Genomic DNA, 57671 nt, shown 5'->3' with positions numbered 1-57671 from the left:
CGTCAGCAAGCTCGAAAAAGAGAACCTAGACAGCTCGATCGTCGCGGCCATCGTTAACATCACCAAAGGTTTCAAAGTGAGCTTAGTGGCAGAAGGCGTTGAAACACAGCAACAGGCAGAACTCCTCAAGCAACTAAAATGCCCACTGGCTCAAGGGTTCTTATACAGTCGTCCAGTTCCGTTTGATCAGTGGCCAACCGATCTCATCAATGTTCAAAAGAATACCAACGCTCAACCGAATAACGAAGCCAAACAAATTACCAAAAGTAAACAAAGCACCAAAAAGGGCGTCACCTAGTCAGGTAGAAAGTCTTCCGTTAGCAAGACACAGATACAAAAATGCCAGCATAATGCTGGCATTTTTTATGTTTTTATTCTCAATCGAACGATTAAATCACACGAGAGAACTGCTGTTGGCGAGCCTTAGCACGTAGGTATTTATCGAAACACATACAGATATTACGAATCAACAAACGGCCACGCAAAGTCACGCGGATTTCTTTGTCGTCGACTTCAACCAACTCATCGTTGATGAAGGTTTGCAGTAGCCCTAAATCTTCTTTGAAGTAACGATTAAAGTTAACCGAGAACTCAGATTCGATCATGGTTTTATCAAGCTTAAAGTTACAGATAAGCTGTTTGATCACTTCACGACGTAGAAGGTCGTCACTGTCTAGAGCAACACCTTTCCAAAGCGCGTGGCGCAGGTCATTCACTTGAGCGTAGTACTTCTTCAGCTCTTTCTGGTTTTGAGCGTAAGCATCACCGACCATTGAGATAGCAGAAACACCGAAACCAATTAGGTCAGCTTCACCTTGGGTCGTGTAGCCTTGGAAGTTACGATGCAGAATACCTTCACGCTGTGCTACTGCTAGCTCGTCTTCAGGCAGAGCAAAGTGATCCATACCAATAAACTGGTAGCCCGCGCCCGTTAAAGTCTCAATGGTATCTTGGAGGATTGCCATTTTCTCTTTTGGTTCAGGTAAGTCTTCATCTTTAATCTTACGCTGCGCGGCAAACAGTTGCGGCATGTGTGCGTAGTTAAATACCGATAAACGACCCGGTTTCATTTCTAACACTTGCTTCAATGTTTCCGCGAACAAAGCTTGAGTCTGCTTTGGTAGGCCGTAGATCAAATCAAGGTTGGTTGAACGGAAGCCTAGCTCTTTCGCACGTTTAACCATCGCAATGATGAACTCTTCATCTTGCTCACGGTTAACCAGTTTCTGCACTTCTTTATTGAAGTCTTGCACACCAATGCTCAGGCGGTTGAAGCCTTCGTTACGCAGGTGGTCAAGTACGTCTAGCTCAATCTCACGCGGGTCAACTTCAATACTGATTTCAGCGTCAGCAGTGAAATTAAATTCCTCACGCAGAATCATCATCAAGCGAGTAATTTGTGTTTTGGTCAAGAACGTTGGCGTACCACCACCGAAGTGCAATTGCGTCACTTCACGGCCATTCAACAAAGAGGCGCGCTGGCGGATTTCATGTTCAATCACATCTAAGTACTCATCCGCTTTATGCGAGTGACGAGTAATGACTTTATTACAACCACAGTAATAACAAAGCTTATGACAGAACGGGATATGCACGTAAAGAGAGAGTGGACGCTCAGGGTACTGAGTACACGCCATGTCGTAATCAGCGACGGTAAACGCTTCATGAAACTCCAACGCTGTTGGATATGAAGTGTAACGAGGTCCCGAATAGTTGTACTTGTTTAAGATCTCTTGATCCCAAACGATTTGCTGATTCGTTGTTACTGGCTTGCTCGACATAGCGGTAATTCCAATTTAGATCCGCGAGAACCTAAGGTCTCTCAAATCATTTTACATACATTAAAATATAGACGGGTTATTTTGCCACACGACCAGTAAGGTCGTTCCAAGACAAAATCAATTTTTCAGACAAAAACTCAGAACTGCTAGCTTGATCACTAACAAAGCGTCGGGATTAACGAGACGCAAAAGGTAAGAAGGCTCATTTAACATCGTCTATTAAAAGACAAGGCGACTTAAAAACAAGATGCATTTAGGAAAAAAATCTTAAATGCATAGGTATTAAAAGCAGCGCGTCTTAAAACTGAATGTTAAACAAGCCTCTATATTTAAAAGTCTTAGTGACTAGATCATCTGAATGTTGATTTGGTTGTTGAGAGGCTTAACCTTCTCCTGCAACCTTTTCAAATCTTCAATGACCTCATCATTCAAGCGAGTCTCCGCCTTATGGCGTGTGAGATTCTGCTGCATACGCTCTTTCTTTGTCAGTTCCTGCCTTCCGTCTCCGCGAGCCATATCTTTTACGATATGGTACAGCTCAGAAAGAGCAGGATACTCAGAATCAAAATCGACACGCTCATCACCCTGAACGTTATCCATAATGATACACACTCGGATACTGATCTCAGGTAAGTCACACTGGCCTTGAATACCCGCTAAGCACAAAGTATTTACGTTGTCGTAAATCGTCGCGTTACGTTTTTCAATGGCAAGTGCTTGATGCTGCTTTTGCAACTCCGTCTGCTTCTTCACTTGAAGTAGAAGGTAACCTGCGTAAGAGCCCAAGCCGAGAATGATAATTCCACCAGCAATTGCTAATAAGGTTACGTTCATTGGCTATTAACCTTTAAAGCTGTCTAAGTCGAAATCTTCGAATTGAGATAGCAAGTCTTCGTCAGAGCTTGCTTTCTTCTTAGATGCAACCGGTGCTTCTTCGAAGATCTCTTCTTCATCGTCTTCTGGTTCTAGCAGACCTAAGCGGCCCATTAGGTGTTCGATACGATCAAGTTTCTCATCAACAAACTTCTGCAGACCAGCACCTAGGTTTTCACCATTTTCGATACGATCTAGCAATGTGTTCAATTGAGCATCATTCTCAAGCATCTCTAACTCTTGTTCGTTAGATAGCTTGCGCTCTTGTTTCGTCGACTTCTTCGCTGGTTCAACAATCAGCGGGATTTTTTTCTTGCTACCTAAACGAGGGTCGCGAGCTAGTGCAGCTTTACGCTGTTTTGCTTCGCTACCATCTGAGTGACGGCTGCCCGACTTAAGGCCTTTACGCTTTTTAACACGCTTACGTTCACGACCTTCAACATCAGATTCACTACGGTTACGAGTAACCATAGGTTCCGGAGCGCCAAGTGCTCCCGGTTTTCTTGATTTCTTACTACGACCCATTACTGCACTTTCCTCAGTAAAATTACATCATTTCCAAAAAATTCTAGTTCGAGCTTATCCCGCTCTGCCAAAAACTGGAATGTTTGACGACTAAAGAAGACGACATGTGTCGGGTCATTCTTGTAGTGCCAACCAGCAAACGCGTCTACGTCTATTACTAGTTTAGTCATAAGACCAATCCAGCCCTTGGGTTTAACTAAATTCAACCATTGCTGCCACACTTTGTCTGGGTGATAAAGATGCTCTATCACCTCCGTGGCAGTCATAAAGTCATACGTTTTTTCCAACACAGAAGCTTCTGGGTGGTAATAGATATCGTACAACTCCATGGTGTGTCCGGCTTCTTCTAACATAATAGATAGCGTAGGGCCTGGGCCACAACCAAAATCCAACCCGTGTGAGTTAGATGAAATTTTGTCTGTTAGTGGATCCGCGATGCGAGATAGAAAACGGCGATAGCCTGCATCACTAGGATCGTTCTCATGGAGATCATAGTGTGCTTTCTCTTCTTTTGCTTCTAACCTTTGTTCAGGTTTAACAAATACCAGTTCACATTGCTGACATTGCAGATAGGCTCTGCGTTTGTCTTCAAAATAGTGATTCACGCCTTGGTGATGGCATAAGGGACAAGTATACATAGCACATCCTTAAACAGGGATGCGAAACATACCAGAAACTGAGTTTATAGTGGAGAGGTATTGGGTGTTTTTTCATCAAATCAATAAAAAAAGCGATAGGAAAACCTATCGCTCTCTAAATCTGCCTATATCGGCCAAAATTTGCATACTCAACTTGGTACACAAATCTCCATTTGTTATTGGTGCTTTCCATGCCAAATTTGTTTGTTGTTCATCGTCCTGATGAGTTTTGGCTATCCTTTTCTAACACCTTGTTGCTGGGCTGTCCTAGCCTGATCCGTTTCTGTCTATACCGTTAGACTAGATGACCATCCGTATCTAAGTCAGCTCCTAGCTGATGGCCGTTACTTTACCGTGTTACAAAAAGACTACAAGAGTTCAAGTTCACACTTTTGTACACAAATCGATCACACATTGATAAATCAGACATCAGCAACAAACATATTAATAAAACCAATACAAAAGAAAACGCCCCGACCATTACTGATCGGGGCGTCTCTTCAATCTCGCTCGAGCGTACATTTCTTTACTCTGGCTAAGAGCAAGAAACCGACATATTAGTGTAAACCACCAACGTACTTCGATAAGGTATCAATATCTGCGTCTGTTAACTTTTTAGCTACATCACGCATCATCGCATTCATGTCGTTATTACGGCTACCATCGCGGAATTTCTCAAGTTGAGCCTTGATGTAATCTGCGTGCTGGCCTGAAATCTTAGGGAAACCAGAAAGTTCGGTACCGTTACCACGTGGACCGTGACAAGCAATACACGCCGTTACGCCGCGTTCTGCGTTACCCGCGGTGTAAAGAACCTTACCTTCATCTACTACGTTCTCAGGAGTAGAGTTACTAGAGATAGGTAGCGATGCGTAGTACGCCGCTAGGTCAGCCATATCTTCTTCAGATAAAGACATCGCCATTGCACCCATTACAGGTTCATTACGACCTTGCTTACCACCACTAGTCATACCGAGCTTAAGCTCTTTTAACTGCTTCTCTAGGTACTTCTCATGTTGACCAGCCAGCTTAGGGTACTGAGTGATCAGACTGTTGCCGTCAGCACCGTGGCAGGCAACACATGTTTGTGATTTGGCTTTACCAGCTTCAATACTACCTTGAGCCCATACTGAGCAGCTGGCTAAAAGACTCAAAATTAGCGCTAATTTCTTCATGACATTCCATTATAATTATCAAGCTTCCAGTACCACTCTATGTTGCCACTCATGGTACAATAGGCGACCTTATGCCGAGCACGGTTATTTTACACAAATTCACAAAAAAGTAATCAATCGACTACACAAAGTCGAGATGGAGTTAACAGTGAGCGTAAAAATTCATTATCAAAACACGCATTTCATTACCAGTGCACCTGATATTCGTCATTTACCAGAAGACGAAGGGATCGAAATTGCGTTTGCAGGACGCTCCAATGCTGGTAAATCTAGCGCGCTAAATCGCGTTACAAACCAAAAAGGCTTGGCGAAAACCAGTAAAACACCCGGTCGAACTCAGCTAATTAACCTATTTAAGGTAACGGACGGTTGTCATATCGTCGATTTACCAGGATATGGCTTTGCTCAAGTCCCGCTTGAGATGAAGAAAAAATGGCAGAAGTCGCTAGGCGAATACCTACAACGACGTGAAAGCCTGAAAGGTTTAGTGGTATTGATGGATATCCGTCACCCAATGAAAGACCTTGACCAACAAATGATCTACTGGGCTATCGATAGCCGCATCCCAGTACAAGTTTTGTTAACAAAAGCAGACAAACTGAAAAGTGGTGCGCGTAAAGCACAGCTACTGAAAATCCGTAATGATGCGAAATCTTTCGGTGGTGATGTTGCGGTTGATGTCTTCTCTTCAATGAAGGGTATCGGCGTTGATCAACTGCGTGCCAAGATGGATGAGTGGTTTGCCCCAGTGTTTGCTGATCAAATCATTGATGAGCTAGCGGACGAAGAGCACAACGACTCAGAGTAGTTCTTCTATCTATAGCTTTATCTATAATTAGAAGTTAAAGCACTTACAGCAAGTGATTTAGCCTTATTAATACCCTTCCTTATATAGGTGGGGTATTTTTTTGCCCAAAAATTAGTGAGTTAAACCTAAGTCTTGAGAATTAAAGGCAAGATTAATCAGTTAGAAACGAGAGAAGTGAACCATACTAAAAGACACATCTAAATAAACAGAACAATGAGAAAGGAATACTCATGTGGAAAACACCGTTGGCCATCATTGCACTCATGCTGGTCTCATTGACAGGGTTCGCCTCTGAAGCAGAACAAGAACAAGCCCCACTGATCAATGTTGATATGACCTTGGACTTGGATGGTATGGAAAAATACGCTCAAGATGCGAGTGAGTCTCTTGAGGTGATATCGCAATCTTTGCAGGCGATCGTCAACAACCCCAACCTTAGTGAAGACCAACAACAAGCTCTGAACCAAACCGTTGAAAGCATCAACAAGCTTGCGAGCTCTACCAAAACATCACTCAATCAACTCCCACAAGCCTTAGACCAATCTCGACTCGCCTTTAAAAAGACCAGTCAAATGCTGTTGGATGATATTCAGACCAAGATCATCATTGCGTTAGCAGCCGTTATCGCTGTCATTGTTATCGCTTTGACTGCTATCTACCTACTCATCCTAAAACCCATGCAGCAAACCTTGGTGAAAGCGACCCACAATATCTCTTCTATGGCGCAATCCATCCAAATCACCGCCGAAGCGCTGAAATACAGTACTGAGAAACAACAAGAAATCATGGATTACATTGAGCATTCACCCACTCAATACACTGATAAATAAGGTGTGAACAATCAATCCTTTATCGGCAACTTGTAAAATAAAAGTTATTTTAAATGATAAAACAATCAAATTAGAGACGGATTTAAATTACCAAATGCTGATCGAGTTCCAGCTCTAAGGCAAATCAGGTGTTTATCACTGTGCTTGAGAAAGCGTAAGAAAAGACACTAAAAAGGGCGGGTTTACGGGAGTAATAGTAGGTTAGAAATATTTTTCTTTCGCACAAGAAAAAACGCCCCAGTCAAATACTGACTGGGGCGGCTGAATCAGCCTAATCCAATAACGTGAAACAAAAGGTCTGAAAGATAGAACATCTTACCTCTGTACCCTACAAGATTTAATGTACAACAATTGCTCAGAAATGAAAACAACTTTTGTAGTTTTTTTTCATGAATGTTTTATTAAAACACCTAAATTCTTCTTACGGCTCAACTTTATTCGAGACAAAAAAAAGCCAGTGTTTGTGCACTGGCTCATACTAATTCACTCAATAAGGTCAAAAACTGATTAGTGGGCTTGATCCCAGTTGTCACCGTGGCCTGCTTCCGCGACTAACGGTACTTCTAGATCAGCGGCTGACTCCATCAATTGTTGTACTTTACTTTCAATTTCGGCTAAAGCTGACTCTTGAACTTCAAATACCAATTCATCGTGTACTTGCATCAATAGCTTCACACGACCATCGCCTTCCGCTTGAATCCACTCATCCACTAACAACATCGCTTTCTTGATGATGTCTGCCGCCGTACCTTGCATTGGCGCATTGATCGCCGCACGCTCAGCGGCTTTACGACGCATGCCATTACGAGATTGAATTTCAGGCAGGTGCAAACGACGACCGTAAATGGTTTCAACGAAGCCTTGCTCTGAAGCAGCGCTGCGTGTGTCTTCCATGTACTGCATTACACCAGGGTAGCGTTCAAAGTAAGTGTCCATGTAGTGCTGTGCTTCACCACGAGGAATACCCAGTTGCTTAGCCAAGCCAAAGGCACTCATGCCGTAAATAAGGCCGAAGTTAACGGCTTTAGCACGACGACGCTGTTCAGTGGTAACTTGATCAATAGCCACGCCGATAATCTCAGCAGCCGTTGCCGCGTGAATATCTTTGCCTTGTTGGAACGCTTCCAGCAGCGCTTTATCACCCGATAGGTGCGCCATGATACGCAATTCAATTTGAGAGTAATCGACCGCTAGGATCTTCCAACCATGTTGTGCAACGAATGCTTGGCGAATACGACGACCCTCTTCATTACGAATTGGGATATTTTGTAGGTTTGGATCCGTCGAAGACAAACGACCGGTTGCCGTTACCGCTTGGTGGTAAGAAGTATGAACGCGACCCGTTTCAGCGTTGATCATCTTCGGTAGTTTATCTGTGTACGTCGACTTAAGCTTCGCAAGACCACGATACTCAATGATCAGCTTAGGCAACGGGTAATCAAGGGCCAGCTCTTGCAACACTTCTTCGTTAGTTGAAGGCGCACCTGATGGCGTTTTCTTGATAACAGGCAGACCCATTTTTTCAAACAGGATCGCTTGCAGCTGTTTTGGCGAGTTCATGTTGAACTCTTGCTCTGCAATCTCGTAGGCTTTCTGTTCTAACTCATCCAGACGAACCGCAATCTCTTGTGATTGAGCCCCTAAGAGCATGTCATCGATGAATACGCCAGTACGCTCAATGCGAGACATCACAGGAATCAGTGGTACTTCGATTTCTTCATAGATGGTTTTAAGCTTTTCATCTTGCTCGATGTTTTCCATCAGGCGGTTATGCAGACGTAGTGTCACGTCAGCATCTTCTGCAGCGTATGGAGACGCTTCACCCAGCTCAATCTGGTTGAAAGTAAGTTGTTTCTTACCTTTACCTGCGATTTGCTCAAATGAGATGCAGCTATGCTGTAGGAAGCGTAGCGCTAGGCTGTCCATATCGTGCTTGCCACCTACGCTATTGAAAACGTAAGAAGCCAACATAGTATCGTGTTTGATGCCTTTCATCTCGATACCGTAGCGCGCTAGCACACTCATATCGTACTTCAGGTTTTGACCCACTTTTGCTTGAGCATCATCTTCAAGAATCGGCTTAAGCTGTTCAAGTACCCAATCACGATCCAGCTGCTGCGGTGCATCTAGGTAATCATGAGCAACCGGCACATAAGCAGCAACGCCTTCTTCGGTTGCGAATGACAAGCCAACGAGGTTCGCGACCATGTAATCTAAGCTGTCTGTTTCAGTGTCGAAAGCAAACAATTCAGCTGCTTTAAGCTTTTCTAGCCAAACATTGAATGACGCTTCATCTAGAATCGTTTCGTAGTTACTGCGATCAATTGTCACGGCAGACGTATTCATCTCCACGGTAGACGTTGCTGCAGAAGCACTGCTGCGTACCGCACCAGATCCCGTTGCTGCAGATCTTTCATCCGCCTCAACCACACCACTGCCACCTTCAAGCAGCTCGTTCAACCAAGATTTGAAAACCAGTTGGCCGTATAGTTTGATCAGCTCGTCGATATTTGGCTGTGCTTTGACGAGTGACTCTGGTGTCTCTTCGAGTTCAACATCTAACTTAATCGTCGCAAGCTGGTAAGACATATCAGCATTGTCTTTATTATCAGCCAGCTTCTTAGCCATGGTTTTCGAACCACGGAAACCAAGCGCCGCAATATCATCAAGATTTTGATACAACTTTTCGATACTACCGATACCTTGCAGCAATGCCGTCGCAGTCTTATCGCCAACACCTGGAATGCCCGGAATGTTATCCACTTTATCGCCCATCAACGCGAGATAATCGATAATAAGCTCAGGCGGAATACCAAACTTCTCAATAACACCTTCACGATCCATCACCACGTTGGTCATGGTGTTGATCAGAGTAACGTTGTCATCGACCAGCTGCGCCATATCTTTATCACCGGTACTAATAAGCACAGGCATACCCATCGCAGAAGCTTGAGAAGCCAACGTACCAATCACGTCATCTGCTTCAACGCCGGGAATAGAGATAAGTGGTAAACCCATCGCACGAATCACATTGTGCAATGGTTCTATCTGGCAACGAAGATCGTCAGGCATAGGTGGGCGGTTTGCTTTGTACTCTGGGTACATATCATCACGGAACGTTTTCCCTTTCGCATCAAAAATAACCGCAATACGGTCAGAAGCAAATTGACGCATCATGCTGCGTAGCATGTTAACCACACCATAAACAGCATTCGTTGGGATATCACCATTGCTCATGGTGCCAGGGTAAGCATGGAACGCGCGATATAGGTAAGAAGAGCCATCGATCAGAATCAATGGATTATCAGGAATACGAGCCATAATGTTTGTGAATCCAGTAAGTACAGAAATTATCTGTTAAGAATGCCACGTCTGTTGGTTGGATTCTACGTTGTCGATCTGTATCCGTTCACTCGGTTGTGTTCGTAATAATCGATTTGTTGTTATTTTTTGTTCTTAGACACAAGCGTTCTGTGGATAACTCTGTTTATATTATTTACCCACCCTGTTGAGAACTAAGGTAAACCACCAAAAAAACGTAAATAAACCATTGAAAATAAAGGATAAAATTACAGATCGAACATATGATCAACGATCTTTTCTCGATCTTGCATTGTGGAAAAGAATGCTGATGGCGTTTTATTCATAAAAAAACGTGCCACTAAATATGCATCTTGTTGAAATGGAGGTATAAAAAAAGCGACACCCGAAGATGTCGCCTAGCAAAAACCGGTAAAGCCATTCAAATTGAATACCACAGCTTTACCTAAAAGCTATAAATTACACTGGAAGCAATGTGAGCAATGTCGTGTCAAAAAGAACTTAGTACAAGTTCGCGAGAATTCTGTTGGGTAACCAAGTAAATACTTGAGTACTTAACATCCTTGTGAACATTTCCTCATTCCCTAAGACGAAGTTAATAATAATGATTCTCATTTAATAGTCAACACTTAAATGATAATAAATCTCATTTAATTTATAAACCGTTAGCCACAGTGCTCAAATTTGCTTCAGAAAATGAATTCTATGGGCATTAATGTCTTCTTTTTCTTCTAATTTTTCGATTAGGTAACCGTTTTTCAATAACAGACGCAGCATCGCGGGAAACAGGTTACGAGATTTCACTTTCAGCTGTTGGTAGCCCTGTTGCTTCACCCACTGTTCTTGAGTATCTAATTGCGCCTGTGCAACACCTTTATTCCTTGCGATCGGTAACACGCCCCCAAACCAGCTGTAAAACGTGTTTTCATCCAATTCATAACCGATCTTAAAACCCAGTAACACACCCGCCTCTTCAGCAACGAGGAGCAGGCTTGTTTTACCCGCTAATCGCTCCGATAAAGACGCTACACTCTCTTTTTTGGCGAACTCGGTAATCTGTTCAACAACAGAAACAACCTCTTCTAATGATCCTTCACGCACAATGACAGACATCTTGTTTCATCCTCATAAAACAAAAGGGCTGGCACAACGGCCAACCCTTTGGTGATCATATGGTTTGCTTGATCGTACTTACCTGCCTTGCAAGTGCTCAGCAGCTTGTGCGTTATCTTCAGCAAGCCACTCTGCGACATCTTTAGCGAAATACGTCAGGACGCCATCAGCGCCAGCACGCTTAAAGCACAACAGTGATTCCATGACGGTTTCGCGCTCTTTCAGCCAGCCGTTTTGAATCGCCGCTTTGTGCATCGCGTATTCACCAGATACTTGGTAAGCAAACGTAGGCGCTTGCAGTTCGTGCTTAACACGACGAACAATATCAAGGTAAGGCATGCCTGGTTTCACCATCACCATGTCCGCACCTTCATTAAGATCCATCGCGACTTCATGAATTGCTTCATCGCTGTTGGCTGGATCCATCTGGTAGTTCTTCTTGTTACCACCTTTCAGGTTCGAAGCACTGCCAACTGCATCACGGAATGGGCCGTAGTAGCACGATGCATATTTTGCAGAGTACGCCATGATTTGAGTATGAATGTAGCCAGCTTCTTCTAACGCTTCACGGATTTTACCAATACGGCCATCCATCATGTCTGACGGTGCAACCACATCAGCACCCGCTTCAGCGTGTGATAGTGCCTGCTTGATTAAGACTTCAGTCGTCTCGTCATTCATCACGTAACCATCTTCATCGATGATGCCGTCTTGACCATGAGTAGTGAACGGATCCAGTGCTACGTCAGTAATCACACCCATATTTGGCACGTGCTCTTTGAGTAAGCGTACTGCTCGTTGTACCAAACCTTCTGAGTTATGAGCTTCAGCCGCGCATAAACTTTTCGCATCTTGGTTCACTACCGGAAACAGAGCAATCGCAGGAACACCCAATTTTGACAGGTAATCCGCTTCCTCAAGCATAAGATCGATAGACAGGCGTTCAACACCTGGCATTGACTCGACAGGTTCACGACGCTCTTTACCCATAAGAATAAACATTGGGTAAATGAGGTCATCCACAGACAATTGATTTTCTGCCATTAGGCGACGGCTAAAGTCGTGCTTACGCATACGGCGCATACGACGACCTGGGAATTGACCTTGAATTGAAACAGACACTAGATTCTCCTTGCCTAGTCTAAGCACCAAAATGCTCAGATATGAAAGTGCTAAATACAGGCAAAAGCATATCACTGATGGCTCAGGACGCTAACAGTAAAATATAAAACCCACTCAAAAACAGGGATAAATGGCAAAAAATGACCTTCTCCTCACACTGCCGTATACTCATGACAACTCAGAAAAGACCGCTTTCAGGACACAACAATGATCGACACCCATGCCCATATTTACGCGAGCGAATTCGATGAAGACCGCGAACAAGTCGTGCAACGCGCGCTTGCTCAAGGTATTGATACCATTCTGCTGCCGAACATCGATTTAGAATCTATCGAGCCAATGCTCGCGACGGAAGCTCAGTTTCCTGAGGTGTGTCGTTCAATGATGGGCTTACACCCTTGTTATGTGGATGCGAATATCGAGCAAACCCTCAAAACCATTCGAGCTTGGTTTGATAAACATGACTTTATCGCGGTGGGTGAGATTGGTATCGACTTGTACTGGGATAAAACCTTTAAAGCCGAACAAGAGATGGCCTTTGTGACTCAACTGCAGTGGGCAAAAGAGCTCGATCTACCTGTGGTGATCCACACTCGTGATTCTATTGAAGAGACACTTGCTCTACTTCGTAAAGAGCAAGATGGCAGCTTACGCGGCGTATTCCACTGTTTTGGCAGTAGCTTAGAGGAAGCTCAAGCGATCAACGAGCTAGGCTTTCATTTAGGTTTAGGCGGCGTATCGACCTTTAAGAACTCGGGGATGGATAAGGTGATTCCACATCTTGATATGAATTACGTCATCCTAGAGACAGATTGCCCATACTTAGCACCAACACCGAATCGCGGTAAACGTAACGAGCCCGCGTACACCGAACTGGTGGCAAAACGCATCGCTGAATTACGCGGAATTACCCTTGAAGAAGTCGAAAATATAACCACCATCAATGCTAGATCATTGTTTAATCTATGATGAATCTATTAATAAGTAATTATTACGGATTTATCCTCAATTTATTTGAGAAAACAATGTGATATGTATACTATCAACCGCCTGCATATGGAGGTAGTTGATTATGTGTGATCATTCACAACACTTACAACGTCAACATCGAACTCTATGGCATAAAATTTGGGGCATCAAAGAGCTCTATATATGTCAGAACTGTGGTTATCAGTTAAAGATTCGATAAACAGACATAATAAAAAAGCGGCCTAGGGCCGCTTTTTTATTATGTGATTGTTACTGAAGAACTCTAACGACCATGCTCATCCGTAATGACTACTGCTTTTATAGCATCTGCGAACATAGCATCTGCGAACATAGCATCTGCAAACATGGCATATGCGAATTAAGCATCTGCGAATTAAGACTCCGCTTCTTCCTCTTCATCCGCATCTGGTTTACGCACATAGAAACGCGCGAAGAACAGACCAATCTCAAACAGAATACACATTGGAATCGCCAACAGTGTCTGCGAAATCATATCAGGCGGCGTTAGCATCATGCCGACAATAAACGCACCTACAACAATGTAAGGACGCTTCTCTGCCAGTTCTTTAGGTGTCGTTGCACCCGTCCAACATAGCAAGATAATGGCGACTGGCACTTCAAAAGCGATACCAAAGGCAAAGAACAGCGCGAGCACAAAATCAAGGTAACTCGATATGTCGGTTGCGAACTCTACTCCCCCTAATGATATGGCGGTAAAAAAGCCAAATACCAACGGGAATACAATGAAGTAAGCGAACGCCACACCACAGTAAAACAGCAATGAGCTTGAAGCCAATAACGGCATGATCAAGCGCTTCTCATGCTTGTATAAGCCCGGAGCGACAAAAGCCCACACCTGATACAAAATAAACGGAACCGCGAGGAATATAGACGCGATCAAGGTCAGTTTTAAGGGTGTGAAAAATGGTGACGCTACATCAGTTGCGATCATCGTCGCGCCTTCAGGTAAGCGATCTACCAAAGGTGCAGAGACGAACTCATAAATATCATTAGCGAAATAAATTAGCCCAACAAACACCACCAGAACAGCAACAATCGCGCGCAATAGGCGATTACGCAGTTCTAGAAGATGGCTAATTAAAGGCTGTGTCTGCTCAGTCGAAGACATGTCAAACCTCTTAAACAGGAAGATCGAAAAGGAGCCGCGTGTATCTATCCAGTTGAATTGGTATCCACTTGAATAGTTATTTACTTAAATAGCTGTCTACTTAAATAACTACATAAGTATCTGGCGACTCCTCCTTGCGAGACTATTCGGCTTTCTTATCTGACGGTGCTGAAGCTTCACTGTTGACCTGAATGGTTTCAGATTCCACAGTTTCCGTGACACTAGGTTCAGTCTCACTCGGCTTATCAGACTCAGGCTTAGCATACGGGCGTTGAACTTGAGCAGCGGCCTGCTTAAGTTCATCAACTGATGCTTTTAGGTCTGGAGATAAATCTTCCATACCCATTTTTTCCGCCTTGCGTAGGTTTTCTTGCAGCTCTTGCACCTTAAGCTCGTGAGAAAGTTCATCTTTCACACTGTTTGCCATGCTTTTCGCTTGTCCAACAAACTTGGAAATACTGCGAATCGCCACAGGCAAACGCTCAGGTCCTAAAACGACTAACCCAACGACAGATATTAATACCAGTTCCCAAAAACCGATATCAAACACGATTTACGCCTGCTCTTTGTCTTTCTTTGTTTCAGCAGTCGTTTCAGCGCTAGCTTCTTTCTTCTGCTGTTCAATGTTCTTTGGTTCAAAGTCTGCGTCTTTCTTATCTGCAGGCTTATCTTCATCGCTCATTGCTTTTTTGAAGCCTTTCACCGCTGAACCTAAGTCACCGCCCATGCCGCGCAGTTTCTTCGTTCCGAAAAGTAAAATTACAATCACAGCAATGATTAGAAGTTGCCAAATACTGATACCACCCATTGTCATTGTCCTCGGGTCTGTCTACACATAAAAAATATTAAGGGAGTCTACTGTCTAACGACGGTAAGCTCGCCAACTTAGCAGCCAAAATGTGACACCTGCGATGCCACAGCCCATAGATAGCTGCTCATAAGGGCTTGAAACTAATATTGCGGAGCATACGACTAAAGTAGCTCCAACGCCAAACAAAAACTTTCCTGTTGCTTGCTGACGCTTACTATCTCGGTAACCTTGATAAAGCTGATCCATTCTGTGGTTCATGGCTTTACCTTGGCGCAAGCTGTCATAAAGTAGCTCTGGCAGCTCTGGCAGTTTCTCTGCCCAGAATGGCGCACGCTCTTTTACTGCGTTAATCACAGCTTGCGGCCCCACCTGATTCATCATCCAGGTTTCAAGGAAAGGCTTCGCCGTTGCCCACAAATCAAGTTGCGGATACAGCTGACGGCCTAGGCCTTCGACATACAACAAGGTCTTCTGAAGAAGCACCAACTGAGGTTGAACCTCCATGTTGAAACGTCTTGCTGTATTAAATAAGTTTAGCAACACATGGCCAAATGAGATCTCGCCAAGTGGTTTTGCAAAAATTGGCTCACACACCATGCGAATCGCGAACTCGAAATCGTTAACGTTGGTGTCGTGTGGTACCCAACCTGAATCCACGTGCAGCTCTGCGACCTTACGGTAATCTCGATTGAAGAAGGCCAGCAGGTTCTCTGCTAAATAACGCTTATCTTCGCTGTTGAGCGTACCAACAATGCCACAATCCAAACCAATCCACTGAGGGTTATCCGGATTTTCTGGATTAACGAATACGTTACCCGGGTGCATGTCGGCATGGAAAAAGCTGTCTCGGAATACTTGAGTGAAGAATACCGTCACGCCACGTTCTGCCAACAATTTCATGTTGGTGCCGTTGGCGTTTAGAGTTTCAATATCGGAAACCTGAATACCATAGATTCGCTCTGACACCATCAGGGTTTCACTGCTTAAATCAGGGATAACCTCTGGGACATACAGCTCTTCGCTGCCTTCAAAATTACGTCGCAGCTGAATGGCATTGGCTGCCTCTCGGCGCAGGTCCAGTTCATCAATTAACGTTTTTTCGTACTCGTGAACGACCTCAACCGGTTTCAAACGACGTGCTTCAGGAAGCGACTTAGCGACTATACGCGCCATTCGGTGCATCAGTTTTAGATCTGCATCAATCACCGGGCGAATATCAGGGCGAATTACCTTCAGAACAATCTCGCGGCCGCTCTCTTTAAGCTTTGCCGTATGCACCTGAGCGATAGAAGCCGAGGCCAGTGGCTCGATGTCAAAGTCGGTAAACCAGTTATCTAAACTGCCACCCAGTGCCTTTTCCATATCTTGCTTGGCCAATGCACCATCAAATGGAGCGACTTGGTCTTGCAATAAAGCCAATTGATCAGCGATATGAGGAGGGAACAGATCACGACGTGTCGACATCATTTGACCAAACTTGATCCACACTGGCCCAAGTTCTTGCAGCGCAAGGCGTAAGCGATGACCCAACTCTTTATCTTGATGCTTGTTCTTAAGCCAAAACAGTGACTTTCGCGCCAGTAAAGGAGCTTTAGTCAAATGGTGCTCAGGCATCAATTCATCAAGGCCGTACTCTAACTGTACCTTGATAATATGATAAAGACGTTTCAGTTCTGTTGGGGTCATATTTTCTCCAACAGAGCGTTCAACTTAGCTTCAAGGCGAGCTACCGAGCTTTTTACGTCATCAACCTGATCGCAAAAATGCACCACTTCTAACGGAGCCGGTGCAATCTTCCACTCTTCTGTCAGAACCTGAGCAACATGGTTTTGATGCTTAGTTGCTTGCTTCGCCACAAAACCACCGACGTTTTTAACGCCTTGTACCAAGGTATGCGCAACCACATCGCCCGTTACGCGCGATAGCCACTCTTCTAAGTCCGGCTTGCAGTCTGTCATCAGCTGAGCAAATTTTTGTGCGAGTTGAATGTCACCCTCTAAGATCAGCTTATCTTGCTTGATCAGCTTGGTGATGTTCGATTGCTCACGCAGTTCAGGCAGTACCGATAGGTTCAAAGATAGGTAGCAATCAGGCTGCCCTTCATATTCAGACAACACATCGATTTGTTGGCTAAAAACGAAAGTGAGAGTTTTATTCAGCTCTTTCAAATTAACTTGAATGATCTGCCCCTTTAAACGAGACAAACGACGAACCAAGGCTGGATCATCGTTCACGAAAGTATTTAAAGAGGTTTCAATAACCGCGGTGACCAATGGATCAAATGGCATGACTGTCCTTACCTTTGAAAACGGATAAGCGTTAACCTATCCGTTCTGTCTTTATTCTTATTTTTTAGCACGCCCTACGAGCCTGCTACCAAGTTCGACTAGAACTTGTAACCACGGTGCAGCGCAACAATGCCGCCCGTTAGGTTGAAGTATTTTGTATTTTCAAAACCCGCTTCTTGCATCATGCCTTCCAAGGTTTCTTGGTTAGGGTGCATGCGGATTGATTCTGCAAGGTAACGATAGCTGTCTGCGTCGTTGGCAATCAGCTCACCCATTTTTGGCAACAGGTGGAAAGAGTAGGCATCGTAAACCTTTGATAGAGGTTCAAGTACTGGCTTAGAAAACTCAAGAACCAACAGACGACCGCCCGGCTTCAGCACACGGTACATTGAACGCAGCGCTTGGTCTTTGTCGGTAACATTACGCAGACAGAAGCTGATGGTAATGCAATCGAAGTAGTTATCTGGGAAAGGCAGCTCTTCAGCATTGGCTTGAACGTAATGTACGTTGCCAACAATACCGCTATCACGCAGTTTATCGCGGCCAACATTCAGCATTGAGTTGTTGATATCAGCAAGAACCACATGGCCTTTTTCACCCACGATACGCGAGAATTTCGCAGTCAGGTCGCCAGTACCACCACCAAGATCTAGGATACGTTGACCAGGGCGAACGCCACTGCAATCAATCGTGAATCGCTTCCACAAGCGGTGAACACCACCCGACATTAAGTCATTCATGATGTCGTATTTAGCGGCTACAGAGTGAAATACCTCTGCTACTTTCGCGACTTTTTCGTCTTTTGCGACTGTTTCGAAACCAAAGTGTGTGGTTTCTGACTCTACTGCTGAATTTGTCTGCACGCTTGTGTCCATAATGCTGTTATCTACCATGGTAAGTTCTCATCGACAGTACACTCTCTATTTAGAGGCGCTGCGGCCGATTAGTTTACTTTATCCTCAGTAGGTTGTCTTTCTACTAAAGAGACATTTTCTGAAAAAGCCTCATTTTGCGCCATTTCAGCCAAGCCTACCGAAATCGGTTTCTTCACCTCAACACCCAATTGCTTGAAGCTTTCCGCCTGACGGATCACATTGCCACGCCCAGTCACTAGCTTATTCATCGCTCCTTGGTAGCTTTGGTTGGCTCTATCTAATGAACTGCCGAGACCTTCCATATCATCAACGAACAGGCGTAATTTGTCGTAAAGCTTGCTCGCACGTTCCGCGATAACTTGCGCGTTCTGATTCTGTCTATCGTTGCGCCACAAGTTATCAATGGTACGCAGTGCCACCAGCAAGGTGGTTGGGCTAACCAAGATAATGTTTTGCTCCATCGCATCTTTAACTAAGCTAGGGTCGGCTTGAATCGCCACCTGAAACGCAGGTTCTACCGGAATAAACATCAACACATAATCAAGGCTCTGTATGCCTTTGAGTTGATGATAATCCTTCTGGCTCAAGCCTTTAATGTGCGCACGCAATGAAGCCAAGTGATCACGTAATGCAGCATCACGTTGTTGATCAGTTTCAGCATTGAAGTAACGCTCAAACGCCACCAAAGCCATTTTTGAATCCACCACCACTTGCTTGTCTTGTGGCAGATGCACAATCACATCCGGCTGGTAACGCTTGCCCGCATCGTTTTGCAAGTTCACTTGAGTTTGATATTCATGGCCTTCGCGCAGCCCTGATTCTGCCAGCACCCGTGCCAGTACTACTTCGCCCCAGTTGCCCTGCTGTTTGTTATCGCCCTTTAGTGCTTGGGTCAGATTAACCGCTTCACGTGTCATGCTCTCATTAAGACGTTGCAGGTTTTTAAGCTCATGTACTAAGGTGTGACGCTCTTTGGCTTCTTGGCTAAAGCTGTCGTTCACTTGTTTCTTGAAGCCTTCTAGTTGCTCTTTCAGCGGCGACAACAAACCCTCTAAGCTTTGCTTGTTTTGTTGATCGACCTTAGCGGTTTTGCTCTCAAACAGTTGATTCGCTAACAGTTCAAACTGCTGCTTAAGTCGAGATTCTGCTTGTTCTAGCAGTTGCAGCTTTTCACTGTTGGCGAGGTTTTCTTGATCATGTCTTGCTTCTTGCTCGCGAAGATCAGCCTCTAACTCAGACTTATGCTCCTTAAGAACATTGATATCATCGGCATACTGTTGGCGCTCTTGCTTGACCGCCTCAAAGTAGCGCAGCTTTTCCATCGCGGCCATCACCTTGCCATGCGCTTGCTTGAGCTCGAATGCCGCTTTGTCTCGGTCATCATCCAACTCATTGAGCTCTTGTTGCGCCTCTGCGAGCGAGGATTTGAGCTGGGATTGTTGAGACTCATGCAGCAAACGGTCGGACTCTAGCTGCTGTTCAAGAAGTCGCTGTTGAAAAGAGAACTTCTGTTTGATCCACCAACCCACCACACCGCCGCTGACGAGCGCGCCAGAAATAGCAGCAATAAGCGGTGCTTGATGTTCGATAATCCATTGCATGATAATGATTTAGCCTAATTGGAAGTAACTCATTAAATGGTATTTTGATACTGGATAAATGTCCAGTTTGCCGTATTAAATTTCGACAGATAGACTAGGCGCTCCGTATTCTGTCCCATCAAATTAGAATGAGTTGCTATGAACGAACGTCGTGCCTTGGGCTTTGGCCTTTCCGCGGTATTACTGTGGTCAACAGTTGCTACTGCTTTTAAGCTGACCCTTGCTGAGTTTTCACCGATTCAAATGCTGACCATTGCCAGCATAGTGTCATCGATGGCACTCATCGCCATCTGCGCCTTTCAAGGCAAGCTTTCTCAGCTGAGTACTACGTTCCTTTCAAACCCTTGGTATTACCTACTGCTCGGCTTGGTCAATCCACTGGCCTACTACCTGATTCTATTCAAAGCATACGACCTATTGCCTGCATCTCAAGCGCAGGCCATTAACTACAGCTGGGCAATCACGCTAACCTTGATGGCGGCGGTTTTTCTCGGACAAAAGATTCGTAAGCAAGATTGGATTGCTTGTACCTTCAGTTATGCGGGTGTGGTGGTCATTGCCACCAAAGGCGATGTGCTAGGAATGCAGTTCGATAGTCCACTCGGTGTGGCTCTGGCGCTACTTTCAACCTTGCTTTGGGCGGGATACTGGATTCTAAACACCAAAAACAAGGCTGACCCTGTGATTGGCGTATTGCTTGGTTTCTTAGTGGCATTACCTTTCGCGATCGGTTTAACCCTTTACGAAGGCGAGAGCTTTAGTCAAATCACAGCAAAAGGTTGGATGGCTGTGACTTACGTAGGCCTGTTTGAGATGGGCATTACCTTTGTCTTATGGCTATCAGCACTGAAGCTGACCAACAACACAGCGCGTATCAGCAATCTGATTTTTGCGTCACCGTTTATCTCGTTGATGCTACTTTCCACTATTATCGGCGAAGAGATTCACCCAGCGACCCTGTTTGGCTTGGTACTGATCATTGCCGGCTTGGTGATTCAACAGGTCAAGTTTTCAAAAAACAAACCTGCGTGACTGAGTAAATGAGCTAAAAGACTCGATTGAGCACGAAAATCTATCGATAAGTTCGAATCTAGAGCTAGATTACCGCTTATAGATACAAAAATGGCGAGTCCTATGACTCGCCACTTTTGTATAAATTGAAACCTAATCGGTAAGCAAAAAGCTTAAACCCACTGGCCTGCTGCAAAGCCAGAGCTCCAACACCATTGGAAGTTGTAGCCACCTAACCAACCTGTTACGTCCATGACTTCACCGATGAAGTAAAGGCCAGACACGCTCTTACATTCCATGGTTTTTGAAGAGAGGTGGTTGGTGTCAACGCCGCCTAGAGTTACTTCCGCAGTACGGTAACCTTCGGTGCCGTTTGGCGCTATTTTCCAGTTCTCTAGATGCTCTACAATGTCATTCAGCTGTTTTTCATTGAACTGCTTGAGCGGCTTGTCTTCCAGCTCTTTGCGGTCAATCAGTACTTCTACAAAACGCTTTGGTAATGCTTTCGCTAAGGTGTTTTTCAGGCTCTGATTTGGGTGTTTCTCACGAGAGTTTTCAAGTAGTTCAGTAACGTCCACTTCTGGTACTAGATTAATCGAAACCGATTGACCCGCTTTCCAGAACGAAGAAATTTGCAATACCGAAGGGCCAGATAAGCCGCGGTGAGTAAACAGCAACGCTTCTTTGAATAAGGTACCATCTTGCGCGGTGATCTCGGCAGGAATCGCGATTCCTGAAAGCTCAGCAAAGGCTTCTTTGTCTTCTTTATGCAGAGTAAATGGTACCAAACCCGCTGTAGTCGGCATCACAGACAAACCAAACTGCTCGGCAATCTTATAGCCAAATGGCGTCGCGCCTAGTTTCGGCATCGATAAACCGCCCGTCGCCACGACAAGTGAGTCACACTCAACTTCGTCGGTATTGAGGTGCATCTTAAAGCCAGCGTCTGTTTTTTCGATTGAGTGAACATCACAACGGTAGCGCTGTTCAACTTTCGCCTGCTTACACTCTTCAAACAACATGCTCACGATGTCTTTTGCAGTGTGGTCATTCACACAAAACAATTGGCCGTGGTCTCGCTCTTCGAACTCAATACCGTACTTGCTCACCATCGAGATAAAATCCCAGTTGGTGTATTGAGATAAGGCTGACTTCACGAAGTGAGGGTTGTTACACAGGAAGTTGTTGGCTGAAACATCATAGTTAGTGAAGTTACAACGGCCGCCACCTGAGATTAAAATTTTTCTGCCTGGTTTCTTTGCATGATCAACCACCAGCACTCGTCGGCCACGTTTACCCGCTTCCGCAGCACACATTAAACCCGCGGCGCCCGCACCAATTACGATTACATCAAACTTTTCACTCATTGGGGTTCTGCTTTCTTCACTTTTGCACCTCGAGTACGCCCTGTTCTCGAAATGCCACCAATAAAAAAGGATGTGCATAAACAGCACATCCTTACTAATTGCTCGCTATTCTAGCGGCAATTTTAAACTTTGCAATTGATGTTCAATTGTACAATTTGCAGACAGCAGCAAACCACTACTTGGCTTAGCGAACCAACAACCGAAGCTTTACACCAAAACCTAAACTCTACTTCACACGTACTAAATAACTTAGACGATGAAAGAAGAAAGCAACGTTACACCCAGCAGAGCGGAAGAAAGTATAAACAACTGTCTTACGCGATCACACTTCGACATAAACACTTCGTCGTGGTGATGGTGATACTCTTTGCTTTTGATGTAACTAAACAAGCGAACCTGCTTGGTCATATTGCCATGAGTTGTGAAGAATCCACCTCCGTCTACTTGTTGATAAAGTAGAGGATGTGCTTCTCGCATTATATAAATGAGTGTTCTTAGCGCAGTAAAATATCGCGCCCAGTTCACGCAAGTCACAACCATTAGTGCAAATAGAATAGTGTCGCCGCTGATCATCCTTTCCTCCCTACATCTTCATAAGAAAACTCAAAAGAAAAAGATAATCAGTGTCTTTCCCGTACTACCTAAACGGCAGGAGCTTCCATAATTGAAGATGAACCATCTTTTGCCAATTGCGCTAGGTCTTTATCAATAAAGAACAGTGCTTTACCGTCTTCACCAACAAGCTCTAGCTTATCCAATACACCTTTAAACAACTTCTCTTCTTCGTGTTGCTCTGCAACGTACCATTGCAGGAAGTTAAAGGTTGAGTAATCTTGTGTGCTGAAAGCAACGTGAGCCAGTTTGTTGATCTTTTGAGTAATCATCTGCTCATGTTCGTAAGTTTCACGGAACACAGCACCAAGGCTATCAAATTCATGTTTCGGCGCTTCAATCGCACCTAGAATTGGCATTGCACCTGTTTCACTTACGTAAGTGAAAAGACGCTGCATATGTTCCATTTCTTCTACTGCATGAACACGCAGAAACTCTGCTGCACCTTCAAATCCTTTGTCTTCACACCAAGCACTCATTTGTAAGTATAGATTGGATGAGAAAAATTCTAGGTTAATTTGATCATTCAGTTGCTCAACCATAGTTTTTGACAGCATTTAAGACTCCTAATTACATCCTCAATTTTCTCTACTATATCACTATTTAATGAATATCTCGCAGGCCATTAGTTAACCAATATTTCGAGCGGTCATTACGCAAGACAGTGGATATGAGATCACTTCAGCAAAAAAAGCCATCGCATAGTGCAATCTTAAATCAGACAATGAATAAAGGAGGTAGCGATATGAGTTACAAACATATTTTGGTCGCGGTCGATTTATCAGAAGACAGCAAATTAATTGTGGATAAAGCGGTAGCATTGGCTAAGCCATTGGAAGCCAAAGTCTCTTTTATCCATATCGATATTAACTACGCAGAGCTGTATACCGGCCTGATTGATATCAACATGGCAGAAACCCAACATAACGCGATGGAAGCATCTCGAGTTCAGCTGCAAAATTTTGCTGAGCATGCTCAATACCCAATCACCCATACCTTAGTAGGCAGTGGCGATTTGAGTCATGAGCTGTGTGACACCATCAACGAGTTCAATGTTGATTTGGTGGTTTGTGGTCACCATCAAGATTTCTGGAGCAAGCTACTTTCTTCAACACGACAACTGATCAACGCCTCTCCGGTTGATATGCTGGTCGTGCCTCTAAGAGATTCAGAAGACTAATGAATTAAGGTTAGGTAACATACAGCTCATATCTTATTAACGAAGTTTTACTATGAGCTATTTAGCTGGTGTTACCCTCCTATGGGCCTTCTCCTTTAGCCTGATCGGCGTTTACCTTGCTGGTCAGGTTGATGCTTGGTTCTCTGTACTGATGCGTGTTGCCCTTGCCGGTATCGTGTTTCTTCCTTTCCTTAAGTTCCGTGGCGTCTCGCGTAAGCTGATCGCTAAATTGATGGCCATTGGTGGCATCCAGCTTGGCTTAATGTACTGCTTCTACTATCAGTCTTTCTTGCTGCTATCCGTTCCTGAAGTCCTTTTGTTTACCGTTTTTACCCCAATTTACGTCACGCTTATTTATGATTTCCTCAAAGGGCAATTCTCTCCGTGGTACTTAGTGACTGCGGCAATTGCGGTATTGGGCGCGGTATTCATTAAATTTGCGGGCATCAATGAGAACTTTTTAGTTGGCTTCCTCGTCGTGCAAGGCGCGAACCTGTGCTTTGCTATCGGTCAGGTGAGTTACAAGGTGGTGATGGAGAAGGAATCGACTGAATTACCTCAGCGAACCGTATTTGGTTACTTCTACTTGGGGGCGTTATGCGTCGCTTCCGTTGCTTTCATGCTACTGGGCAATCCAGAGAAGCTGCCAACCACCACTCTTCAATGGGGAATCCTTATCTACCTTGGCTTGATTGCTTCGGGGCTGGGTTACTTTATGTGGAATAAAGGCGCGTGCATGGTCAATGCTGGCGCACTGGCTGTGATGAACAATGTCTTAGTTCCAGCTGGCCTTGTGGTGAACATCCTGATTTGGAACAGAGATGTCGATTTGGTTCGATTGTCTATTGGTGGTGCCGTTATCTTGTTCTCTTTGTTCGTCAATGAGACGTGGGTGAAGAAGCGCGTAGCGAGAGATGCTAGTAATGCCTAGCGCGTTGAGCTAACAATCTTTATTAACTAATAAGCTTTGTTTGACTAGCAAGATTCTTATTTAAAATAATACCCAGAAAGCAAAAGAGCGACCGTAGGTCGCTCTTTTTAAATCATCTGTGTAGCAATAAGCTCTTCGAATTAACTTCAGTGGATGTGATTGTGGCTCACCACCTGAGTCTTACTTTCAGTGAAGGCAACGTCATCAAGTTGTAGGTTGATGCGTTCCAGGTCACTTTCCAGTTTTTGGCTTTTCTTAAACAGCTTTTGCTGCTTCTTAATCATCTTCGCGAGCTTTTTGTTGTACTTCTCTTGTTTCTTCGCCGCTTTCTTCGCTTGTTTGAGTTCAGCTTTCTCATCGCCGCTCGCCTTCCCCATCAGTTTTTTCAGCTTGGCTTTTTTCAACGCGACTTTATCCGCTTTTTCTACGATAGCAGGATCAAAGATTTGTACCGTTGGCTCAACGCTGTCCATTACCTCGATAAGAGAAACTTCTGGAGTTGGCAATGTTTCAGCAAGTAGACCACACGCGACTTTTTCTTCAGCGGGTTTATTCTGACAATCAATCGGTGGGATGGCTGTTGGTTTGCATAGATTCGCTTGATCCGACGATGAGCGCGCACAAGAGCGGCACACGAACTTTGGTTCAGTGACCAAGCTGTGGATTTCTCCCAAGTGTTCGGTGATATCTCGACGGTTTAACTTACAAAAGCGTTTAGCCATGCTACAACTCCAGCTAAGAATAATAATGATTCTTAGTTAGATATACATCCGTAACGCGACTATCGCAAGTGTTAAATAGTGATTTATCGTATTTATGACGGGAAACTTTCTTAGCGTGTCTCTAAGTTATTGATGTCTTAACTAGGTCATTGATGCTTTCACATAGACATCAAAACGGTTCTTTTTGGTTTCGATCGCCATGCTCGGCTTTTGCTCATCTAACCATGCTGCGTAATCCGGCCTTTTGACCACAACTCGCTTAGATGCGAGTTTAAGGGCTGGTTGCAATAAAGCATCAGCATCCATATCGGCACCCACCAATGATTGGAATACACGCATCTCTTTCTTAACCAACGCCGATTTCTTCTTATTCTCAGGATGTGGGTACATTGGGTCTAGGTACACCACATCAGGCTGTTCGAAATTTGGATCGTTGCTGAGTTTATCTAGCGCATCGTGACTTGAAGCGTGAATCAACTTCATACGTTCAGTTACCCAACCACCAATGTCAGGGTCTTGTTGAGCTCGCTGCAAGCCATCATCAAGCAGTGCTGCCACAACAGGGTGACGCTCGACCATCTGTACTTTACAGCCCAACGAAGCCAGTACAAACGCATCACGTCCTAAACCAGCGGTGCCATCGAGGATAGTTGGTGTTGCACCTTTGTTTAAACCTGCCGCTTTAGCAATCGCCTGACCTTTACCACCACCGAACTTGCGTCTGTGACCAACTGCCCCTCCGACTAAATCAACAAAGATAGCGCCAAGCTTCGGTTCATCGACTTTACGTAACTCAAGTCGCTCGCTAGTCAATACCAAAGCGAAATCGCTGTTTTCATCATGAGATAAATTCCAACGGGTCGCTAAGTCATTTAAATGATCGATTTGGGTAGCATCTTCGCAAATCAGTTGTAGTTGCAAGGTCGTCTCCAACAGACAGTAGTATTCAAAACAAAAGAGGCAACCAGTTTACCTGATTGCCTCAACAATACATATTAGCGGTGCAAACTATTAGTAGATCTGAAAGCTATTAGCACTACAAACGATTAGCACTGCTAGTGCTAAAGAATACTCATCGTGCAGCTTGGTTCAATTAATCCAAGAACTCTAACGTTCGCTCTTTTTGTAACTCTTCAACGAGCTCAGCAAGTGGTTTAGGTCGGCCTATGATGTAACCCTGTGCGTAGTTCACACCAAGTTCGATCAGCTTGTCGATTATCTGGGTATTTTCAACAAACTCAGCCACCGTGTGTTTACCCATCTGCTTAGCTAAATCATTGATCGAGCGAACCATCACATGGTCCATCTCGTTGACAGCAATATCACGCACAAACAAGCCATCGATCTTCACGATGTCGACCGGCAGTTTCTTTAAGTAACCAAACGACGATAATCCAGAGCCAAAGTCATCCAGTGCAATCATACAACCAAGCTCTTTGATTCGAGTAAAGAACTTGATCGCCTGCTTCATGTTACTCATCGCAGCCGTTTCGGTGATCTCTAGACAAATCTTATGGCAAGGCACTGACGAGTTAGCCAAGCTTTCAATCAAGAACTCTACAAACTCACGATTACCCATCGAGTGGCCAGAAAGGTTGATTGAACACATCCCCAAGTCATCGATAATATCGGGGCGTTGCTCCAACCAACTCAAGGTTTGACTCACGACTCGGCGGTCAATCAAGTGCGCTATGTTATAGCGCTCTGAGGCTGGCATGAAGATCCCTGGGGAGATGTATTCACCGTGGATATTCTTGATGCGAACCAAGATTTCGAAGTGCATTTTCTCGCTGTTTTTATCTAGGCCAAGAATGCGCTGAGCAAACAACTCTAAGCGATCATTAGCTAAAGCCTCATGCACTAGATTGACGCATTCCATCTCTAGGTGACGACGACGCAGGTCTTCATCATCTTGATGGTAAAGGTTGTAACGGTTACGCCCTTCCTCTTTAGCAGCATGGCAAGCAGCATCAGCCTGAGCATGTACCATCTGTGGTGAGGCCGCAGTATGGTCAATCAATCGGATACCAATAGAGCTGGTAAGATTAAGGCGAATATCACCCCACAAGAATGGGTTCTCGCTCATCGTCGAGATAATACTGCGACACACATTCACCGCATCTCGCTCAGTACAGTCTTTCATTAATACTGCAAATTCGTCACCACCCATTCGCGCTAACACGGCATTGTATGGCAGTACCTCTTCCAGCAGCTTGGCACTAAACATGATTGCGGCATCACCCGCTTCATGCCCCGCCGTATCGTTCAAGACCTTGAGTTGGTCTAAATCCAAGAACAACATAGCGTGAGTTCGCATGTGGCTCTCAACCTCTTTGAGCGCCTTTTGCAGCTCTTGTTCAAAGTGGTTACGGTTAAACGTGTCCGTCAGCAAGTCATAACGAGCTTGATATTCTAGCTTTTCCGACAGCTCACGAGTTTCGGTAATGTCTTCTCCAACAATCAACAGCTGATCAGACTCAACCAGCGGGCGAATATTTTCACGAATCCAGATGGTGCTGCCATTAGCATGGCGATATTCAATATCACGACGCCATACGCCACGAATCTTATGCTGTGGTTGCAATAAAATATGACGCGGGATCATTGAGTTTTCATCGACATAGAACTCTCTAGGACGATGACCTAATAGCTGGTCTAGCGGGTAACCTAGTAACTGCTCAGCAAACTGGTTCACTTGTTGAATGCGATTATTGCCATCGAGCGTAATCATCATCACGGGTTGTTTGTCGTAATACAGCTTGAGATTCGCTTCACGCTGGAACAACTTATTCTCCGCGAGCTTACCCGAAGTAACATCACGAGCTTCAAATAAGAACTGAACATCATCCTCTTCACTACCCGGCATAGGCTTTAAAGAGATATCCAACACCATCGCACCACGATCACGACACCACACCTCAGCTTCAAATCGCAAAATCTGATGTTCATCGCTCGAGATAAAGTATTCTTTCAGTTCCTGCCTTGCTGAGTCTTCCCAGTGTTGGTGGCTTTGAAGAGGTGTTCCCAATTTATAGCCTTGGTTATAAAGCAGCTCATGTAACTTGCTGTTACTCGACAGCAATACACCGCCCTTATCAATGATCCCCATGAACTGCAGGCTTTGGTCGAATATCGACTCCAATAACAGTTGGCTTTGTCGGCTGGTACGCTCACTTTTCTTAAGGCGATTGAGGTAATACACCAAGGTCGCAATCACACACGACATAACCAAAAACAGCAAACCTATGGTGCGAATTTCATCTCGGTAGCGCACTAAAAATGATTTAGGCTTGTTGAGAAAAGTCACCGCCGCTTCATTCTCTGCGCCCAAATCCCATCGTGATATTTGTTGGTAATCAAGTTTGATTTCTGGCGCGCCAGCAACCACTTGGGGCAGCGGTTTATCCGGATTAGCGAGCACATTCAGTAGCACTCGCCCAGTGTCTCGTCCTTGCGTTTCTCCACTGTGGATCACGCCACCAATCGCACCAAACCCAAGTCCTAAATCATGCACGATATACAATGGCATCTGAGTTTTTTTATTGAGCTGACGCCAGTCTTCTTTGCTACTGACACGACCATTGATGTCGCGGTAGTAGGCCCAGAACAACAAGCTTTTGGTTAGATCAGCGCGTTGCACGAACGTCATCAGTTCTTGATAAGAATCAGGCGTATATTGCTCCACCAGCCCAGAAAAATCAGGACGATTTTGTAGGAAAAAATCCACTTGGGCGCGAATAGCTTCACCCGTTACCGAGTGATCAGTAACCACATATACTTTTTTAACCGTCGATTGCAGTCGCTTAATCAACTCGATATTGCTTGCTATATCAATATCTTCAGTGATACCGGTTGTATGCAAGCCTTCAACCATTTGCGGAGAAAAATTGTTAATGCCACCAAAAATAACGGGCGTGCCATTGAGTTCGGGCGCTAAGCGTTTCATCAGATTGAGGGCGTTATTATCACTGACGACTACAGCAGCAAACTCTTCATGCGACAGCTTGGTTCGGTATAGCTGATAGATTCGCTCTAAGTATTCAGCGTTTTGAGTTCGCTTGGTATCGAGATAAACAACCCGGTAAGACAACCCATCTCGATCGAGTTCTTCAGCCAGCCCTTTATGGAAATCATCCGTCCAAAAAAAGCCTTGATGATAAGAGTGAATAACCAACACATCTTTTGCCTGAGCTGAAGCAAAAACACTCCAACACATCACAATAAAAAATAACGAAAATCGCACTGAATTCACCCTAACCCTATAGTTACTGCTAATATTATCACCCTTGGCTATGATGTGTACTCAAGCCGGTATGTTTTTCATTCAATCTAAGGATTATGCATGTCCACAACTACAGCTCGTCTAGATGATCTAGACCGTGCCATTCTCAAAACTTTGATGGAAGATGCACGTACTCCTTATGCTGAAATGGCAAAGCAGTTCGATGTCAGCCCTGCGACAATTCACGTTCGCATCGAAAAGATGAGATCGGCCGACATTATTGAACGAACAGAAGTTGTGGTAAACACCAAAAAGCTAGGCTACGACGTGTGCTGCTTTATTGGTATTAACCTTAACGCAGCCCGCGACTATCACTCGGCCATTGCGAAGCTAAATGCTTTAGATGAAGTGGTCGAGGCGTACTACACCACCGGTGCTTACAATATTTTTGTAAAGCTGATGTGTAAATCGATAGAAGAATTGCAGTTCGTGCTGATTGATAAATTGCAGGCGATCGACGAGGTTCAATCGACTGAGACTCTTATCTCGCTGCAAAACCCAATCAATCGCAACGTGAATCCATAATCTATACACGCATTAGATTATGTTTAGGTGACCCAAAAAGAAAAGGCTGAACGCAATGTTCAGCCTTTAATCTATCTAGCTTATGTCGTCTCGAATCTAAGCTCTGTTACCTAATATAAGCTTTGCAGCTAGCAATAAGGTAATCACAAACCTAAGCTTGAATACCCGCATGACGCAGCATCGCGTCGATTTGTGGCTCACGACCACGGAAGCGTTTGAACAGCTCCATTGGCTCTTCACTGCCACCCATCTCAAGGATGTTGTTCAGGAAGCGATTACCGGTTTCAGTATTGAAGATACCTTCTTCTTCAAATGCAGAGAACGCATCTGCAGACAATACTTCTGCCCACAGGTAGCTGTAATAGCCTGCACTGTAGCCACCAGCAAAGATGTGACCAAAACTGTGCGAGAAACGGTTCCAATCAAGACTTGGCAGTACCGATACCTTAGACTTAACATCCGCTAGCGTTTCTAGTACGCGAGCACCGACTTCTGGATCGTATTCAGTGTGTAGCGTGAAATCGAACAGGCCAAGCTCTAGCTGACGCAGGATAAACATCGCTGACTGGAAGTTCTTCGCCGCTAGCATCTTCTCTAGCATCTCTTTCGGTAACGCTTCACCGGTTTCGAAGTGACCAGAGATGAACGACAGCGCCTCCTCTTCCCAACACCAGTTCTCTAGGAACTGACTTGGCAACTCAACCGCGTCCCAAGGCACACCATTGATACCTGACACAGCACCCGCATCAACTTGCGTTAACATATGGTGAATACCGTGGCCGAATTCGTGGAATAAGGTAACCACTTCATCGTGAGTAAATAACGCAGGCTTATCACCGACTGGCTTGTTGAAGTTACACGTTAGGTAAGCCACTGGCGTTTGTAACTCGCCAGATTGAGTAATGCGACGACCGCGACAGTCATCCATCCAAGCGCCGCCACGTTTGTGTTCACGTGCGTATAGATCTAGGTAGAAGCTACCGCGCAATGTTCCTGTCGCATCAAAGATGTCGAAGAAGCGCACTGAATCATGCCATGTATCCACGCCTTCACGCTCTGTTACCGACATACCAAACACACGGTTTAGTACTTCGAACAAACCAGACACTGCGTTGGACTCAGGGAAGTATGGACGAAGCTCTTCATCAGAGATCTCGAACAAGTTCTGTTTTTGTTTCTCGCTGTAGTAAGCGATGTCCCACAGGTTTAGCTCAGAAACACCAAACTCTTTCTCAGCAAACTGACGTAGCTCTTCTACTTCGCGCTCACCTTGCGGTTTGGCTTTTACTGCTAGGTCGTTAAGGAAACCAAGTACTTGGTCTGGCGTTTCTGCCATCTTAGTCGACAAAGATTTTTCGCTGTAAGTGCTAAAGCCAAGCATGCGTGCGATCTCGTGACGCAGCTTAAGTTGCTCTGTGATGATCTCAGTGTTGTCCCACTTGCCAGCATTTGGACCGCGATCTGAAGCGCGCGTTACGTAAGCTTCGTAAAGCTCTTTACGTAGTTCTTGGTTATCACAGTACGTCATCACCGGTAGGTATGATGGGATATCAAGAGTCAGTAGGTAACCTTCCTGCTCTTTAGCTTCTGCCGCGGCTTGTGCTGCCGCCAGTGCTGATTCAGGCATACCGGCCAGTTCAGCTACGTCTGTGATCTGCTTGCTCCAACCCATGGTTGCATCAAGCACGTTATTTGAGAATTGAGAACCTAGCTCAGACTGGCGCTTGCTGATCTCACCGTAGCGATGCTGTTCGTCTGCGGGTAAGCCAATGCCTGATAATTCAAAATCACGCAGTGCGTCAGTGATGGTTTTTTGTTGAGCTTGGTTTAATACCGAGAATGCTTCGCTCGCCTTGATCGCTTTATACGCTTCGAACAAACCTTTGTGTTGGCCGACCCACGTGCCGTACTCAGAAAGTACAGGCAGGCAGCTCTCATAAGCGTCACGCAGTTCGTCGCTGTTCATCACAGAATTCATATGGCTTACAGGTGACCAAATACGGCCTAAACGATCATCCACTTCATCAATTGGAGCAACGAGGTTGTCCCAGCTTGGTGAAGTATTACCTTCAAGTACTTGTTCTATCTTGTTGCGACACTCTTCAATCACTTGCTCAACCGCTGGCTTAACGTGCTCAGGTTTGATCTGTGAAAACGGAGGTAAGTCCGTGAAGGTTAATAGCGGATTAGACATATAAACATTCCTTTGGCTTTAGAGACTTTCGTCTTTTTTGTAATGAGGTCGTCTTACAGTCATCAGGCTCAGGGTCGCCCTAAAAAATCACCTGCGAATAGTTATTAGATAGTGCCCAACAAGGCAAATTTCAATAGTAGAACCAATAACTAACTGCATATTGCTAGCGACTGTTCCTGAATTGTTCGAGAATTTATGGTCCATTGGGGGTTATAATAGTCAAACTAACCCCACCTACACTAACCACACTCTAATTCGAGAGTGTTACGAGAGTTTAATTTGTTAAGTTATCGCCACAGCTTCCACGCGGGCAACCATGCCGACGTAGTAAAGCATATCGTACAGAGCCTTATTCTTAATTCTTTGAAACAAAAGGATAAGCCTTTTGTTTACCATGACACTCACTCTGGTGTAGGTCGTTACGACTTAACGCATGAATGGTCTGAAAAAACGGGCGAATACAAACAAGGTATTGCACGTCTATGGTCTGCAAGTGAAGCGGGGCAACAAGATCTTCCTGAAGACATTCAAAGCTACCTTGAGTCTATCTCTGCACTCAACAATGGCGAAAAACTGCGTTTCTACCCGGGCTCACCACGTGTTGCACGCGCGCACCTGCGTGACCAAGACCGCATGGTATTAACCGAACTTCACCCTGCAGACCACCCTCTGCTTGAGCAAGAGTTCCACCGCGATCGTCAGGTGTCTATCTACAAAGAAGATGGCTTCCAACGCCTAAAAGGCAGCCTGCCACCTAAAGAACGTCGTGGTTTGGTGCTTATCGACCCGCCTTATGAGCTGGCAAAAGAGTATCGAGATGTTGTGACTGCGATTGCTCAGAGCCATAAACGCTGGGCAACTGGTATCTACGCAATTTGGTACCCAGTGGTAAATCGCTGTGATATCGAAGATATGATCGAAGGACTTGAAGGCTTAGGCATCAACAAAATTCTACAAATCGAACTTGGCGTATCACCAGACACCAACGAGCGTGGCATGACAGCATCAGGCATGATTGTTATCAACCCACCTTGGAAGCTAGAAAGCCAAATGAACGAAATTCTTCCATTCTTGAAGGAAGCAATTGCGCCGGCGACCGGTCACTTCAAAGTAGAGTGGATCGTACCCGAGTAATCTCAAACTCGATGGCATAGTTTGAAGAATCTTCAATAGACTGTGACGTACACGAATAAATTTTAAACAGGGAGATTGAGTTCAACCAATCTGCCCTCAATATAATAATTAGACAATTTAAGAATCTATAGGACGTAGGTGTTCAGTGCGCTCACTGTACCCACAACCTTCAATAAATGGAGAAAGTAATGGCGACTCATTTTGATTACATCTGTATCGGCGGCGGTTCAGGCGGCATCGCATCAGCTAACCGCGCAGCAATGCACGGTGCAAAAGTTGCACTTATCGAAGCTCAAGACCTTGGTGGTACTTGTGTAAACGTTGGTTGTGTTCCTAAAAAGGTTATGTGGCACGGTGCTCAAGTTGCTGAAGCAATCAACCTATATTCAAAAGACTACGGCTTCGATGTTGACGTAAAAGGCTTCAACTGGGGCAAACTGGTTGAAAACCGTCAAGCGTACATTGGTCGTATCCACCAATCTTACGATCGCGTTTTGGGTAACAACAAAATAAACGTAATCAAAGGCTTTGCTAAGTTTGTTGACGAAAAGACCGTTGAAGTTAACGGCGAACACTACACAGCTGATCACATCCTGATCGCAGTGGGTGGTCGTCCAACCATTCCAAACATCCCTGGCGCAGAGCACGGTATCGACTCAAACGGTTTCTTCGACCTGATGGAGCAACCTAAACGTGTTGCTGTTATCGGCGCGGGCTACATCGCAGTAGAAATCGCAGGCGTACTAAGTGCACTTGGCACAGAAACACACCTATTCTGCCGTAAAGAGTCGCCACTTCGTAGCTTCGACCCAATGATCGTTGAGACACTGGTTGAAGTAATGGAAGCGGAAGGCCCAACACTTCACACGCACTCAGTTCCTAAAGAAGTAGTGAAAGAAGCAGACGGCACACTGACTCTGCACCTTGAGAACGGCAACACTCAAAACGTTGACCACCTAATTTGGGCTATCGGTCGCCACCCAGCCACTGACGCTATCAACCTAGCATCAACTGGCGTTGCAACCAACGACCGTGGCTACATCAAAGTAGATGAGTTCCAAGCAACCAACGTTCCTGGCATCTACTGTGTTGGCGACATCATGGAAGGTGGCATCGAACTAACACCTGTTGCTGTTAAAGCCGGTCGTCAGCTTTCTGAGCGCCTATTCAACGGTCAAACCAACGCTAAGATGGACTACACGCTAGTTCCTACTGTTGTATTCAGCCACCCACCTATCGGCACAATTGGTCTAACGACTCAAGAAGCTGAAGAGCAATACGGCAAAGACAACATCAAGGTATACACGTCTGGTTTTACTGCAATGTACACCGCAGTCACTCAGCACCGTCAACCTTGTAAGATGAAGCTAGTGTGTGCTGGCGAAGAAGAGACTGTAGTTGGCCTACACGGCATCGGTTTCACTGTTGATGAAATGATTCAAGGCTTCGGCGTTGCAATGAAAATGGGCGCAACCAAAGCAGATTTCGACTCTGTTGTGGCGATTCACCCAACGGGTAGCGAAGAGTTTGTGACGATGCGTTAATCGCAAATCATAAGATTAAAGAAAGAAGCAGGCTTAGGCCTGCTTTTTATTAACCAGCTTGAACAAAAAAAGAACGCACAACGTACTGATATGTAAAAAATTATAAAAGATTGTCAAATCTCAGCAAAATCTATAGTTCGTGCTTATAGAATCCCGTTCATAGTAATTCTTGAACAAGTGATAATGTCAGTAGCCAACACCCGCATCACCGATCTTTTTTATCAATTATTGGATCTATCTGAGGCAGAAAAAACCAAATATCTAAAAGAATTAAAAGCACACCAAGTCGATCTATATGACAAGATTTATCCCTTTATCTGCACCTCAGAGCTAGAGCCTATTACACATATATTTGGTGTAGGCGCCCTCCAAGCTACAAACAAAAAAGCGACTTATTCTGATACATACATTGATAAGTACCACCTGTCTTACGAAATAGGTCGTGGAGGTATTGGTGTTGTCTATGCGGCGACTCGAGTGGACAAGACATTTCATCAAAACCTTGCCATAAAACTCATTCAGCCAACACTGTCTCACCTCATAGATAAAGAATACTTATTTTATGAAGCCCAAGCACTTGCGACGTTGAACCATCCATATATAACCAAAGTGATGGATGGAGGGACGCATGAAGGTTCTGTTTATATCGTAATGGAACACATAAAAGGTTGCACCCTTAGTGAATACCTTGCTACGTATGCATTAAACAAAACAAAGAAGCTCAATCTATTTTTAAAGATATGCGCTGCTATCTCACACGCACACAAACACCAAGTTCTGCATACCGATTTAAAGCCAGAAAATATATTAATCGATTGTGAAGGTCACCCGAAGATACTCGACTTTAATTTAATGAGAGGAATCAGTGACCAACTGTCTGCTTTCCCAATCACAATCAATGCCTACAGCCATGACTACGCTAGCCCAGAGCAAATCAACGGAAGCGCACCCACTGTCCAATGTGATATTTACGCTCTAGGAAAGATCTTAACTTTCATGTTTCCTAAACTACCGATAAGTCAGGGTGACCTCCGCTGCATAATTAAAAAGGCAACACGACGCCACGCCTTACTGCGCTATTCGAGTACCAATGAATTATACAACGACATTAAGCAGCTGCTCGCTTGTCGTCCGATCACAGCACATCAAGATCAACCATTCTACTCCGCCCTGAAACTATGCCAGCGCCATCCAATTCAATGTGCTTTGTCTGCAGTACTTATCTCATGCGGTGTAGGGCTCTACGCGCCTTTAATTAAAAAAAGCCAACAGCTTCAAATAGAAAAACGAGCATCAGAGAGAGTCACAAAACAATTTGTCCGGACACTTTCTCAAATAAAAGAAAGCCATAAAACGAAAGCATCAATTAATGCGGTACTCAAGCATACGCACAACGCTGTTTTAGGAGACCCAGACATACCAACAAAAACAAAGGCGAAGCTATTACAAATAATCACCCCGCAGGCTGTTCGCTCAGAATCAAAAAAAGGAAACTGCTAAATATGAGTAACCAACTAACCGACATCGAATCGATCGTGAGCGATTGGAAAGCAGGCTATAAAGGGGCTGAACAAAAACTCTATCATTTCGCTTACTCACACCTTTACACACTCGCCCAACAGGAGCGAAAACGGAGTACAACCAAGCATGAACAAAGCTGTTGGGTATCTTGGAATAGTATCAATAATACAACGGCTTTGGTTCACGATGCTTACCTCAAGCTCTCTTCTGCTGACACTCAATCAATAAAAAACACTCGCGATTTTTTATTGCTGGCAACAAAAATAATGCGACAAATACTCATCGATAATGCTCGACGTCAACAGGCACAAAAACGCCAACAACCTGCATCCATGAACCATCCAGAACAAGTGCATTTCGAACAACTAATCATTATGGATAAAGCGGTTGATCACTTCACTCTAAACAACCCAAGACAATCAAAAGCGTTCAAGTTGAAATACCTTATGGGTCTTCAAACTCAAGAAATTAGCCAACTTCTAACCTGCAGCGATAGCTTAATTGAAAAAGACTTAAAATTTTCTCGCTTCTGGTTAACGAGGAAAATAAACGCATACCAAACCCAAACCTATTGAAATTAAATTTACGGGATTTCACTTTAATTTCGCGTCTTGTGAGATGAAGATAATATGAGTTGACGAAATGATTCAAAGCTTTGGCGTTGCAACAAAAATTAATCGACCTCGCTGCTGATCCGATGACAACTAGATAAACCAGAAGCTGTGCTTTTGGTTTTTTCATTTCTAGCGCACATGAACCTTCAAACAACCATCAACGTAGATACAAAAACCAAAACTTATCTAGAACAGCAATGGAGTTTGTGATGAATCTACTAATTGAATCATTTGAAGGCGGGATCTACTTGGCTTACCAAATCATTGACGAGCAAAAACAGTTAATCAAAGACGACCACCAGCACCCAATGAAGTTTTTGAGTGTTAACCAAGCACGCGACCACTTTAGCGACCAAGGCGTGGCGTCGGCAATGCTGGTTCACAACAGTGCCTACGACGAAATGTGTGGTGAGCATTGTGGCCACACCCAACCGTTCGAGATTGATTTGAAGTGGAGTTAAATCAACTTCAAATCAATCGCGATAAAAATTAAAAGGCTTACATCAATGTAAGCCTTTCTTATGGGAATCACTTTTCCTCTTATTCATTTAAATCAACGCAATGTCCGCTTCTGTCTGCGTTTGATGTTTTGCTCTTTCACAATAAAATCGAACAGTGGGGCGAAGAGGTTGGCGAACAAGATAGCCAGCATGATGCCCTCTGGATAAGCAGGGTTGAGCACGCGAATACCAACCGTCATCACACCGATAAGAATCCCGTAAGCCCATTTACTCTGATTGGTAAAAGCGGCAGAAACTGGGTCGGTCGCCATAAAGAAAGTACCAAAGGCAACGCCACCCAACACAAAGTGCCAGTAGAACGGCATAGAAAACATCGAGTTGGTTTCGGATCCGATCCAATTCATCAAACTAGAGGTCGCCACAAGGCCAATAATCACGCCCGCAACAATACGCCAAGAGGCGATCTTCATGGCAATCAGAATCAGACCCGTCAACATGATAAGCAGTGACGACACCTCACCCATCGAGCCCGGTATATTACCGATAAACGCATCCATCCAGGTGATCGCCTCGCCAGTCATATTATTGATAAGCGAAGTACTGCCACCCTCATGCCATTGACTCAGTGGTGTCGCGCCTGAATAGCCGTCAGCGGCAACCCACACAAGTCCACCCGACATGTTGGCTGGATAAGCGAAGTAGAGAAACGCGCGGCCTGCTAGTGCAGGGTTAAGGAAGTTTCGTCCTGTACCACCGAACAGCTCTTTGGCGACAACGATACCAAAAGTGATACCTAATGCGGCTTGCCAGAGCGGAATGGTTGGCGGGAGGATTAGTGCAAACAGCACCGAGCTGACAAAGAAGCCTTCATTAACTTCGTGCTTGCGAACGACTGCAAACAAGACCTCCCAGAAACCACCCACAACAAACACCGTGGCATAAACGGGCAGAAAATAGAGTGCACCAAGCAACATCTGGTTTGCCCAGCCACTTGCCATCAATGACTGCGCATCACCAAATGCCCAAGACAAGCGCCAGCTGCTTTCAATAACAGAGGTAAGTTCGTTAAGTTGATAACTGGACGTTAATGCGAGGAAGCTTTGGTGTCCGACGTTATACATCCCCCAAAACATCGCGGGAAAGGTCGCTAGCCACACCAGGATCATGATTCGTTTGAGATCGATACTGTCTCTAACATGGGTCTGGCCTCGGTTTACGTTGCCGGGCGTATAAAATATGGTGGCGAACGCTTCATACACTGGATACCATTTTTCATACTTACCACCCGCTTCGAATTGAGGGGATACGCCCTCTAACCACTTATTCAATTTCATATCTTTATAACCTCATTTATGTGAGTCAATGGCAATACGAAACAAATAAGGTTAGAGAGCAATTTGCATAGTCCACCTTCATAAAGCGGACCTTTAACCAACTATTTGCCATGAGTCTCTGAGAAATAATCAAGAACCAAACTTTGGGGAGAAGATCACACATCGTTTTTCCCTGAACATTTCTCAAAAATGCGACTCGTTAGCTCATTTTTTCATATGCAATTGATAAAAATATCGAAAAAGCATCTAAAATTCTTATAGAATGCGCGCATAATAAAAAACATAAAAAAGATCAGTTGTGCAAAATAAAAGCAGTGGTTCCACTGAGGTTTTTTATCACCTCATGGATCTCTCCGACGCGGAAAAAAGTCTCTATCTAGAGCGACTAGAGCAAGAACAACCCAGCTTATATCAGCAAATACTTCCTCTCCTTAACGAAGTATCCTCAGAGCAGATCACATCACTGCTCGGCTTTCACGCACAACAAGCAACAGGATCCGAACTTAGCCTCACCGACACCTTAGTCGATAAATACTATATATCTCATGAGCTCGGTCGCGGTGGTATGGGAGTTGTCTACTCAGCCAGTCGAGCAGATAGGACCTTTGAACAAGACTTAGCGATCAAATTCATACAACCAGCTCTTTCACATATTTTAGGTGAGCATGCTCTATTCCAAGAAGCGCAATTACTCGCACATTTAAACCATCCATGTATAGCCAAAGTATTTGACGGCGGAGTCTACGAAGAGTCGGTCTACATTGTGATGGAACGGGTTGAAGGGGAAACGCTTTCTCTGTACTTACAGAATCGTTCTTTCAGTGAAAAACAAAAGCTCAGTTTATTTAAAGAAATTTGTTCAGCAATTGAACATGCCCATCAGAAACAAGTACTGCATGCTGATCTTAAGCCTGAAAATATCTTAATTGACCCTTTGGGTTCACCTAAGATTCTCGACTTCAATCTAACCCAAAAGGTCAAACAACCTGCACCCCACCAAAGCTCAGATGCCTCCATACTAACAGCCTACAGCAAGGCCTATGCCAGCCCAGAGCAGATTGCAGGTCACTTCTTAACTCAACAAAGTGATATTTACTCACTGGGTAAGGTTCTAGCATTGATTTTTGACTCTTCTTCAAACTTAGATATTAATCTAATTGTAGAAAAAGCGACAAACCACGAACCTTATCGTCGCTATGCCAGCGTAAGTGAATTGCGCCAAGATATAGTACGTATCTTAGAGTTCCGCCCCATTTCTTTGAGAGAGAAGCAGCCGCTCTATTCATTAGCAAGGCTCTTAAAGCGACGTCCGGTACAGAGTGCTCTAACGATTCTATTACTGCTGTCAGGCGCCACATTTTCAACAGCGATATTCCATAAGAATGTCCAGCTACAAAAAGAAAAGCTAGTCGCGGAAGAGATGATGTATGAAGTGACGAGCCTGCTGTTTCATGCCAAAGGCAGTGATGCAGCAAAAATGTCAGTAGGCACGATGCTTGAACTCACTAGACGTCGGATATTATCAAACCCTGATTTACCCAAAGACGTTAAACAAAAAATGCTATTAGCCATGCTGACGCCATCACCTGAAAAGTCCGTGATTAACAAAAATAAAGAAAAGTCATCCAATAATTAATTATGAAAAAAACACTTCTCCTACTAATAACTCTCTATTCAACAAGTCTTTACATTCGTGCTAATGGTAGCGAACCTCTCACCGGGTATTTTATTGATTCCCCAGTATCAGGGCTTTACTACGAAACCAGCTCCAATCTTTCGGGCACCACTGATAAAGGTGCATTCCAATACAATTCAGGTGATATCGTCAGCTTTTTTATTGGCACCGACAATTCGGGTTACTTGCTGACAACGCTTTCGGGCCAGGAGGTAATAACACCAACCCTCTCGTCAACTCGTCCAAGCCGCAGCATCAACATGACTCGTTTACTTTTATCGCTTGATGATACTCCAGAACACCGCGATGAAATCATCTTAGCGAGTAAAGTTTTATCTGACGTAGAGTTTCAAAAGAAGCTCAAAAATCTCGACTTAAGCTACTTAGATGCTCAAGAGTTAGGCATTGATCTTGTTTCAGTCAAAGAAGCGGCAAGACACCTCAACCAGAGCCAAGAATACATCAAGAATAACTTTGCCTCAGAGGAAATCATTTTTTCTCCGAAAGACAAAGTGCTTCATAATATTATTATTGCTAAGAAAGACTATGCCGGACGCGCCTGCTTTTACGACTTAGCTCACCACACTAATCCAAAATACAAAGGTCCGATTGGAGAGCTTAGTTACCAAATCACAGACACAGAACTCATTCAGTTCCCAGGAACCGGCGACTATTTTAACGGATGTAACCTACGCCCTTACCAGACACCCCAGAAGATCATTCGCGAGCCATTATCCAACAGCGATGGTTGGACAGGCTTTACCAGTTGCGCTCAAAAAGGCTGCACACGCCATGATTTGAGTGGATTCTCAATTGAAGACTACAACGATGAAGGGGACTGGAAGTACCGTACCGTTGCATTGGATTTTGATACAGAAACTGAGCTATTGATGGAAAAAACCCAAGGTTTGGGACAGAAAGAACACATCCGTCACTCAAACAAAGCTGAGATGATTTGGTTTACCTACACCACTGATCGCGGTAATCACATCCCTTATGAAGGTGTTTGGCAACATACTCAGTATCAACAAGCCGACATCATAAATGAGTGCCTACTCATCAAAGATAAACGCATTTTTCTTGGCCCAAGCGACACTGAGACATGCTCAACAAACCACCAGCAATACACGCAAGAGGTTACAGAAAATTTTGGAGATATGTGGTGGCTGACTAACCCAGAGCCTACAACTTCTCTTGCCCAGATGAATGTCACCGTGCGTTGGTATGACTCAGTACCACAGCAACATTTCACTGCATGGGAATATTTACCTGCAGGTCAAGATTGGGACCAAGGCATACTCTATAGATTCAAACAAAAAATTTCGCTAAACCCTGATAAATCCCATAATATCAGCACCCTATCAGTTTCTGAATTTACCAAGGTGAGGTCTAACAGCTAATGGCAACTGCAACTCCAGATATCACACAAATCATCCAACAATGGCAATCCGGCGATAAAAGTGCCGAAACCGATTTATATCAATTCGCTTACTTACAACTAAGACACATTGCTCAACAAGAACGGTCTCGCAGCGCCCAAAAATATGGTACTGATAATCAAGTACTGAGCGACAGCATGAACAGCACGACTGCTTTGATTCATGACGCTTACCTGAAGATCTCCTCGTCTGACCTTCAATCGATCAAAAATAAAAAAGACTTTTTCCTTATGGTTGCAAAAGTGATGCGCCAGATTTTAATCGATAATGCTCGCCACCTTCAGGCAAAAAAACGCCAACAGATAACCATACTGAGCGACAGCCAAGACGATAGGTTCGAGCAATTAATGATCATGGATAAAGCGATAGATAACTTCAGTATTCATTATCCACGGCAGTCTCAAGCCCTCAAGCTCAAGTACTTGATGGGTATGAAAAATAGAGAGATCAGCGAGCTCCTAGAGTGTAGTGCAAGTCTGATTGAGAAAGATCTCAAGTTCTCTCGCTGTTGGCTACAGAGCAAATTGGTATAACGCATGAAAAAACGTGTATCTCTTGTTGTGTTAGTTGGGTGTAGTAGTTTGTTTGGGCTTCCATCATGGTTAGCTTCACAAGAACCGTCCACTCAGTCATTGTTAAAAGAAACCAAGTCATCGTTATCCGACCCGGCGTCCTCTAGGACTGGCTCAAACGAGGCTGCTTCCACTCCATCGAATGATTCAGCAGCATCCCTAAAGGCTTTCATTGAAAGTAAACCAAAACAGACGCTCAAGGTCGTGGCTACCTCTGCATTGACTGCCTCCGGGGAGCCTGAGTTTTTACGAGAAGAATTCATACCAATTGACACTGTTACTCAAACGTTGATTGTGTCAAATGAAGGCGAACGAACAGACCGCAATCAAAAACCACGAGTAAACTCAGCGATCCAACAGAGTATTCAACACGAAATCAATCAATGGCCCTTAACGGAAAACTCTCCGATTAACCACTCGGTTGATATTACAGGACTATTTGAAGATCCTGATGATGACCTACTGACGACACAAGTCGCCGTTAATCACCCGAAGTTCTCAGTTTCGAATCTCGGCGAAAAGACAAGCATCCAAGGCACCCCAAAAGTAGGTGAGGCGCCAACTCAGCTTATTGCTCGAGCCAAAGATAATTACCATGGTTCAGAAGAGAATGCATGGGTTACAACCCGCTTTTCTCTCCCTTCGATCTCTTCAGGGCTTGAGGAAGATGGTTTGCACCCTTTGATTGGTGACACTTGGTATCGACTGGAAACCAACCATCGATTTTCAGGCAAGACTTACAATTATGAAAAGGTATACTGCGAAGCTTTTAAATTTATCAATGATGAAGTGTTCTTCGCATCTTCGAACACCTTAACCACCTGCCCGAATGAATATGAACTGCGTATAGTCGGGAGTTATCAGGTTGATGGCGATACTCTTATCGTCTCTAGCACCCAGTCGATATTTGATAATGACATGCGCTGGAAAATCTTAGAGACGTACCCAAGTCACCCTACTTTCACCACCGCTCATGTGGCACAAGTGAAAATGAACAATGACTATGAAACTTATACGCTCGCCTCAAAAACTCAAATAGAACAGCGTATAAATACCACAACAGGCTTAGAAGCGCTGCAGATGACTATGCAGAACTACATGTATCTCGCCAACGATGGCCAATACTACCTTGGTTGGTATGGCATGCACATTGGTAATTACCAACTAAAAGACCCCACCTGGCCGGACAAGATGGATGGCGACCTCAATATACAGTCTTACAATACAACGGTTATTTGCGAAGATTTACTCAACAAGTTTGATCACTATTCTATCGGCGGGCAAGGGGTGTACGGTGAGATCATCGGACAAACCATCGGTGAGGCCTATGAACCTATCGAGTGTGATGAGCAGCCATTGGGCAACCTTCAATACTCTTACTTTGATGTCGACTTTCTCGAATTCGATGAATTCAAGCATGGGGAAGTCTTTAGCATAATCCTTCGCCCTAAAACTGAGTGGCGTCATAAAGTCGAAGAGATCAAACTCAATGTTCAATATCTAGACCCTAACGCCTAGAAGTTCCAAAGAGCCTGTAAGCCTGTAAGCCTGTACTGAATATATAAGTATCGGCTTCAGGTAAGGTCGCATTTTTTTGTTCTGTTACGTAATCTGTACACACTCCATCAACCATGGTTTTACAATACATGGTCATCACAGTTTCAGTATCCGATTGGAAGCGTTTCTCATAACCAAACACCGCATACTAACCCAATGTAACCCCTACATCATTTCATAACTCACCGTTCCTTCGACATCCGCTTGATAACGACAGTCGTAAACTCGAAACCTATAAATAAAATCAAATATATTTTATGGATTTTTTCAGAATTTACGTGTGTTGATAAAACGATCTATACCCAGTAAAACATTCACCAGGGAAATATAAAACTCAAAACAATAAGCAAACAGAGCTTGGCTAGAGCTCTTTACAAAGGATATGACATGAAAAAAGTTAGTTTACTAGCAGCGTCAGTGGCTTTCGCCCTAACAGGCTGTGGTGGTTCAGATGGTGATTCAACTTCGCCTTCTCCGAGCGGTGTAACAATTACAGGTTTTGATGGTTACTTTAACCAAGCGGTTGTGTTTGATGATAAAAACAACAATGGCGTTTTGGACATTGGATCTGACGTTATTTTCGGTCTTACTAACGACCAAGGCCAAATTGAGATATCTGGCGACGTTTCAGGTGCACTAGCACTTCAAACACTAACACCTAGCGGCGCAGTGCAAACTGCACTTGCGAACCACGATAGCAGCAAATACGCGGGCAAATACACAATCGATATGGATCACCCAGCTCAAGCAATGGCTCATGAGCTTGTGTTCCGAGCTCCAACTTCATCGGATGTAATCTCTCCAATTACCGATTTAGTTGCGATTGAAATGGCAAAAGGCACAGACGCTGCGCCAGTGACTGAAGAAGAAGCAGTAGCGATTGTTAGCACTGCGTTAGGTGGCACAGAAGAAGCGCCTATCGACCCTTACTCTGATTTCGTTTCAGGTGCTGATGCAAATGCTGAACTACACAAAACAGCACAGATCCTAACGGAATCGAAAGCGGCTAACCCTACTACTTATGTAGAAAAATCCGAGCAGTTTGCAAAAAAAGCAGATGCGATCGTTGATACGCTAACTCCAGCACAACTAGCAGACAACAATTTAAAACCAGTTATTGGAGATAATGCAGCTCCTGGTGACGATCTTGACCCTGTTGTTGTAGCCAACAATAAGCTGGTTGTAACAGCAAGCGTTTTAGAAACAGAGCAAGGTAAAATCTCAATACTAGAAGAGAATGGTAGCTCATCAAATATCGTTCTTGATATAACGGGCTTATTTGTTGATAAAGACCAAAACCTAATCACACCAGTTGTTACTCACAACATCCCAGCAGCAAGCGGTATTGTTGTCACTCTAACAGATAATACTCTGACTCTATTCGCATCAGATTACATCAATGCTTCTGGTGACTTTGAAGTTACTTTAACGGCAGAAGATAAAGACTTAACACCGGAAGTCGTTGGCTCTGCGATCGCGACTTTCAACGTTAAAATTGAAGCTGCGAACCAAGTTCCTACTGTTGACCATGCGGAATATAATGTTTTACAAGCTGAAATTAGCAACTGGCAGCTAGAGGTTGGCGTTCCATTCGAACAAACCATCAATATTGTAAACCTATTCACAGACAAAGATGGTGACATTGTTTCTTACCGTACTGGTGCTATGACAATCCCAGGGCTAACTGTATCTCCACAAGAAGGTACGAACCCAATCATTACCATTTCGGGTACGCCAACCAAAGCAACGGCTGCTGACGCTTCTGAAGCATTCATGGTTGGTGGTGTTGATAACGAAGGCGCTGCAGCTTACCAAGAAATGTTGATACCTAAAGTCGCTGAAGGTGTGGTTCCAGAACCAGACCTTCACCCTCTAGAAGGTAAGACTTGGTACATGCTAGAGCACGGTAGTTCAAACGGTGAAAATGAGCAGAACTACGCAAGCATCTGGTGTGATTCAATCAAGTTTGAAGACGGCATTGTACTAGGCAACGTAAGAAGCATCGCAAATAAAACAAGCTGTTCTGCTGCTGATACTCAAACTGAAAATGCAACTTACGAAGTTATCGACGGTAAGCTTTTTGCGACATTTGAGTTCGTAGAAGATGGACAAAACCTAGTTGAAACCTTCCAAGTCGAAGTGTTTGAAGACGCAGATGATATTTCTACTGGTGCTAAAACAATCATTCACCGAATGAAAGACTTTACTGAAGATTCAGCAGAACGATACACATATTTCAGCAATAAAGCAGACATCGAAAAGCGCATCAATGTGACATCTGAAATGTCAGGTGATGAGCGCGGCTTTAACGCTTACTTACCAGCAGAAGCAGACATAACTTACAACCTTGGCGTTATTACTTTATCGCTAACTGAAGATATAAGTAACGGTGATGAAGGTACTATGGACGCAAATTTATACTTTGATGTTCCAAACAATGATTTTACATGTAAAACCGTTAAAGAATTCTTCTCAGGCTTTTACTTCACAGGTGAAGATATTGATTCACTGCAATCTAAAGAGTTCAATAGCACACCGATTGAGTGCTACACAAATGAAGAAAACGGCGTCAACTATGCATCTGTTGACTTTGACTTACCAGCACTAACTGTTAATAACGTATACAGCGTAATTGGTAAGGTAAAAGACAGCGATAGCGAATACCTAGAAGCAGTTAAATTCAACATTGAATGGACAGGCATATCTAACAAAGACTAACGGAACACATTGATGTCAATACCCCGCTCCGGCGGGGTTTTCATTCCCACAGCCAATACGATCAACCCCGAACATACACATTGCAAATAACCAATTCCACAAATTGTTTTTAATGACAATTTTTACGGATTTTCTATTAATTTTCGTATCTTGCACCTACCGAATACAAGCTGTAAAAACTAGCCCGTTTTTATATAACTTCAAAAAAATAATAGATTTCACTCGGTAAGGATGGAAAGAATGAAGAAGGTTAGTTTACTAGCAGCGTCAGTGGCTATTGCATTATCAGGTTGTGGCGGTTCAGATGGTGGTTCATCTGACGAAGCAACCCCAGGCGGTATCGTGATTACTGCCATCGATGGTTACTTAGAAAATGCACAAGTTTGGATTGATACAAACGGCAACCTAAAACTAGATTCAGAAGATAAACAGCTTGATAGCAACACCAATGAAAACGGTGAAATTACTCTTCCAAATGAGTACAAAGACAAAGCTGTTTTTATTAAAGCAATTGCTGGTCAAACTATCGATAAAACTCGCGGCTTAGTAAACTCCGACTTTGAATTAGCAACAACTGCTGGTGCTACTGTTGTTAGCCCGATGACCAATATGGTTGTTGAGCAAATGGAAGCAAACAGCAGCCTTACTCTAGAACAATCTCGAGAGAATGTGGTGAAGTCAATCACTGACTCAGGACTTGAAGCGTCTGACACTCTGATTTTTGGTGACTACATTGCTGATGAATCACAAGAAGCAGAAGCACTTAACGTCATAGGTGAGACATTAGTCGACAACTCAACCATTTCTGTTGAGCAACAGCTACAGCTAACCAATTCTATCGCAGAAGAAACGAAAAAGATTATCGATGATCCAACCGAGAACCTAAAAGATTTCTCTCCTGTTGTTGAAGTACCTGAAGATGGTGGCGCACCTATTGTCACGCCAAACTCTCGCCCTACGCACGACCAAGCCGATGGTCACCTAAACCCTGTTGTTATTATTAAAGGTGATGCTTGGGCTCCTATTGATACGTCTCTTAACTTTAGTGATGCTGAAAGCGATACCTTAACTTATGAGCTAAAAGAGCTTACAGGGACGTTAAATGGTCTGAACATTGATAGTACAACTGGTGTTATTGGTGGAAAGCTCGAAGCAGCAGGTGAGTTCAATTACCAAATATTCGCAAAAGATGCTCATCAATCACTGTCTTACCCTTTAAATCTAAAAGTAACGGTTGAAGCGGACAATACAGCACCTGTCCTAAACAAAGCAGAACAAGCGCGCCTTCAGTTAGAAGAAATAGATACTTGGTACCTGCAAGAGGGGGAGGCTTTCTCTCAAGATATCGACATTAGCAACCTATTTACTGACGCTGATGGTCATATTCGCCGTACAAGCGTTGGACTTGGCGGTGTCGTTCCTGGCCTATCAAGCGATACGGATCTAGAAAATCTAATCATTACTATTTCTGGCACACCTGATCGCCCATGGAACCAAGCTGGCAAGATTACTATCTCTGTTACTGACAATGATGGTGCAGAGTCTGAAGAGTCTCTATTACTTATGCCTCACGTATTAGAAGGAGCTCCTATAGAGCCACCAGCACCAGAACTGGGATTTACGGAAGCACACTTCAACAACCAAGAGTGGAAGATGGGTAGTTTTGCTCCAAATGACGGTGAAATAGCTTACGCTAGTTTAATGAAGAACGACTCAACTGGTGGTTTGAAATTCTGCTGGGGCGCAACGAATGGTGACAATTCGCCTTATGAAGCGAACATAGGCTATAGCTTCAGAAATAGTGGATTAGGTCTTAACGACGGTAGTGAAATCATAGAGATGCTGTCCGAACTTGATGATGCAACTGGATACTTAGATTCTCAAGAGAAAGATTGCTGGCCTGTAAGTCTGAGCGATGGAAAGCTAGATGACGGCGAAAGTCGCTACGAAATGCTTTACCAAAAGAAAACGGAAGTAAATGGCGAAACCCAATATCAAATTCTTGTAAAGATCGGTACTGATGAACTGTTCTGGTTAGACTCAACAAACATGCCATTCGCTCATATTCAGCCTGTTGAGAATAAAGTAAACGAAGGTATCGTTGAATTTGATTTGATGGTAGAAAGCGAAGGTGAAGATGATAGCACGCAGCTAACATACAGTTTTGGCCAGTACAGCTATGACCAAACAACTTATGACTATGACTCTGTTATGCCAGAAGGTTTCCATACTCCGGGAGAGTGGACTCTAGTGGCTGATGATTTAAACAACCCACTACTACAAGCACAAGAAACGGGTGAAATGTCGGATTACAAAACTCGCTTCCGTTATATCGGTCGTGATTTTGGAGATTTTTACATCGGTATGAAATGGAGCCGTGAACCAGGTCAAGTACCAGGCCAAGTCTACCAATCAGCGCCTGAATACGGTCTGTTCTCTATTGATAAAGACAAAATGTTCAGCATTGTAAATAGCCTACCAATGATGTCAATTGACTAACATAAAAAAACCCCAGCACATCGCTGGGGTTTCTTTTGTCTGTGCCTTTCGGCCTACGGTAACTCCAAGACTCTTAACGCTACTTCACGCACATCACATTAAGCAATGAAGAACCTTTCAATTGGTTTACGTTTCCGTTGGTAAACAGGCCTTTTTTATCCGCTCCCCAATAAGGTAGATGCATTGGCCAGTTCTGTTTTTCCATAACTTTTGAGCTCAAGATGCTCTGCCATTGCTTTTCAGTCATCAGTTTCATGCTGACCTGATTACACACCAACTCAGCGCTATCGAAATCTAGGCGGCTCCAAGGCTTACCTTGCTCCATATAGAACTGCTGTTGATGGTCTAGAAGGTAAGGAATCGCATATTGGCTACCCGCAACATTGGCTGTCACACGGATCTCAATTTCCAAATCGTTGTCTGAATTCGCGTTACCGCTTGGTAGCGTCTGAATAGCTGCAGCATTCGTTACCGCTGCCGCTTGCTTCGCAGCCACAGGTTTCGGAGCAGGTTTTGGTTTTACAGGGGCCTTAGGCTTTACAGCTTTTGACTCTGCCGGTTTTGCAACGATAGGCTGTGATGAGGTTTTCGACTTATCGACCATGCGAATAAAGGCTTCACCATAACCGGGAACCTTGCGCACCTGAGCTAGGTCTTTTCTCGCATCAGAGAAGGTAGAATAAGGTCCGATTAAGCAACGATAATCTCCGCCTTCAGGCTTCATCCAAACGTTGGTCGAGATTTTCTCATATAGGGGCTTTGCTCGGTTCAGTGACAAAGGCTTATTCAGCAGACCACATTGAACCCAAAACAGCTCGTTATCTGAATGACGTTTAGGCGCCTTACTCCCCCAAACACCCTTGCCGATAGGACATGATTGCTCTAGCTGTGGTAATTGGTTAGTGCTTGCCTGAGTTGCATCACATAGAACCGACTCTGCACTCACTTGGCTCGAGACCAAAAGGGATGCAGCGATAAGCCCCATACGATAATTTCTCATCACAGCACGACATACAGCATTCATTGTCAATTTCATAACCACCACTTAAGCCCTTACGGGCTAATTATTACCGAATCTATGTCGATAAAACATGAATTCCATTTTAAGTATTATTGACACTATCAATGATACTAAGTTCCAGATCCATTAAGCAAAAAAAGAGCCGTAATTGCTTACGGCTCTTAATTTAGTGACTTTTTTATCTAAAAATCAATCAGAGCTATCACCCTTTATAAATTTTAGGGTTAAACACGTCACGTAACCAGTCGCCTAATAGGTTAATAACTAGAACCAATGTTATCAAAAGCACACCTGGGAATGCTGTGATCCACCATGCTCCTGAGAAAATGTAGTTAAAACCTGTACTGATCAGAGCACCCAGTGATGGTTGGTCTACCGGAAGACCTAAACCTAGGAAAGAAAGTGCCGCTTCTGACATGATGGCATTTGCCACCTGTACCGTAGAGATAACCAAAATTGGAGATAAACAGTTGGGCAGAATATGACGGAACATGATGCGAGGCGCTCTAAAGCCCATCACACGTGCCGCTTCTACGTATTCTTTCTTCTTCTCAGCCAATACCGATGCACGAATCGTACGAGCATACTGCGGCCATTCCGCAATACCGATGATCACCACCAGCATAACAACGGCATATTGCGCATAGAAGTCGCTGCCGAAGCTAGCCTTAAAGATGGCCGAGACAATGATCGCAACCATCATGGTTGAGAACGAAAGCTGAACATCAGCAAAACGCATCAAGAAGCTATCAATACGGCCACCGAAATAACCCGCAGACAAACCAATGATGATACCAAGCGTCAGTTGTAGGCCTACCGCTAAGAAACCAATGGTCAGTGATAAGCGCGAACCGTAAAGCATAGTAGATAAAATATCACGGCCTTGCTCATCCGTTCCGAGCAAGAAACGTTCTTCGCCATCTTCCATCCATGATGGTGGAAGCTCTGAATCCATGATATCAATCGATGTCACGTCGTACGGGTCTGTTGGCGCTAGAATAGGTGCTGCTAATGCCATCACTAAAAAGATTGAGAAAATGGCGAAACTCACCATTGCCACTTTGTCGCGTAAGAAGTAATACACAAGGTCTGATTGCTTAAAACGTTCCCAGCGAGACGGCACTGTCGATGTCTGTTCCATGATTATGCTCCTTTCCCTGTGATGTTAACGGTTGGGTTGATAACACCGTAAAGCAAATCAACAATCGTGTTAGTCACTACGAAAATAAGACCAACAAAAATAACGTATGCGGTAATCAGTGGTGTATCTACACGGTTGATCGCTTCTAAAAATAAGAAACCTGTGCCGGGCCACTGGAAAACCGTTTCAGTAAGAATGGTGTATGCCACCATAGTACCAATCTGAACACCACCAACAGTAAGAACCGGTAGCATGGTGTTTTTCAATGCGTGTTGGTAATAGATTTTGTTTAGCGCTAAGCCTTTCGCTTTACCAAACTTAATGTATTCAGAACTTAGAACTTCTAGCATTTCAGAACGAACTAGACGAATAAACAAAGGCAGCATGATAGATGCCAGTGCAATGCTCGGCAGTACTAAGTGTGCAAGGCCATCGAGCGTTAAGAAGCCAGACTCCCAACCAAACCAGTTTGCAGTATCACCACGTCCAAATGACGGTAGCCAACCTAGCTCAATAGAGAACACATACATCAGCATGATTGCAGTTAAGAAAACAGGTACCGAGATGCCGATACTACTGCCCGCCATGACCAATTTAGTGAAGAAACTTTTTGGGTGTATTGCAGAATAAACGCCTAATGGAATCGACAGACAAACAATAATCAGAGAAGCACCGAACACAAGTTCAAGCGTCGCGACCAATTTGTCTAAAATTACGTCCACAGCAGGGCGTTTAAAGAAATATGAAGTACCAAGATCACCTTGTAGGGCTGCGCCTATAAAGCGAGTATATTTTGTAACGAAGGGATCATTTAAGCCGAGTTCATCGCGTAGCGCTTGACGCTCCGCCTCTGAAACAGATTGACCGACTAACTCACGTAACGGGTCGCCCAGGTTATCCTGAATGGCAAACGCCACCAAACTGATCACAAACATCACTATCAGTGCCTGAAACAGGCGCTTGACCAGAAACGTAACCATTCCTTGCCCCTTATCTATCCATGACTGTCTAATCGAAATCCGCGACTAGACAACAAAAAATTCAGTCTTAAAAAAGGTATTTAGCCAGACTGAAGGAAGACCAAATACCGAAACTTAAATCTATATCTTAATAATATTGAGAGCCTGAAAGCTTCAGGCTCTCGATTCTAGCAAGCTAGATTATTTTACAACTAGGTCGCCGAAGTAAGGCATAACCATTGGGTTTACTACGTCTGCTGCACCTACGTTAGATTTCGCGCCCCACGCTTCACTTTGCCAGTGTAGAGGTACGAATACTGCATCGTTGTAAAGTGTTGCTTCAACGCCTTTCAGCATCTTAGAACGCTTAACAGGGTCAGTTTCAGTGTTAGAAGCTTCTACAATCGCATCCATTTCTGGGTTTGAGTAACCAGAACAGTTGTATTGACCACGGCCAGTCTCTTCGTTACGAGTCATCGTTAGGAACTCGTTGAAGTTAGCTGAATCTTCTGTATCTGAGTGCCAGCCGATCATCATCATGTCTGCTGAACATAGGTCAAACTCAGGCCAGTACTGTGCTTTAGGCATAGTCTTAAGATCAACTTTGATACCAATCTTAGACAGCATTGCCGCAGACGCTTGCGCTACTTTCGCATCGTTCACGTAACGGTTGTTAGGCGCTGCCATAGTTAGTGTAAAGCCATCTTCGTAGCCCGCTTCTTTCATCAGCTCTTTCGCTTTTTTCAGATCGTAACGAGGAACTAGATCTTCGTTGTGACCCGCGTAGCCTGTTGGGCTTTGCTGACCAGCAGCTGTCGCGAAACCTTTCATGATTTTCTTAACAATACCTTCATTGTTAATCGCATGAACGATTGCTTGACGAACGCGCACATCTTTCAGTGCTTCGTTGCTGTTTTGGTTCATTTGGAACGTAATGATACGAGTACCAGGTAGCGTTACTAGATCGATGTTCTTAGCGTTTTTAACACGCTTGTGATCGTTTGGTGCTACAGGGTGAATCATATCCACGTCACCAGAAAGAAGTGCTGCTACACGCGTTGCATCTTCTTTGATTGGCACAAGTGTTAGCTTGTCTACGTTGCCTTCAGTTTCTGTGTCCCAGTAATCGTTGAAACGTTCGAACGTTACTTTAACGCCTTGCTCACGTTGAGTTACGATGAATGGGCCAGTACCTGAAACGTTAGTCGAAGCGAACGAGTTACCGTGCTTAACTAGCTCAGATTTATCATTACCTTCCGCTGTCTGACCAGAGTAGAACTTGCTGTCCATTGGGAAGATGTAAGTTGCTGTTTGTAGTACTAGTGGGTAAGCCGCTTTTGATATTAGCTCAACTGTGTAGTCATCCACTTTTACCATTTTTTCGTATGGCGTGAAGATAGACTTAAAGTCTGGAGAAGCTTGTAGACGTTCAAAAGTCCACACAACATCATCAGCAGTCAGTTCGTTACCAGAGTGGAATTTCACACCTTTACGTAGATTAAAACGGAAAGTCGTATCATCAACACGCTCCCAGCTAGATGCTAGGCGGCCTTCAAAATCCATCTCTTGAGTGAAACGTACTAGAGGGTCAAACACCATGTGAGACATTTGCAGTGTGCCACCAGACAGCTGCTCGTGCGGGTCAAGTGATACTGGGTCAGCTGCGTAGCCAACGGTAATATCTGCTGCTGCTGCACTAAAGCTTAGGCCAGCTGCCATTAAAGCTACTGCTAATTTGCTTTTCATGGTTTTCATTGCATAACTCCTTCATGCGGGAATCCAGATCCCTAGTTGTTGTATTTGCGTCTGTTTATTGTTTTTAGCAAGCCAAACTCCAGCCTGCTGATTTTTATATCGCGGCTTTTGCCACTGCTTTTTCTTCTCTTAAACCCGTAAATTCAGGCATTAAAGAAATTAGGTGTTTGCTGTATTCATGCTGAGGTGATTGAAACAGCTGCTCTGTTGGCGCTACTTCCAATAGTTCTCCCATTTGCATCACACCAACACGATCACACATTTGACGAATAACCGGTAAATCGTGACTGATGAACAGCATAGTTAGGTTGAGCTCGTCTTGTAAGTCTTTTAATAGATTAAGAATCTGAGCCTGTACCGACACATCCAACGCCGACGTAGGTTCATCACAAATCAGAAGACGTGGGCGAGTTGCCAAGGCGCGAGCGATAGAAATACGCTGACGTTGGCCACCTGAGAATTCGTGTGGGTATTTAACTCCAGCCATCTTGCCTAAGCCAACGTGCTCTAGCAGGTCGTGAACGATCTGACGAGTTTCATTCTCGTTGCGCGTAAGCTTATGGAATCGGATAGGTTCAGCAATGATGTCGAAGATCTTCATTCGAGGGTTCATTGATGTGTATGGGTTTTGGAACACCATCTGCATTTGGCGACGCATTGGGCGACGCTCTTTCTCAGACTTAAGTCCAGTAAGGTCAATACCTTCAAAGGTCACTTTGCCTGAGTTGGGTGCGTACAAGCCAGCAATCACACGAGCAATCGTTGATTTACCCGAACCAGATTCACCCACAAGACCAAAAGTTTCACCTTCGTGTACTTCAAAGCTCACATTGTTTGACGCCTGAACGTACTCACGACGACTCTCAAAGAAAGAATCCTTAGTGGTAAAGCGTAAGTTGACGTTTTCAACATTCAACAACGGGCCAGTGTAATCACGATGATCTTGGCTTTGACCTAACCAGTGGTTTTTCACATCAAGTGGTTCCATCTCGTGCGCTTCTTCGATGTAGCTCACAAGAGGGAAACGATCGAGTTTACGATCTGAACGCGGAACCGCTGAGATAAGACTGTGCGTGTAAGGGTGTTCAGGAGTACCAAGGACTTTCGCCGTCGGGCCAAACTCAACTAAATCACCACGATACATAACCGCTACGCGATCGGTAACGTTAGATACGACACCCATGTCGTGCGTGACCAACATACAACCTACGTTCTTCTTAATACATAGGTCGCGAATTAAACCCAAAATCTGGTCTTGGATAGACACATCCAGTGCGGTTGTTGGTTCATCTGCGATGATTAAGTCAGGCTCACCTGCCAATGCGATCGCGATAACAACACGCTGACGCATACCGCCAGAGAATTGGTGTGGGTACTGCTTTAAACGGTTTTCTGGTTGCGGAATACCAACTTGATTCATCAAGTCTAATGAGCGTTGGTAAGCTTCTTGATCCGAAACCTTCATGTTGGCATGAATCGTTTCTTTTAACTGCTGCTCTACTGTGAATAGAGGGTTAAGAGAAGTCATTGGGTCTTGGAAGATAAAACCAATCTTTGAGCCGCGAACAGAACGCATCTGTTCAGGAGATAGGCCAGAGACTTTTTCGCCATCCAAAAATACCTCGCCGCTAGCAATGCGACCAGGAGGGCTCAGTAGATCGATCACAGCATTGCCTACTGTTGATTTACCGGCACCAGACTCCCCTACAACGCCAACAATCTCACCACGTTCAATGTTGAACGAAAGCGATTTAACTGCTGCGTGAACTCCATGACGAGATGGGTATTCGATACGAAGATTTTTTACTTCTAAAAGTGACATTACCAGACCTCTACTGCTTTGGCAGCTCTCTGCCCTGTCTGCAAAATTGAATCCATTCTTACCAGAATATTGTTCTGATATTTTATACGGTTGACAATTTGGCAAATAATTCACAGAAAAGCAACAAAAATAGGATAAAAAGTCGACATTAAACGCTTAACAAGCAAAAGCACCACATAACTATTCACCCAGAGAGCATATAGTAATAAAAATCAACATTCTATTGTCGATAATAAATACTCACAAATCCCTTACTACCACTTACTTGTAGAGTTAAATCTATGGTTAAAAGCAGATCTCACTACCAGTCACTAAAAACAAATAATTATTCCAAAAAACAATTAACACTATAGAAACAAACGCTAATTTTTGTCATTTAAGCAAACAAAACAACCAGATAGAAGCATATTAACCATATATATTACCCCTAACATCATTTCAGCGAATACCAACCAGTGAAACGAGAGACTTACTAAAATGGAGACGATTTTGAGCGACTTGATGTAAAGAAAACTGTCAAATACAGGCCTTAGAGAACATATTTAACGTCAAATTTCACTTTTCATAGAAATCTTTAGACCAAACCTATTAATTTGTCGAATGATTGGCGGTGAATTTTATATAAAATTAGATATCGATCAGCTCATTTAATAAAGCCGACACCTCTAGAAAAGCGCGATAATCTAGAAAAAAGGTAAGAGTTCTCCTGATACAAAGGATGGATTTAACGAAGGCCACATCAAGCAAGACATTGAAATATTTAGGGTATCAGTATTCAAAATCAAGAATAACTTCAACGACAGATGTCAAAAATCTCAACCTTTCGACTGAAGCCTCTATTGTGGTAAATAAAGAGAGATTCGGCACGGAAGCGCTTCCTGTGGCCTGACGAACCGCCGGGCTGGCGATTCAAGTCACAGCTCTCTGAACCCAAACCACCTAAACTCCAAACGTAAAAAGCCCCAGTCTTTCGACTGAGGCTTCGGCTTCTTAATATAGTCGGTTAAGAGAGGCGCGGCAGGGCTCCCTGCGGACTGGCGATCCAGCCCTGGACCCTCTTGGCACCAAATTATCTAAATTCCAGACGTAAAAAAGCCCCGTCATTTCTGACGAGGCTTCTTAAGGTGGTCGGTGAAGAGGGATTCGAACCCCCGACCCTCTGGTCCCAAACCAGATGCGCTACCAAGCTGCGCTATTCACC

The 57671-nt window shown here is 44.2% G+C and carries 47 protein-coding genes (1 of these 47 running past the window's edge); 19 read left to right on the top strand and 28 right to left on the bottom strand.

Annotated features, from left to right (window positions below):
* Window positions 1-298, top strand: partial view of an EAL domain-containing protein gene (locus NX845_RS12575; RefSeq protein WP_065682022.1) — the end only. The gene continues 2321 nt to the left of window position 1, outside the view; the window shows 298 of its 2619 coding nt (coding positions 2322-2619); its start codon lies off the left edge, out of view; its stop codon occupies window positions 296-298.
* A gap of 91 nt (window positions 299-389) precedes the next feature.
* On the opposite strand, the gene hemN is transcribed toward NX845_RS12575, so the two are convergent.
* The 5 genes from hemN to NX845_RS12550 form a co-directional block, all read right to left on the bottom strand.
* On the bottom strand, window positions 390-1781 hold the full coding sequence (hemN, locus tag NX845_RS12570; RefSeq protein ID WP_004735579.1) for an oxygen-independent coproporphyrinogen III oxidase: 1392 nt from the start codon (window positions 1779-1781) through the stop codon (window positions 390-392).
* Between the two features lie 345 nt (window positions 1782-2126).
* Window positions 2127-2615: a DUF2489 domain-containing protein gene (locus NX845_RS12565; protein ID WP_065682021.1), complete on the bottom strand. Its 489-nt coding sequence runs from the start codon at window positions 2613-2615 to the stop codon at window positions 2127-2129.
* A gap of 6 nt (window positions 2616-2621) precedes the next feature.
* Window positions 2622-3179 carry a Der GTPase-activating protein YihI gene (gene yihI / locus NX845_RS12560; protein ID WP_004735577.1) on the bottom strand — a complete coding sequence of 186 codons (558 nt, stop codon included), beginning with the start codon at window positions 3177-3179 and terminating at the stop codon, window positions 2622-2624.
* Complete coding sequence (locus tag NX845_RS12555) at window positions 3179-3817, bottom strand: class I SAM-dependent methyltransferase (RefSeq protein ID WP_004735576.1); 639 nt, start codon at window positions 3815-3817, stop codon at window positions 3179-3181. The genes yihI and NX845_RS12555 overlap by 1 nt, the downstream gene beginning before the upstream one ends.
* 557 nt (window positions 3818-4374) lie before the next feature.
* On the bottom strand, window positions 4375-4992 hold the full coding sequence (locus NX845_RS12550; RefSeq protein WP_004735574.1) for a cytochrome c: 618 nt from the start codon (window positions 4990-4992) through the stop codon (window positions 4375-4377).
* Window positions 4993-5140: 148 nt separating this feature from the next.
* Here NX845_RS12550 and yihA point away from each other — a divergent pair, with 148 nt between their 5' ends.
* Both yihA and NX845_RS12540 read left to right on the top strand, forming a co-directional pair.
* Window positions 5141-5800: a ribosome biogenesis GTP-binding protein YihA/YsxC gene (gene yihA, locus NX845_RS12545; protein WP_004735573.1), complete on the top strand. Its 660-nt coding sequence runs from the start codon at window positions 5141-5143 to the stop codon at window positions 5798-5800.
* Window positions 5801-6030: 230 nt separating this feature from the next.
* On the top strand, window positions 6031-6630 hold the full coding sequence (locus tag NX845_RS12540; protein WP_065682020.1) for a GTP-binding protein: 600 nt from the start codon (window positions 6031-6033) through the stop codon (window positions 6628-6630).
* Between the two features lie 507 nt (window positions 6631-7137).
* On the opposite strand, the gene polA is transcribed toward NX845_RS12540, so the two are convergent.
* From polA to hemB, 3 genes are all read right to left on the bottom strand, one after another.
* Entirely contained in the window at window positions 7138-9951 is a 2814-nt protein-coding gene (gene polA, locus NX845_RS12535; protein WP_065682019.1) for a DNA polymerase I, read from the bottom strand.
* Between the two features lie 678 nt (window positions 9952-10629).
* Entirely contained in the window at window positions 10630-11064 is a 435-nt protein-coding gene (locus tag NX845_RS12530) for a GNAT family N-acetyltransferase (RefSeq protein ID WP_065682018.1), read from the bottom strand.
* 78 nt (window positions 11065-11142) lie between these two features.
* Complete coding sequence (hemB, locus tag NX845_RS12525) at window positions 11143-12186, bottom strand: porphobilinogen synthase (protein ID WP_017081703.1); 1044 nt, start codon at window positions 12184-12186, stop codon at window positions 11143-11145.
* Window positions 12187-12393: 207 nt separating this feature from the next.
* Between hemB and NX845_RS12520 the strand changes: the two genes are divergently transcribed.
* Window positions 12394-13155, top strand: coding sequence for a TatD family hydrolase (locus tag NX845_RS12520; RefSeq protein WP_065682017.1), 762 nt, complete (start codon window positions 12394-12396; stop codon window positions 13153-13155).
* 394 nt (window positions 13156-13549) lie between these two features.
* On the opposite strand, the gene tatC is transcribed toward NX845_RS12520, so the two are convergent.
* From tatC to rmuC, 7 genes are all read right to left on the bottom strand, one after another.
* The gene (tatC, locus tag NX845_RS12515) at window positions 13550-14305 is read right to left on the bottom strand and encodes a twin-arginine translocase subunit TatC (RefSeq protein ID WP_004735567.1); all 756 of its coding nucleotides are present in this window, start codon (window positions 14303-14305) and stop codon (window positions 13550-13552) included.
* Between the two features lie 142 nt (window positions 14306-14447).
* Window positions 14448-14855 carry a Sec-independent protein translocase protein TatB gene (gene tatB, locus NX845_RS12510; protein ID WP_004735566.1) on the bottom strand — a complete coding sequence of 136 codons (408 nt, stop codon included), beginning with the start codon at window positions 14853-14855 and terminating at the stop codon, window positions 14448-14450.
* 3 nt (window positions 14856-14858) lie between these two features.
* Window positions 14859-15113, bottom strand: a complete 255-nt coding sequence (gene tatA / locus NX845_RS12505; RefSeq protein WP_004735565.1) for a Sec-independent protein translocase subunit TatA — start codon at window positions 15111-15113, stop codon at window positions 14859-14861.
* A gap of 54 nt (window positions 15114-15167) precedes the next feature.
* Window positions 15168-16802: a ubiquinone biosynthesis regulatory protein kinase UbiB gene (gene ubiB, locus NX845_RS12500; protein WP_017079346.1), complete on the bottom strand. Its 1635-nt coding sequence runs from the start codon at window positions 16800-16802 to the stop codon at window positions 15168-15170.
* Window positions 16799-17404, bottom strand: coding sequence for an SCP2 domain-containing protein (locus tag NX845_RS12495; RefSeq protein ID WP_019350537.1), 606 nt, complete (start codon window positions 17402-17404; stop codon window positions 16799-16801). Before NX845_RS12495 ends, ubiB begins: the two co-directional genes overlap by 4 nt.
* Window positions 17405-17502: 98 nt before the next feature.
* Window positions 17503-18282 carry a bifunctional demethylmenaquinone methyltransferase/2-methoxy-6-polyprenyl-1,4-benzoquinol methylase UbiE gene (gene ubiE / locus NX845_RS12490; protein ID WP_026012235.1) on the bottom strand — a complete coding sequence of 260 codons (780 nt, stop codon included), beginning with the start codon at window positions 18280-18282 and terminating at the stop codon, window positions 17503-17505.
* A gap of 65 nt (window positions 18283-18347) precedes the next feature.
* Window positions 18348-19880 carry a DNA recombination protein RmuC gene (gene rmuC, locus NX845_RS12485; RefSeq protein WP_065682016.1) on the bottom strand — a complete coding sequence of 511 codons (1533 nt, stop codon included), beginning with the start codon at window positions 19878-19880 and terminating at the stop codon, window positions 18348-18350.
* Window positions 19881-20018: 138 nt separating this feature from the next.
* Between rmuC and NX845_RS12480 the strand changes: the two genes are divergently transcribed.
* Window positions 20019-20912, top strand: a complete 894-nt coding sequence (locus NX845_RS12480) for a DMT family transporter (RefSeq protein ID WP_004735560.1) — start codon at window positions 20019-20021, stop codon at window positions 20910-20912.
* A gap of 152 nt (window positions 20913-21064) precedes the next feature.
* On the opposite strand, the gene NX845_RS12475 is transcribed toward NX845_RS12480, so the two are convergent.
* The 3 genes from NX845_RS12475 to ftnA form a co-directional block, all read right to left on the bottom strand.
* Window positions 21065-22258: an NAD(P)/FAD-dependent oxidoreductase gene (locus NX845_RS12475; RefSeq protein ID WP_260256859.1), complete on the bottom strand. Its 1194-nt coding sequence runs from the start codon at window positions 22256-22258 to the stop codon at window positions 21065-21067.
* Window positions 22259-22507: 249 nt separating this feature from the next.
* A complete protein-coding gene (gene uspB / locus NX845_RS12470) occupies window positions 22508-22831 on the bottom strand; it encodes a universal stress protein UspB (RefSeq protein ID WP_004735557.1) in 324 nt (107 codons plus the stop codon).
* A 68-nt stretch (window positions 22832-22899) separates the two neighbouring features.
* Window positions 22900-23427 (bottom strand): non-heme ferritin, encoded by a 528-nt coding sequence (gene ftnA / locus NX845_RS12465; protein WP_004735556.1) that lies wholly within the window; start codon window positions 23425-23427, stop codon window positions 22900-22902.
* 188 nt (window positions 23428-23615) lie between these two features.
* Here ftnA and uspA point away from each other — a divergent pair, with 188 nt between their 5' ends.
* A complete protein-coding gene (gene uspA / locus NX845_RS12460) occupies window positions 23616-24050 on the top strand; it encodes a universal stress protein UspA (RefSeq protein ID WP_004735555.1) in 435 nt (144 codons plus the stop codon).
* A gap of 52 nt (window positions 24051-24102) precedes the next feature.
* The gene (locus tag NX845_RS12455) at window positions 24103-24981 is read left to right on the top strand and encodes a carboxylate/amino acid/amine transporter (protein WP_004735554.1); all 879 of its coding nucleotides are present in this window, start codon (window positions 24103-24105) and stop codon (window positions 24979-24981) included.
* Window positions 24982-25127: 146 nt separating this feature from the next.
* Here the strand turns inward: NX845_RS12455 and NX845_RS12450 are convergent, their stop codons facing one another.
* The 3 genes from NX845_RS12450 to NX845_RS12440 form a co-directional block, all read right to left on the bottom strand.
* Window positions 25128-25703, bottom strand: a complete 576-nt coding sequence (locus NX845_RS12450; RefSeq protein ID WP_102332583.1) for a hypothetical protein — start codon at window positions 25701-25703, stop codon at window positions 25128-25130.
* A 141-nt stretch (window positions 25704-25844) separates the two neighbouring features.
* Window positions 25845-26624, bottom strand: a complete 780-nt coding sequence (locus tag NX845_RS12445) for a class I SAM-dependent methyltransferase (RefSeq protein WP_004735552.1) — start codon at window positions 26622-26624, stop codon at window positions 25845-25847.
* 172 nt (window positions 26625-26796) lie between these two features.
* Window positions 26797-29919, bottom strand: a complete 3123-nt coding sequence (locus tag NX845_RS12440) for an EAL domain-containing protein (RefSeq protein ID WP_108189692.1) — start codon at window positions 29917-29919, stop codon at window positions 26797-26799.
* A gap of 126 nt (window positions 29920-30045) precedes the next feature.
* Between NX845_RS12440 and asnC the strand changes: the two genes are divergently transcribed.
* A complete protein-coding gene (gene asnC / locus NX845_RS12435) occupies window positions 30046-30510 on the top strand; it encodes a transcriptional regulator AsnC (RefSeq protein ID WP_004735550.1) in 465 nt (154 codons plus the stop codon).
* Between the two features lie 151 nt (window positions 30511-30661).
* Here the strand turns inward: asnC and prlC are convergent, their stop codons facing one another.
* Window positions 30662-32704, bottom strand: coding sequence for an oligopeptidase A (prlC, locus tag NX845_RS12430; protein ID WP_108092100.1), 2043 nt, complete (start codon window positions 32702-32704; stop codon window positions 30662-30664).
* A gap of 279 nt (window positions 32705-32983) precedes the next feature.
* On the opposite strand from prlC, the gene NX845_RS12425 reads away from it, so the two are divergent.
* From NX845_RS12425 to NX845_RS12405, 5 genes are all read left to right on the top strand, one after another.
* The gene (locus NX845_RS12425) at window positions 32984-33838 is read left to right on the top strand and encodes a 23S rRNA (adenine(2030)-N(6))-methyltransferase RlmJ (RefSeq protein ID WP_029222664.1); all 855 of its coding nucleotides are present in this window, start codon (window positions 32984-32986) and stop codon (window positions 33836-33838) included.
* 188 nt (window positions 33839-34026) lie between these two features.
* Window positions 34027-35382: a glutathione-disulfide reductase gene (gene gorA, locus NX845_RS12420; RefSeq protein WP_004735546.1), complete on the top strand. Its 1356-nt coding sequence runs from the start codon at window positions 34027-34029 to the stop codon at window positions 35380-35382.
* A 183-nt stretch (window positions 35383-35565) separates the two neighbouring features.
* Window positions 35566-36882: a serine/threonine-protein kinase gene (locus tag NX845_RS12415; RefSeq protein ID WP_260256858.1), complete on the top strand. Its 1317-nt coding sequence runs from the start codon at window positions 35566-35568 to the stop codon at window positions 36880-36882.
* Window positions 36883-36884: 2 nt separating this feature from the next.
* The gene (locus tag NX845_RS12410; RefSeq protein ID WP_260256857.1) at window positions 36885-37478 is read left to right on the top strand and encodes an ECF-type sigma factor; all 594 of its coding nucleotides are present in this window, start codon (window positions 36885-36887) and stop codon (window positions 37476-37478) included.
* Window positions 37479-37726: 248 nt separating this feature from the next.
* Complete coding sequence (locus NX845_RS12405) at window positions 37727-37978, top strand: DUF6482 family protein (RefSeq protein WP_065682885.1); 252 nt, start codon at window positions 37727-37729, stop codon at window positions 37976-37978.
* 92 nt (window positions 37979-38070) lie between these two features.
* On the opposite strand, the gene NX845_RS12400 is transcribed toward NX845_RS12405, so the two are convergent.
* Window positions 38071-39312, bottom strand: a complete 1242-nt coding sequence (locus tag NX845_RS12400; protein ID WP_102574970.1) for an NADH:ubiquinone reductase (Na(+)-transporting) subunit B — start codon at window positions 39310-39312, stop codon at window positions 38071-38073.
* Between the two features lie 343 nt (window positions 39313-39655).
* On the opposite strand from NX845_RS12400, the gene NX845_RS12395 reads away from it, so the two are divergent.
* The 6 genes from NX845_RS12395 to NX845_RS12370 all read left to right on the top strand — a co-directional run bounded on the left by NX845_RS12395 (window position 39656) and on the right by NX845_RS12370 (window position 49772).
* Window positions 39656-40948, top strand: coding sequence for a serine/threonine-protein kinase (locus NX845_RS12395; protein ID WP_050546468.1), 1293 nt, complete (start codon window positions 39656-39658; stop codon window positions 40946-40948).
* A 2-nt stretch (window positions 40949-40950) separates the two neighbouring features.
* On the top strand, window positions 40951-42387 hold the full coding sequence (locus NX845_RS12390) for a chromosome partitioning protein ParA (RefSeq protein ID WP_260256856.1): 1437 nt from the start codon (window positions 40951-40953) through the stop codon (window positions 42385-42387).
* Window positions 42387-42959, top strand: a complete 573-nt coding sequence (locus NX845_RS12385) for a sigma-70 family RNA polymerase sigma factor (RefSeq protein ID WP_017095276.1) — start codon at window positions 42387-42389, stop codon at window positions 42957-42959. Before NX845_RS12390 ends, NX845_RS12385 begins: the two co-directional genes overlap by 1 nt.
* A 3-nt stretch (window positions 42960-42962) precedes the next feature.
* On the top strand, window positions 42963-44516 hold the full coding sequence (locus NX845_RS12380; RefSeq protein ID WP_017095275.1) for a hypothetical protein: 1554 nt from the start codon (window positions 42963-42965) through the stop codon (window positions 44514-44516).
* Between the two features lie 426 nt (window positions 44517-44942).
* Entirely contained in the window at window positions 44943-47273 is a 2331-nt protein-coding gene (locus tag NX845_RS12375) for a hypothetical protein (protein ID WP_260256855.1), read from the top strand.
* Window positions 47274-47513: 240 nt separating this feature from the next.
* Entirely contained in the window at window positions 47514-49772 is a 2259-nt protein-coding gene (locus NX845_RS12370) for an Ig domain-containing protein (RefSeq protein ID WP_069595467.1), read from the top strand.
* A gap of 79 nt (window positions 49773-49851) precedes the next feature.
* Here NX845_RS12370 and NX845_RS12365 read toward each other — a convergent pair whose 3' ends face one another.
* The 5 genes from NX845_RS12365 to NX845_RS12345 form a co-directional block, all read right to left on the bottom strand.
* On the bottom strand, window positions 49852-50808 hold the full coding sequence (locus NX845_RS12365) for an SPOR domain-containing protein (protein ID WP_260256854.1): 957 nt from the start codon (window positions 50806-50808) through the stop codon (window positions 49852-49854).
* A gap of 187 nt (window positions 50809-50995) precedes the next feature.
* Complete coding sequence (locus tag NX845_RS12360) at window positions 50996-51934, bottom strand: ABC transporter permease (protein WP_260256853.1); 939 nt, start codon at window positions 51932-51934, stop codon at window positions 50996-50998.
* Between the two features lie 2 nt (window positions 51935-51936).
* Complete coding sequence (locus tag NX845_RS12355) at window positions 51937-52914, bottom strand: ABC transporter permease (RefSeq protein ID WP_004735540.1); 978 nt, start codon at window positions 52912-52914, stop codon at window positions 51937-51939.
* A gap of 180 nt (window positions 52915-53094) precedes the next feature.
* Entirely contained in the window at window positions 53095-54648 is a 1554-nt protein-coding gene (locus tag NX845_RS12350) for an ABC transporter substrate-binding protein (protein ID WP_004735538.1), read from the bottom strand.
* A 94-nt stretch (window positions 54649-54742) separates the two neighbouring features.
* The gene (locus NX845_RS12345) at window positions 54743-56470 is read right to left on the bottom strand and encodes an ABC transporter ATP-binding protein (protein ID WP_004735537.1); all 1728 of its coding nucleotides are present in this window, start codon (window positions 56468-56470) and stop codon (window positions 54743-54745) included.
* Between the last annotated feature and the right edge of the window lie 1201 nt (window positions 56471-57671).

This window comes from Vibrio sp. NC2 (assembly GCF_025195005.1).
GTDB classification, from domain to species: Bacteria; Pseudomonadota; Gammaproteobacteria; order Enterobacterales; family Vibrionaceae; genus Vibrio; species Vibrio splendidus.
Note: the sequence above shows the minus strand (reverse complement) of the source record. Positions and strands in the feature narration are given on the sequence as shown.

Coding starts and splice junctions, on each gene's coding strand:
- NX845_RS12350 (WP_004735538.1), bottom strand. CDS start 54,648: ATGAAAACCATGAAAAGCAAATTAGCAGTAGCTTTAATGGCAGCTGGC.
- asnC (WP_004735550.1), top strand. CDS start 30,046: ATGTCCACAACTACAGCTCGTCTAGATGATCTAGACCGTGCCATTCTC.
- NX845_RS12520 (WP_065682017.1), top strand. CDS start 12,394: ATGATCGACACCCATGCCCATATTTACGCGAGCGAATTCGATGAAGAC.
- prlC (WP_108092100.1), bottom strand. CDS start 32,704: ATGTCTAATCCGCTATTAACCTTCACGGACTTACCTCCGTTTTCACAG.
- rmuC (WP_065682016.1), bottom strand. CDS start 19,880: ATGCAATGGATTATCGAACATCAAGCACCGCTTATTGCTGCTATTTCT.
- tatA (WP_004735565.1), bottom strand. CDS start 15,113: ATGGGTGGTATCAGTATTTGGCAACTTCTAATCATTGCTGTGATTGTA.
- NX845_RS12400 (WP_102574970.1), bottom strand. CDS start 39,312: ATGAAATTGAATAAGTGGTTAGAGGGCGTATCCCCTCAATTCGAAGCG.
- NX845_RS12410 (WP_260256857.1), top strand. CDS start 36,885: ATGAGTAACCAACTAACCGACATCGAATCGATCGTGAGCGATTGGAAA.
- NX845_RS12475 (WP_260256859.1), bottom strand. CDS start 22,258: ATGAGTGAAAAGTTTGATGTAATCGTAATTGGTGCGGGCGCCGCGGGT.
- NX845_RS12540 (WP_065682020.1), top strand. CDS start 6,031: ATGTGGAAAACACCGTTGGCCATCATTGCACTCATGCTGGTCTCATTG.
- NX845_RS12555 (WP_004735576.1), bottom strand. CDS start 3,817: ATGTATACTTGTCCCTTATGCCATCACCAAGGCGTGAATCACTATTTT.
- NX845_RS12495 (WP_019350537.1), bottom strand. CDS start 17,404: ATGCCATTTGATCCATTGGTCACCGCGGTTATTGAAACCTCTTTAAAT.
- NX845_RS12455 (WP_004735554.1), top strand. CDS start 24,103: ATGAGCTATTTAGCTGGTGTTACCCTCCTATGGGCCTTCTCCTTTAGC.
- yihI (WP_004735577.1), bottom strand. CDS start 3,179: ATGGGTCGTAGTAAGAAATCAAGAAAACCGGGAGCACTTGGCGCTCCG.
- NX845_RS12345 (WP_004735537.1), bottom strand. CDS start 56,470: ATGTCACTTTTAGAAGTAAAAAATCTTCGTATCGAATACCCATCTCGT.
- NX845_RS12565 (WP_065682021.1), bottom strand. CDS start 2,615: ATGAACGTAACCTTATTAGCAATTGCTGGTGGAATTATCATTCTCGGC.
- NX845_RS12550 (WP_004735574.1), bottom strand. CDS start 4,992: ATGAAGAAATTAGCGCTAATTTTGAGTCTTTTAGCCAGCTGCTCAGTA.
- NX845_RS12395 (WP_050546468.1), top strand. CDS start 39,656: ATGGATCTCTCCGACGCGGAAAAAAGTCTCTATCTAGAGCGACTAGAG.
- NX845_RS12370 (WP_069595467.1), top strand. CDS start 47,514: ATGAAGAAGGTTAGTTTACTAGCAGCGTCAGTGGCTATTGCATTATCA.
- NX845_RS12440 (WP_108189692.1), bottom strand. CDS start 29,919: ATGTGTTGGAGTGTTTTTGCTTCAGCTCAGGCAAAAGATGTGTTGGTT.
- polA (WP_065682019.1), bottom strand. CDS start 9,951: ATGGCTCGTATTCCTGATAATCCATTGATTCTGATCGATGGCTCTTCT.
- NX845_RS12530 (WP_065682018.1), bottom strand. CDS start 11,064: ATGTCTGTCATTGTGCGTGAAGGATCATTAGAAGAGGTTGTTTCTGTT.
- ubiB (WP_017079346.1), bottom strand. CDS start 16,802: ATGACCCCAACAGAACTGAAACGTCTTTATCATATTATCAAGGTACAG.
- NX845_RS12360 (WP_260256853.1), bottom strand. CDS start 51,934: ATGGAACAGACATCGACAGTGCCGTCTCGCTGGGAACGTTTTAAGCAA.
- NX845_RS12390 (WP_260256856.1), top strand. CDS start 40,951: ATGAAAAAAACACTTCTCCTACTAATAACTCTCTATTCAACAAGTCTT.
- gorA (WP_004735546.1), top strand. CDS start 34,027: ATGGCGACTCATTTTGATTACATCTGTATCGGCGGCGGTTCAGGCGGC.
- NX845_RS12355 (WP_004735540.1), bottom strand. CDS start 52,914: ATGGTTACGTTTCTGGTCAAGCGCCTGTTTCAGGCACTGATAGTGATG.
- uspB (WP_004735557.1), bottom strand. CDS start 22,831: ATGATCAGCGGCGACACTATTCTATTTGCACTAATGGTTGTGACTTGC.
- NX845_RS12450 (WP_102332583.1), bottom strand. CDS start 25,703: ATGGCTAAACGCTTTTGTAAGTTAAACCGTCGAGATATCACCGAACAC.
- NX845_RS12375 (WP_260256855.1), top strand. CDS start 44,943: ATGAAAAAAGTTAGTTTACTAGCAGCGTCAGTGGCTTTCGCCCTAACA.
- hemN (WP_004735579.1), bottom strand. CDS start 1,781: ATGTCGAGCAAGCCAGTAACAACGAATCAGCAAATCGTTTGGGATCAA.
- NX845_RS12405 (WP_065682885.1), top strand. CDS start 37,727: ATGAATCTACTAATTGAATCATTTGAAGGCGGGATCTACTTGGCTTAC.
- NX845_RS12480 (WP_004735560.1), top strand. CDS start 20,019: ATGAACGAACGTCGTGCCTTGGGCTTTGGCCTTTCCGCGGTATTACTG.
- uspA (WP_004735555.1), top strand. CDS start 23,616: ATGAGTTACAAACATATTTTGGTCGCGGTCGATTTATCAGAAGACAGC.
- NX845_RS12380 (WP_017095275.1), top strand. CDS start 42,963: ATGAAAAAACGTGTATCTCTTGTTGTGTTAGTTGGGTGTAGTAGTTTG.
- NX845_RS12385 (WP_017095276.1), top strand. CDS start 42,387: ATGGCAACTGCAACTCCAGATATCACACAAATCATCCAACAATGGCAA.
- tatC (WP_004735567.1), bottom strand. CDS start 14,305: ATGTCTTCGACTGAGCAGACACAGCCTTTAATTAGCCATCTTCTAGAA.
- ftnA (WP_004735556.1), bottom strand. CDS start 23,427: ATGCTGTCAAAAACTATGGTTGAGCAACTGAATGATCAAATTAACCTA.
- NX845_RS12415 (WP_260256858.1), top strand. CDS start 35,566: ATGTCAGTAGCCAACACCCGCATCACCGATCTTTTTTATCAATTATTG.
- NX845_RS12365 (WP_260256854.1), bottom strand. CDS start 50,808: ATGAAATTGACAATGAATGCTGTATGTCGTGCTGTGATGAGAAATTAT.